General features: G+C 56.4%; 38 protein-coding genes (2 of these 38 cut by a window edge). 10 read left to right on the plus strand and 28 right to left on the minus strand.

What is annotated here, in order from left to right; genetic code table 11:
- Window positions 1-774: the final stretch of an ABC transporter ATP-binding protein gene (locus O5O45_RS29900; protein ID WP_305902912.1), read on the plus strand. 969 nt of this gene lie to the left of the window's left edge; the window shows 774 of its 1,743 coding nt (coding positions 970-1,743); its start codon lies beyond the left edge, outside the window; its stop codon occupies window positions 772-774.
- 20 nt (window positions 775-794) lie between these two features.
- On the opposite strand, the gene O5O45_RS29905 is transcribed toward O5O45_RS29900, so the two are convergent.
- Window positions 795-2,687, minus strand: a complete 1,893-nt coding sequence (locus O5O45_RS29905) for an asparagine synthase-related protein (RefSeq protein ID WP_305902913.1) — start codon at window positions 2,685-2,687, stop codon at window positions 795-797.
- The gene (locus tag O5O45_RS29910) at window positions 2,684-3,523 is read right to left on the minus strand and encodes a 2OG-Fe(II) oxygenase (RefSeq protein ID WP_305902914.1); all 840 of its coding nucleotides are present in this window, start codon (window positions 3,521-3,523) and stop codon (window positions 2,684-2,686) included. The genes O5O45_RS29905 and O5O45_RS29910 overlap by 4 nt, the downstream gene beginning before the upstream one ends.
- Before the next feature lie 190 nt (window positions 3,524-3,713).
- On the opposite strand from O5O45_RS29910, the gene O5O45_RS29915 reads away from it, so the two are divergent.
- Window positions 3,714-4,613, plus strand: a complete 900-nt coding sequence (locus O5O45_RS29915; protein ID WP_305902915.1) for a hypothetical protein — start codon at window positions 3,714-3,716, stop codon at window positions 4,611-4,613.
- 23 nt (window positions 4,614-4,636) lie between these two features.
- Here the strand turns inward: O5O45_RS29915 and O5O45_RS29920 are convergent, their stop codons facing one another.
- Window positions 4,637-4,774, minus strand: coding sequence for a hypothetical protein (locus O5O45_RS29920; RefSeq protein ID WP_305902916.1), 138 nt, complete (start codon window positions 4,772-4,774; stop codon window positions 4,637-4,639).
- A 75-nt stretch (window positions 4,775-4,849) separates the two neighbouring features.
- The gene (locus O5O45_RS29925; RefSeq protein WP_305902917.1) at window positions 4,850-5,134 is read right to left on the minus strand and encodes a PqqD family protein; all 285 of its coding nucleotides are present in this window, start codon (window positions 5,132-5,134) and stop codon (window positions 4,850-4,852) included.
- A 259-nt stretch (window positions 5,135-5,393) separates the two neighbouring features.
- Here O5O45_RS29925 and O5O45_RS29930 point away from each other — a divergent pair, with 259 nt between their 5' ends.
- The gene (locus O5O45_RS29930) at window positions 5,394-5,696 is read left to right on the plus strand and encodes a DUF6916 family protein (RefSeq protein ID WP_305902918.1); all 303 of its coding nucleotides are present in this window, start codon (window positions 5,394-5,396) and stop codon (window positions 5,694-5,696) included.
- A 72-nt stretch (window positions 5,697-5,768) separates the two neighbouring features.
- On the opposite strand, the gene O5O45_RS29935 is transcribed toward O5O45_RS29930, so the two are convergent.
- The 4 genes from O5O45_RS29935 to O5O45_RS29950 form a co-directional block, all read right to left on the minus strand.
- Entirely contained in the window at window positions 5,769-6,299 is a 531-nt protein-coding gene (locus O5O45_RS29935) for a phage tail protein (protein ID WP_305902919.1), read from the minus strand.
- A gap of 18 nt (window positions 6,300-6,317) precedes the next feature.
- Window positions 6,318-6,857, minus strand: coding sequence for a phage tail protein (locus O5O45_RS29940; RefSeq protein WP_305902920.1), 540 nt, complete (start codon window positions 6,855-6,857; stop codon window positions 6,318-6,320).
- Between the two features lie 77 nt (window positions 6,858-6,934).
- Complete coding sequence (locus O5O45_RS29945; RefSeq protein WP_305902921.1) at window positions 6,935-7,465, minus strand: phage tail protein; 531 nt, start codon at window positions 7,463-7,465, stop codon at window positions 6,935-6,937.
- Window positions 7,466-7,580: 115 nt separating this feature from the next.
- A complete protein-coding gene (locus O5O45_RS29950) occupies window positions 7,581-8,105 on the minus strand; it encodes a phage tail protein (RefSeq protein ID WP_305902922.1) in 525 nt (174 codons plus the stop codon).
- Window positions 8,106-9,133: 1,028 nt separating this feature from the next.
- On the opposite strand from O5O45_RS29950, the gene O5O45_RS29955 reads away from it, so the two are divergent.
- The 5 genes from O5O45_RS29955 to O5O45_RS29975 all read left to right on the plus strand — a co-directional run bounded on the left by O5O45_RS29955 (window position 9,134) and on the right by O5O45_RS29975 (window position 26,609).
- Complete coding sequence (locus O5O45_RS29955) at window positions 9,134-9,973, plus strand: sulfotransferase family protein (RefSeq protein ID WP_305902923.1); 840 nt, start codon at window positions 9,134-9,136, stop codon at window positions 9,971-9,973.
- 9 nt (window positions 9,974-9,982) lie between these two features.
- On the plus strand, window positions 9,983-23,167 hold the full coding sequence (locus tag O5O45_RS29960; RefSeq protein ID WP_305902924.1) for a tandem-95 repeat protein: 13,185 nt from the start codon (window positions 9,983-9,985) through the stop codon (window positions 23,165-23,167).
- A gap of 175 nt (window positions 23,168-23,342) precedes the next feature.
- Window positions 23,343-24,101, plus strand: coding sequence for a response regulator (locus O5O45_RS29965; protein WP_305902925.1), 759 nt, complete (start codon window positions 23,343-23,345; stop codon window positions 24,099-24,101).
- A 2-nt stretch (window positions 24,102-24,103) separates the two neighbouring features.
- On the plus strand, window positions 24,104-25,708 hold the full coding sequence (locus tag O5O45_RS29970) for an ATP-binding protein (RefSeq protein WP_305902926.1): 1,605 nt from the start codon (window positions 24,104-24,106) through the stop codon (window positions 25,706-25,708).
- Between the two features lie 205 nt (window positions 25,709-25,913).
- A complete protein-coding gene (locus tag O5O45_RS29975; protein WP_305902927.1) occupies window positions 25,914-26,609 on the plus strand; it encodes a hypothetical protein in 696 nt (231 codons plus the stop codon).
- 67 nt (window positions 26,610-26,676) lie between these two features.
- Here O5O45_RS29975 and O5O45_RS29980 read toward each other — a convergent pair whose 3' ends face one another.
- Window positions 26,677-27,282 (minus strand): DUF2239 family protein, encoded by a 606-nt coding sequence (locus tag O5O45_RS29980; RefSeq protein WP_305902928.1) that lies wholly within the window; start codon window positions 27,280-27,282, stop codon window positions 26,677-26,679.
- Window positions 27,283-27,521: 239 nt separating this feature from the next.
- On the minus strand, window positions 27,522-28,139 hold the full coding sequence (locus O5O45_RS29985) for an RNA ligase 1 family protein (protein WP_305902929.1): 618 nt from the start codon (window positions 28,137-28,139) through the stop codon (window positions 27,522-27,524).
- 405 nt (window positions 28,140-28,544) lie between these two features.
- On the opposite strand from O5O45_RS29985, the gene O5O45_RS29990 reads away from it, so the two are divergent.
- A complete protein-coding gene (locus O5O45_RS29990; protein WP_305902930.1) occupies window positions 28,545-29,036 on the plus strand; it encodes a peptide chain release factor family protein in 492 nt (163 codons plus the stop codon).
- A gap of 377 nt (window positions 29,037-29,413) precedes the next feature.
- On the opposite strand, the gene O5O45_RS29995 is transcribed toward O5O45_RS29990, so the two are convergent.
- From O5O45_RS29995 to O5O45_RS30075, 17 genes are all read right to left on the minus strand, one after another.
- Window positions 29,414-30,145, minus strand: coding sequence for a DUF1295 domain-containing protein (locus O5O45_RS29995; RefSeq protein ID WP_305902931.1), 732 nt, complete (start codon window positions 30,143-30,145; stop codon window positions 29,414-29,416).
- 102 nt (window positions 30,146-30,247) lie between these two features.
- Entirely contained in the window at window positions 30,248-31,375 is a 1,128-nt protein-coding gene (locus O5O45_RS30000) for a nitroreductase family protein (RefSeq protein ID WP_305902932.1), read from the minus strand.
- A 193-nt stretch (window positions 31,376-31,568) separates the two neighbouring features.
- The gene (locus O5O45_RS30005; RefSeq protein WP_305902933.1) at window positions 31,569-32,372 is read right to left on the minus strand and encodes a 4'-phosphopantetheinyl transferase family protein; all 804 of its coding nucleotides are present in this window, start codon (window positions 32,370-32,372) and stop codon (window positions 31,569-31,571) included.
- A complete protein-coding gene (locus O5O45_RS30010) occupies window positions 32,359-32,676 on the minus strand; it encodes a RedY protein (protein WP_305902934.1) in 318 nt (105 codons plus the stop codon). The genes O5O45_RS30005 and O5O45_RS30010 overlap by 14 nt, the downstream gene beginning before the upstream one ends.
- 14 nt (window positions 32,677-32,690) lie before the next feature.
- On the minus strand, window positions 32,691-35,519 hold the full coding sequence (locus O5O45_RS30015; RefSeq protein ID WP_305902935.1) for a beta-ketoacyl [acyl carrier protein] synthase domain-containing protein: 2,829 nt from the start codon (window positions 35,517-35,519) through the stop codon (window positions 32,691-32,693).
- Between the two features lies 1 nt (window position 35,520).
- Window positions 35,521-37,143: an amino acid adenylation domain-containing protein gene (locus O5O45_RS30020; protein WP_305902936.1), complete on the minus strand. Its 1,623-nt coding sequence runs from the start codon at window positions 37,141-37,143 to the stop codon at window positions 35,521-35,523.
- Window positions 37,144-37,227: 84 nt separating this feature from the next.
- Window positions 37,228-39,444, minus strand: coding sequence for an aminotransferase class I/II-fold pyridoxal phosphate-dependent enzyme (locus O5O45_RS30025; RefSeq protein ID WP_305902937.1), 2,217 nt, complete (start codon window positions 39,442-39,444; stop codon window positions 37,228-37,230).
- A gap of 30 nt (window positions 39,445-39,474) precedes the next feature.
- Window positions 39,475-39,717, minus strand: coding sequence for an acyl carrier protein (locus O5O45_RS30030; protein ID WP_305902938.1), 243 nt, complete (start codon window positions 39,715-39,717; stop codon window positions 39,475-39,477).
- Between the two features lie 52 nt (window positions 39,718-39,769).
- The gene (locus O5O45_RS30035) at window positions 39,770-40,789 is read right to left on the minus strand and encodes a methyltransferase (RefSeq protein ID WP_305902939.1); all 1,020 of its coding nucleotides are present in this window, start codon (window positions 40,787-40,789) and stop codon (window positions 39,770-39,772) included.
- Between the two features lie 34 nt (window positions 40,790-40,823).
- Window positions 40,824-43,364 carry an aminotransferase class III-fold pyridoxal phosphate-dependent enzyme gene (locus O5O45_RS30040; RefSeq protein WP_305902940.1) on the minus strand — a complete coding sequence of 847 codons (2,541 nt, stop codon included), beginning with the start codon at window positions 43,362-43,364 and terminating at the stop codon, window positions 40,824-40,826.
- 39 nt (window positions 43,365-43,403) lie between these two features.
- Window positions 43,404-45,881 carry a biosynthesis protein PigD gene (locus O5O45_RS30045; protein ID WP_305902941.1) on the minus strand — a complete coding sequence of 826 codons (2,478 nt, stop codon included), beginning with the start codon at window positions 45,879-45,881 and terminating at the stop codon, window positions 43,404-43,406.
- Between the two features lie 207 nt (window positions 45,882-46,088).
- Window positions 46,089-48,812, minus strand: coding sequence for a prodigiosin ligase PigC (pigC, locus tag O5O45_RS30050; protein ID WP_305902942.1), 2,724 nt, complete (start codon window positions 48,810-48,812; stop codon window positions 46,089-46,091).
- Between the two features lie 27 nt (window positions 48,813-48,839).
- Window positions 48,840-50,537 carry an NAD(P)/FAD-dependent oxidoreductase gene (locus tag O5O45_RS30055; RefSeq protein WP_305902943.1) on the minus strand — a complete coding sequence of 566 codons (1,698 nt, stop codon included), beginning with the start codon at window positions 50,535-50,537 and terminating at the stop codon, window positions 48,840-48,842.
- 108 nt (window positions 50,538-50,645) lie between these two features.
- Window positions 50,646-51,059, minus strand: a complete 414-nt coding sequence (locus O5O45_RS30060) for a DUF6041 domain-containing protein (RefSeq protein WP_305902944.1) — start codon at window positions 51,057-51,059, stop codon at window positions 50,646-50,648.
- Between the two features lie 231 nt (window positions 51,060-51,290).
- On the minus strand, window positions 51,291-52,439 hold the full coding sequence (locus O5O45_RS30065) for an acyl-CoA dehydrogenase family protein (protein WP_305902945.1): 1,149 nt from the start codon (window positions 52,437-52,439) through the stop codon (window positions 51,291-51,293).
- 385 nt (window positions 52,440-52,824) lie between these two features.
- Window positions 52,825-53,694, minus strand: a complete 870-nt coding sequence (gene dapA, locus O5O45_RS30070; protein ID WP_305902946.1) for a 4-hydroxy-tetrahydrodipicolinate synthase — start codon at window positions 53,692-53,694, stop codon at window positions 52,825-52,827.
- A gap of 300 nt (window positions 53,695-53,994) precedes the next feature.
- Entirely contained in the window at window positions 53,995-55,764 is a 1,770-nt protein-coding gene (locus tag O5O45_RS30075; RefSeq protein WP_305902947.1) for an Ig-like domain-containing protein, read from the minus strand.
- 293 nt (window positions 55,765-56,057) lie between these two features.
- Here O5O45_RS30075 and O5O45_RS30080 point away from each other — a divergent pair, with 293 nt between their 5' ends.
- Window positions 56,058-57,314 carry a diguanylate cyclase gene (locus O5O45_RS30080; protein ID WP_305902948.1) on the plus strand — a complete coding sequence of 419 codons (1,257 nt, stop codon included), beginning with the start codon at window positions 56,058-56,060 and terminating at the stop codon, window positions 57,312-57,314.
- Window positions 57,315-57,329: 15 nt separating this feature from the next.
- Here O5O45_RS30080 and O5O45_RS30085 read toward each other — a convergent pair whose 3' ends face one another.
- A protein-coding gene (locus O5O45_RS30085; RefSeq protein WP_305902949.1) for a DMT family transporter crosses the window boundary here: on the minus strand, window positions 57,330-57,671 show its end. The gene runs 549 nt beyond the window's last position; only the last 342 of its 891 coding nucleotides appear in the window; its start codon lies off the right edge, out of view; its stop codon occupies window positions 57,330-57,332.

Below are 57,671 nucleotides of genomic sequence, written 5' to 3' on the forward strand. Positions count from 1 at the left end.
GTGGCAATCTTAAACTGCGATGGCAAGGAGGCATTGGTCGATAATAACCGGGAGGCGAAACTCATAACGGTCACGCGCAGCATCCGTCTCGAAGGCGTGTGCTTTAACTATCCGTCGACGTCAGGACAGGATTCGCTCCGCGACCTTTCAATCACTTTGCCTGTTAACAGCGTTACGGCGCTGCTCGGGCCTTCCGGCTCTGGAAAGACGACCACCGCGGATATTCTGTCTGGACTGCTGACTCCGTCAGCCGGACAGGTGCTCATTGATGATACCGAACTAACCGAACAAGAGATTGCGCAGTGGAGCCGCTCTGTTAGCTATGTAACGCAGGAAAGTTTCCTGTTTAACAAGAGTGTGCGTGAAAACTTGCTTTGGGTTGCGCCTTGGTGTGAGGAAGCGGAATTGTGGGAAGCATTGCGGAACGCTTCGGCGGAGAGCTTCGTCAGAGAGCTGCCTCAAGGCATGGATACGCTTATCGGTGAGCGGGGTGACTTGTTATCAGGAGGGGAGAAACAGCGGCTTGCCATCGCCAGGGCGTTATTGAGAAAGCCGGCTTTACTTATCCTGGATGAAGTCAGCAGCGCTTTGGATGAGGTTAATGAAGCTGTGATTATCGAGACGATTCAAGCACTGAAAAAAATGACCACAGTGCTTGTGATTACGCATCGGCAAGCCTTGCTGGCCTGTGCTGATTTTGTGGCGCATATGGAAGGTGTCGGTGACGCGCAGGGCCTAAAAAGCACCTCTCATGAGCTGCAGGGCGCCCTGTAGTGGAACTCTTTTTCCCGTCTCTACAGGCGTTGAAACCAGCGTAGGAATACCAGGCTCTGTACTCCGAAATCCACCACTTTTCGTGCGAAGTCGACGCCTTTGTGAGGTCTCCATGAGGCGCGTTGATTGAGTTCTTTTATGGCGCGCTTGATCCTCTCTACGTCGATATAGTCTCTCACTGGATCTGTTGCAGAGACGTCGTGAATAATACTCTCATAGACAGCAGCGTCGGCTTGCATCAGTCTGTAATAACTTGGCGAAAAAGGCCTTTTATCTTTACGCCATTGAATTTCTGGAGGAAGCGTTTTTTCCATCGCTGCGCGAATGAAATAACGTCGCCATCCCTTCTGTACGAACCATTCATCTGACAGTCCCAGGCAAAAGGTTAATACCCGCACATCCAGATAAGGAAACGTGTTGCGGATGTGAAAGTGCGGCGAATACCACTCTCTTGGCGTGCGTCCACTTGAGATAACCTGCAGGCGTTTGTTCAGAAGTGATTGGCCTGAGGATAGCGGTTGTGATGATGGAGCGGCATACAGATCTTGCAATCTGCTGGCCAGCGGCGGCCTGTTTTCCTCTATTAAATAGCCTTTCATTTTGTGGCGTATGTTGCGCAGAAAGGTGGGCTCCAGCGGCGCCAGAATCTCGTTATGAACTATGCTGCGTGGCGATTGGGAATAGTTTTTCGATAAATGAAGAACCGTTTCCTTCAGCTTTCCCCATTGCCGTTGTTGTAGCAAATACTGCAAATAGCCTTCGCCGGTCCAGCTTGGCCCCCATTCCCCGCCTACGCCATCCAGAACGATGCGCGCCCCTTCGCTCTGGGCTTTGGCGTAGAGCGCTGTATAGATATGTGGATTGAGGTTCACGGGAAGGCTGGTCATGTCGTGTACTTGGTGTAGTAACGCAACGGGACCTGATACAGGCGTTATGTAATGAACTGGCAATTGCTTGTCACGCGCAACGATATCAATAAATCTCCTTTCATCTTGCTCTGGATCTTGATCGGTCAAGCAGGAGGAAAGTGCAAAAAGGGGATGGGAGAAACGGTGCTGCTGGTCAGCGGCAGTGCAACTGATAGAGGAGGAATCCAGTCCGCCGCTTAGCAGTGTCGCGACGGGAAAGGCGCTGCGCATTCGACAAGTCACCGCCAGGCGGAATGTCTCTCTAAACGCCTCAAGGGTTTCCTCCGGACTCTGAAAGTTAAGGGGTTGTGGTTGAAAGCTGTAGTAACTGCTTTTCTCAATTTTCCACCCCATTTGTCCGGCAGAGGGCGGGTAAACAATCAGGCGCTCGCCACCAGTAAGCCGGGTTACGCCTTCAAAGCAAGTACGTTCAGGCGCTTCCCGTCTGCGGCCCGATGCGAGAATTGCGAACCCTGCTTCATCCAGCTTTTTGTCCACCCCCTGCGCAGCCAGCAGCGCCTTAACATCTGTTGCGAAAGCAAAAAGGTCAGCGGAGTGATAATAGAGTAGAGATCGGGTTCCCATTGGGTCATTTGCTATAAACAGACGATGTTTGCCTTTGTCCCAAATGGCGAAGCAGAATTCGCCCAGGAAATGGTTTACACAGGCTAAGTCCCAATGACGATACGCCCGGAGCACTAGGTGACTATCACCCAGCAAGGACAAGTCGTACCGATCGATTCCCAATGCGCTGGCAAGCTCTTCTCTGTTGTCCAGTCGGGCGTCCGCAGTAATCACGACCTGCCGGTCATTTGATTGCGCAGGCAATACCTCAAATAAAGACTCCGGCGTGGTGTGCAGCATATTGTGGCAAAAGCCGAGTTGCGTCCGCCGCCAAATATTCCTCCCGTCGGGTCCCCGGTGCGACATGGCGTCTGACATGGCGCGCATGTCCGCCTCAGTGACGACTTTCTGGGAGTGATATAAACCGGCGAGGCCGCTCATGAACTGGCTCCCTGCGCTGCGGTACTTGTCTTCTCTTGAGAGGGAAGCGCTTCGCAAATATGGCCATTGATGGCGAATCTGCCGTTCATGATGTCTCCTGATGGCTCGAAGACTTCAAGTACTTCGTGAAAAAATCCGCTAGGGAATAGCACCATTGTATTGAAGTGAGGAGGAAGGGTCTCAATACGGTTGTGTGAATAGATATTGTTTTTTCTATCTGTCGCATAGAGCCGCAACTCTCCTCCTGAAAACCTTTGCGGACGCCGATGGAAATAGTAGGCGAAGCTGATTCTGCGTCTGCAGGGAATGCGTTTGCCTGATTCGTCACCATAAGTGGCTTGATCGTCGCGATGACGGTGAAAGTAAGATCCGTTGGGATAACAGCAAAACTTTAGCTCTATTTCGCTGATTTCGAACAAGGCGATTCCCAGCTGTGAAGAATATTTTGATAACTCCCTGTGAAGGATTGGCCTAAACCATAATTCCATTTTTTTTGTCAGCTCAAGATCCTTCAGGCGTAAGCTCTTTCTTACCTCTGGCGCTATGTCTACGGCGCCTAAAACTCTGCCCTCTTCAAATTTGCCGATGTGTGTATCTGCGTCATTCAAAAGCTCATCAATGAGTTCAACAGGCAACAAATCAGGAATGATCACATGAGGGCAGGAAACGACGCCGATGTCCTGTTCTTTCTGCTTGGAGATCGATGATAGTAGATCATGTGCATGAGGGCAGTTGGGGGTCGCTTGCAGATGTTGCGTCAGCGTGGATTTTGCTTTTTCAAACTGATCGTAGGAAATATAAGTTCTGGCAAGTTGAATCAGGTCCAACGTTTCCATAGCGCTCGTTCCCTGCCTGGTTATTTATCCGCTGAACTAATCTGCAACTGGAGCCACCTTGTGGCCTGAAGCATCTGCGGCTATACATTTTTATTAGAGATGTCTCAATTATGGGTAGTAGTCATCTTTTTAATTATAAGCGTAGACTAAAAGCCTCCTTATTAAAGGGAGCTCTAAGGGAAGAGACTGAATGTACTACTACCAAGTATATGGGTTGCAAATACAGACTGAGTTTGAGTTTCCATGGCTAGTGCAAGGCGGAGATGGGTCTGATCTGTCAGTCGTTTGGGGAGTGACGCCATTGCGACTTGAAAAGGTGGTAAAAGAAGGAAAACGCTATCAGGCTAACGAAAGTGAAGCGCTGATATTTGACGATGAGGGGGGACGTTTCTGGGTGCGTTCCTGGCGCGTAGTCGTGACACCGGCGGAATCAATGCAAAGTTGGAGTATCTTCGCTCACGTACTGGGGTCGTGTTTAGGGGCGATATTACAATGGCGCAGGCGCCTTGTGTTGCATGCTTCCGCTGTACGCTTACCTCACGGAGGCGCGCTCTTGTTTTGCGGTCATAAGACTGCGGGAAAATCGAGTATGGCGGGGCTCTTCTATCATAAGGGCTATGATCTTCTGAGTGATGATATTTGTCCATTATCGTTAGAGGGGAGTGACGTCAGTTTATACCCCGGTTTTCCAAGACTTAAGCTATCGCCGGAAATATTGCTGACTATGGGGGAAACGGCTGAGAATTATCCTCGTTTACCCTTTAATACCAGGATCAAACACTGCTTTCCGGCGCGGCGTAATTTCTCCTTAGAAAAGGCGTTTGTGCAAAAAATTTATATCCTGAAAGAGGGGCGGGAGCTGAATTTGCGGCAGCTAACGCCTCAGGAGGCATTAGCTGGATTATTTGAGCACTGCTTTAGGAAGGTGTTTCTGGTTTCGCATGAGCAATTGCAAATGTTGCTGAGCGCTTGCGCGGCTCTAGCTGGCGTGACGCCCGTTTATTCTTTGCAGCGCCCTAAATTGCTATCGGATGCGATTAGTATCGTTGATGTGCTAGCGGCGTCAGAGTTTGAGGCGTCTACAGCTTAAGCGACGCCTAGCGGTGGCTGAGACTAGGAGCGAGAGTCTCCGCCGGCGCCTCCATCAGCTCCATCACCAACTAAGCCTTGAGCCTGATTGGCGTCCATGACAGTGAAGTCAGGTGTTTCCCATTCTTCATTAACTTTAGTTTCTTCGTTTTCCTGGTCCATAGTGTAAATACCCTTTATTTCAATTGAATTTGGCCACACTGCAGGAGAGGCGAGAAGGTTGTTCTTTTAAGTTGTTCATTTTTGCGCTTTGATGACGCCTTTTTCCTGCAAACGATTGAGCAGGTTGAGCACATCTTTTTCACAGCGCTCGGAGTCGACGTTATATCGTTCACGAAGGCGATCGCACAGAGTCGACACTTTTGTAGGAGAGTCCAATAGCCTCCAGACGGCGGACGCGGAATGGTTCAAGTCATAGAACTCACCGGCATTGACGCTCATGACGACAATACCTTGATCGACAGTACAGGAAACCTGTTTGTCGCTATGCATAACCACATCGTCCCTTGTAATGGCTTCCATGTGTTTCCTCCATATTGGGGATTTGGCGGAGGTCCACGTACTGCATGTGGGCCGGTCAAAGAAGGTACAGCCGCTACTTGAGCATAGACCTGAACCTTTTGATTTATCAAGTTATGTCTGCTCCCGCGAGACATTCTCTAACGAGGAGTGTATTGAGTCGGTCCCGCTTTCATTAGTTTGTCTATACTTACTTGGCGCGCGCATTAATCTGCGCCTGCAATCTGGTTATACCTCAATAGAACTCAGCAGGGAGATGCCGATGTTTACCCACGACCAGTTTCAATCCAACCAAGATAAAACTTTCTACGCCACTTATGATTCCAGCCAGCCGCCTTTGGAGTTAACGTTGGTGGAAGTATCGGATAAAAAAGAACTGGGAGGCGGTTTTGAAAGCTTCTCGGTCATCTTCAAGGCGGGAAAAGACAAGGGCCTGATGCCGCAGCAAACCTGCGCGGTTAAGAACGATAACTGCGGCGCGCACGATATCTTTATCGTACCCGTCGCGGAAAAAGACGACTGCTATTTGTATGAGTCGGTGTTCAGTTACAAAGTAGGTGGTTGATAGCGGTTATCGAGCCTGATTTTTGGCGAGAGTTATCAAGAAGGGCGCATAGCGCCCTTATCTGGTTCGGTTTTAGTTTCTTGGTGGATAAATGCCGTCCAGCGCGATACAGAAAGAAAGAGTCAAAAAGGGTTGCCGGTTTTCGAGCGCACTGCTATTGCCCGTATTGGCAAGCATTTGAGGATGCATCGGCGCGAGATCGCCCAACGGAGGTTGCTTGTAATCAGGCTGAGGGTCGCCCCCTTGATAGGCGAATAGCTGGTTTTGCGGCTCAGGGGTTGTCCCATGGGAAGCAACTGCCATAAGGGCGTGTGTATGCCGGGGAATTTGTATCTCATCAAGCACTGTGTAGGGAAGTCCTCCAAAGCTGGATAATGGGCGAGGGCTCAGACCTAAACCTGTCCCAGCGTGCAACGGGCTTCGGCATTGAAGATTAGGTAAGCCCATAGTAGTTCTTCCATCGCCTCCGTAGAGGGTTCCAATAAGAGAAAATAAAGCTGGGTTTTGATCTATAGTGTTTAATTGTCCGTCACAATACGCCCAATTTGCAGGAGGGAAAGCAAACGAGAATATGCGGACTTCTGCGATAAATGGTTCAGACATAGCTCCACATTCCTTTGGTTAATTGCGACTTGGATATGTGCCTTTGAGCGAAATTATAAAGTTCAACGCTAAATAGGGCATCATGAGGGAATGCGGGTAGGTCTGTTGATTTGAAGTCCCCCCAGCGTATCCCACGGACTCTGACGCCAGGGACGTTATATTGCCAGTCGTTGTGTAAAACGGAGCCGTGGGGTCAGTAACGCCGGTCACTTGGTTTGCGGGAAATATATCCGTAGTGACGGCGTCATTTGACGCCATAAGGGTGTGGGTGTGTCGCGGCATATTTTCCATCGTCAAAGTGACTGATTCGACGCCGACTCTGGCTCCAATAGGGTAGGGGGTTAGTCCTGGCCCTTGTCCAAAGTGCAAAGGAAGACGGCCACGCATATCCGGTAGGGCGAAAGTGGTGCGTCCATCGCCGCCATAGTAAGACCCCAGTAAGCTAAATAAAGCGGCCTGCTGCGAGGCCGCCAATACCTGCCCATCGCAAAAGCTCCAGTTATATGGCGCATAAGTAGCTGCGAAAATACGTATCTCACCTAGAAATGACTCTGCCATTTTCTCCTCTCCTTGTCCGCTGCCGCGGTCTCTGTATCGACGTATGCGAAATATCTATGACGAAAGATGCTGAGCCTCTAGTTTCGCGGTGGAAAAATTCCCTCTAGGGCTATGCAGAATGAAAGACCCAAAAAAGGCTGACGATTTTCAACCATTGAACTCAGGCCTGTGTACGTCAACATTCCTGGAGACATGGCCTCTAGATCTCCAAGGGGCGGCTGTTTGTAGTCAGGTTGTGCGTCCCCGGCCTGATAGGCGAACAGCTGGTCACTGGGCTCGGGGGTTGTTCCTGCTTGTCTGGCGGCATACAGGGTATGTGTATGATAAGGTATCTGTGCTGTTGCGAGTTGAACCTCTGGCAATCCACCATAGTCTGCTAAACGGTACTGAGTAAGGCCTGGGCCTTTACCTGTTTGAAGAGGGCTGCGCCCTTGAAGATTGGGGAGCCCCATTGTCACTCTGGCGTCGCCGCCATATATATCGCCTATCAAGGCGAAAAGGGCTTGGTTTTCATCAATAGGGATGATTTGTCCATCACAAAATGACCAACTGCGGGGAGGGTAGTTGAACCCAAAAATTCTTATTTCGGCGATGAAAGGCATTGACATGCTTGTGACCTCCGTTTCTGAAGACGCGCTTGGCTCAAGAGTAAAGTTTGACCGTGGGGAATATGGTCTTTACTGATCGAGCTGGTCGATAAAGTAAGCATACTTGCAACCCTCGTTAGTTGCGCGGGGGAAAGTAGCCTGAAATAGCAATGCAGAAGTTTATCGCCAGTGAAGGCTGTATGTTTGGGAAGGACTTTGTATCTCCACTACTAGTACCGCCAGTCATGCCGACAGCATTAGAATTCATGGGGACAGGATTGGTGAGCGGACGGTAGATGTCAGGAGTGGCGGCTAATATGCGCTGGTCATTGGGGCCGCCTTTATCGGCGTCTTCCGATGAGGCGTAAACTGTGTGAGTATGCCGGGGTAATGTGCTTTCAGTTAATGTTACGGTCTCAGTCCCCTCATTCTGTCCCAGGGTATATTCGTACTGGGATAACCAGCCCCGGTGTACTGGCGCTCGGCCTCTCAAGTCCGGTAAAGCGTAGGTCGTTCTGCCATCCCCTCCATAATATGTATTGATAAGGGCGAAAAGCGCTGGGTTTTGGCTGATTTGCTGGAGATCCCCACTGCAAAAAGCCCAGTCTTTGGGAGGAAAGTTAAAAGCCATCATGCTGATCTGTCCGAGATAGGGTTCCATAAGCGGCTCCTTGTTTGATCCTTGTACGCGCATACCTGAGGCGTGGGGCGCCGGTTAGGAAGGTATGCTGCTTGAGTACACAACAGCAAAACAGGTCCGCATGCGGAGGCGGGCCGTATACAGAAGCCTAGTAGACCTTTTTTTGTACAGCAAGGAGGTCTCGTTTTGACCGCTGGCGATGCGTGCGCCGTGTTTGCTCCTGAAGCGATTTCAAACCGGCGTGAGCGGGCCCATTTTCCAAATCTGGCGAGGGGCCTCTTGGTAAATAAGCTGACACTATGAGGCGGGCCCTCCCTCAGAATCAGGCAATCGTCAATGATCCGCGACAGATCCTGTAGGGGGTATTCTTAATTTCCTCTACTCGTTTGCGCTTTCCCATACCTCCGTCGCAAAGGTCACCCACCTTACCGAGGGACTGTCGCTCCAAGTGGTGGTATGTATTAAAGCAGTTCAATTTTTAGCCTTGTAAAAAAGTTCAATGAACTATACTCACTAACAACGCAGGACTGAGGACAGACAAGGAAAATGGATTGATGTTCATAGGCAGGCGATATACAGGGGGAATATTGGTGAGTGGAGACTCAATTTATTTTGCGTTGTTATCCCTGTTATTTTATTGCTTTTTTTATTTATCCATCCTCTCACACCGGCAGATGAGGAGAGTCAGTTGGCGAATTTCAACCAACGCTAGTGTCATCCCCTCAAGCCCTTTCCCGGCGTTACCGAAAAAGAATTCCTTTCAATTGACGAAGAGCGGAAGTCGCCCTTCGACGCCATTCGCCCTGCTCCCCCAGGATATCTGAGGGAAATGACAAGAGCTGGCGGACAACGACTCAATTTCAGCTCTGATCAATTTGAATCAGGTCACAGTTGATGGTGAATCCCATTTCCCCAAATCGGATGTTAGTCAACCACCTGTATGGAGATGAGACTATCGATCTTGCGCGGAGCCCTTTTTCTGGTTCCCCGATAGAGTTCTTGAAGAGGCGTCGATACGAAGGAACTCGTTTCCATCGAGGTCATTACTGATGTCTGTATTTCATTTTATCTCCGGGCTTCCTCGTTCAGGCTCCACTCTGTTAGCGGGCATCCTTCGGCAGAACCCGCGTTTTCATGCGGCAATGAGTAGTCCAGTCGCTGCCCTGATGCAATCCAATCTTGAACTGATGGGGGCGGGCAGCGAGTTTTATACGTTCTTTGACGAGCACCGGCGTAAGGATATATGCCGTTCCGTCTTTAATGCCTATTACCGGCAGTATGAAGACAAGAGTGTGATCTTTGATACCAACCGTCACTGGACGGCCAGAATGCACCAGTTGGTGGAACTTTTTGACGACTTCAAAATTATATGCTGTGTCCGCAATCCTGCCTGGATAGCGGATAGCTTTGAGTGCATTTATCGCAAGAACCCTTTCGACTATAGCAAGATGTATTCACCCGCCACGCGTTTGACAGTGTATTCCCGCTGTGAGGCCCAAATGAGTGCGACCGGTATTGTCGGCAGTGCTTGGACCGCTCTGAAGGAAGCCTATTATGGAGAATATTCTGAACAGCTTATCTTGATCGATTACGACATTCTCACCCAACACCCACATAAGACGCTTGAGCTCCTGTATCAGTTTATTGGAGAGCCCTGCATCGACCATGATTTCGATAATGTTGAATATGAAGAAGGCGAGTTTGACGCCAATCTGGGTGCACGTGGTTTGCACACCGTGAAGCGCAAAGTTTCTTTCAAACCCAGGCGTTCCATTTTGCCCCCCGACTTATTCAACAAATACCAGGAAATGGATTTCTGGCAGGACACCAAGGGAACGGCGGCACACATGATTGTCCCCAGGAAAGCGGCTCCAAGCAAAGGGGATTGAGGTAATGCTATGAATAACAGTGTGTTCAACGGGCTGTTAACTTTTTTGTTACCCATGAGCGCAATGGCCGGTGTGGGATACGGAGGCAATTACCTTCGTTCTGCCGGCTATGGTGGTTATGGAAAACCCCGTTCGGTATTGATGAACGAATTGGGGCGTTATCCGTCTGAGGGAATTGTTAAATCAAAGTCTCAGCATGAAACCTCAACAGAGGCTGTGGATCTGGAATTGTTCCAGGGACAAAGCGTGAATGAGCTGGTTATTCTCGACAGTGCGGTAAAGGACAGGAGTGCGCTCTACAAGGGCCTGAAGCCCGGTGTCCAGATTGTTGAGATTGACACCGGTGAATCCGGTCTGGAGCAATTGAAAAAGGCGTTAGCGCAATATTCTGATCTGGCGGCGGTTCATATTGTCTCCCATGCCAGTGACGGGCAGGTGATGCTGGGCCACGACGTTCTGACCGCCGAAAAACTCCATGATGAAATTACCCTGTTTAATACGTTGAACAATTCCATACGGGAGGGAGGGGACCTTTTATTTTATGGCTGTAATCTTGCCAGTGGAGAGAAAGGCGAAGCCCTGCTTGAACTCATTTCCGGCAATACCCATGTGGATGTGGCCGCTTCCAACGACTTAACCGGGGCTGAGAATCTGGGGGGGGATTGGGAACTGGAAATTCAGCGCGGACACATTGAAACTGAGCAACCGTTCAGTGACATTGCGCTTAAGGATTTTTCATCCACCCTGGCGCCACAGCAGTATGTCACGAGTGATTTTTGTTCAAGCTCTTGTTTCAACTCAAAACCTTCGCATACATCAACAGATGGCGATCTTATTTTTACTGGTGAGGCGAGTGGTTCAGCTGAAAACGTATATGCCTATAGTGCTGGCCGCCCTGAGGGTGGTTTTTATTTGTCCTACCAGACAGGTTCAGGTAACGATGGTGACACCTCGGGCGCTCTGATTTTTACCGCTGACAACGTTGATGTTTATTCTTTTGAGTTGACTGCACTGGTCTATACCGCAGATAGCGGTAATAGCTGCAGCGGTGGGTCTATTGTCGGTTACAAGGCTGGCGGCGGAACTGTTACAGACACTATAACCTGGAGCGGGTCTACGAACTCTGCAACATTAACCAACCTTAGCGGAGTCCAAATTACCCACTTTAAAGTAAATGGCAGTGGATGTAGCCCTGCCGTATACGAGGTAATGGGAGTCAAGTCGTTTACGGTTGACAACAAGCAAGCACCGAACACCGCACCCTCAATATCCAACCTGACTGGAGACAGTGTCGCCTGGGCTGGCGTAGGCAGCACCGTAACTCTGGATTCCGGTGGTGATGCGACCGTCAGTGATACTGAACTGGATGCCTTAAACGGTGGCAATGGTGATTACTCCGGCGGATCGTTGACAGTCCAACGCCCCAGTGCCGTTACCAGTGATGTCTTTGGGTTTGACATTTCAGGCGCGTTATTCACCGTCAGTGGGAGTAACCTGCTGAGCGACGGGCAGACCTTCGCCAGCTTCACCAATACCAATGGCACACTGACGATCAGTTTCAACAGTGCCAGTACCGCCGCGACTACAGCCTTAGTGCAGGACGTTGCTCGGCACATCACCTATCGCAGTGACACACCGGCAGGGGATGCCACGGTTCGTTTTACATTGAGTGACGGGACAAGTACAGATACGGCTGATGTCACCGTCACCTCTGATACCATCTACATTACCAATACCACTGACACCGCCAGTATCGATGCCACTGATGGTGTGAGTTTCAGTGAGGCCATTGCCATCGCGGCAGCGGACGGCTCTGGTACTCAGACTTTAATCGTCGACAGTAGCCTCGCGGGACAAACAGTATCAGCTAGTTCTGCTTCGAGCTTGAGTGAAAGCCTGACTCTGGATCTGGGTGAGGCGACAGGTATGACATTGTCCGGCGGCAGCCTGTCGTTGGGTGGTGGTGTGACGTTGACACTGGATAACGATACGGGCGATACCGCCAGTATCAGTACAGCATTTGGCGGAACCGGAGCGCTCACTAAAACCGGCGACGGTACGGTGACCCTGTCGGGCACGCAGACCTACAGCGGCGTTACCACCTTTACCGGTGGCGCCATCAGCGTTGCAGGCGACAGCAATCTGGGCTCGGGTCAGTTGGTCATGAATGGTGGCGCCCTGGTCGTCACCTCCTCAGGTACGATCGACAACTCCATAAACCTGGCGGCCGACAGCACCATCAGCCACGCGAACAATTTGACCTTGTCGGGAATGTTGTCCGGCACCGCCAACCTGAGTAAAGCCGGCGCCGGGCAAATGAGTCCCACCAACAGTAACAACGAGGCCGGGTCCAGTGGGGGCATCACCATTACGGAAGGCAAATTCTATATCAGTGATGACAACTTCCTGCCGTCCGGCACCATCACCCTGAACGGTGGTTCCTTCCTGGCCAGTGGCTCCAGCGGTCAGTCGGATACGGTAGACAACGACTTTGTCGTTGGCGCGGCCGGTGGCACCTTCCACATCTATGGCGGAGGCGGCAACTATACGCTGACGGTCTCAGGGGCGATTTCCGGCAGTGGCGATCTGGAGAAGATCACCACCGCGGCCTTGGTCCTGAGCGGCGCCAATACCTATAGCGGTAACTTCACCATCTCCAGTGGTAACGTCTCCATTACCAACGGTTCCAACCTGGGCACCGGCACCGTCAATCTGAGTGGCGGCAAGCTGACGGTGACCGGCTCCGACGTGACCATCAGCAACAACCTGGTCGCTTCCAGCGGCACGTTCAGCAACGCCAACAACGTCACCTGGTCCGGGGTGGTCAGTGGTTCCGGTGGGCTGACCAAGAACGGGGCGGGCACCCTCACCTTATCGGGCAGTCAAACCCATTCGGGTACGACCAACATCACCGCCGGTGTTGTGAGCATCTCGGATGACACCAACATCGGCTCGGGCGCCATCACCCTCAACGGAGGTGGCCTCACGGTGACTGGCACCGGCACAATCGATAACGCCATCAGCATAGGGTCCAGCAACGGCGCCATTACCAACGCCAACGCAGTCACGCTCTCCGGGGTGATGAGCGGTACCGGAAGCCCCACCAAAGCCGGCGCGGGTACTTTGACCTTGTCCGCCACCAACACCAATACCGGCTTGCTCAACGTATCGGCGGGTAGTGTGGCTGTCAGTGGTACAGTTTCCAGCCTGGTCACGGTTTCCAGCGGGGCGACCCTGGAGGGGCCCGGTGTCTTCTCCAGTCTGGTGGTCGTCAACTCCGGCGGTACGATTCAACTTGGCTCTTCGCCCGGGACGATGACGCTTGAGTCTGGTTTAACTCTCAACTCTGGCGGAACCCTGGTCGCCCGTATTAACGGCGCCACCGCAGGCGCGACATACGATCAATATGATGTCAGCGGCACGGTCACACTAGGGGGGACTCTCAGTGTTATCGGTACCCATAGCGGCAGTGGCGGCGACAGTTTTGTCATTATCAACAACGATGCCAGCGATTCCGTCAGCAGCACCTTTAATGGTTTGTCGGAAGGGGATGCTACGACCACGCTGAATGGCAAGCCCCTGACCGTCAGTTATGTCGGAAGCACCGGCAATGATGTGACCCTGAGTATTGTGCCGCCGACGATCACCGCTGGAAACATCAGCATTTCGGGAGCTTCCGGTACTGGCGGCGCCTATATCATTGGCGACACCGTGACCGCGACTTGGAATGATACCGGGGCCGGTGACAATAACGGCGATATCACCAGTGTCACGGTTGATTTCTCAGAATTTGGTGGTGGTTCAACGGTAGCTGCGAGCAACTCCAGCAATACCTGGACGGCAACCTATACCCTGGTATCCGGTTCGGTCGACAATACCAACCGAAATGTATCCGTAACCGCAACGGATACGGACGGCGTCAGCGGTACTACGGCTGACACAACCAACGCCACAGTGGACAATATTGCACCGACCATCAGTGACAGCAGTTTAAGTATCTCTGGTAGTTCGGGAACAAGCGGTACCTATATTATCGGTGATACCGTGACCGCCACCTGGAATGATACTTCGGGAGGGGATAACAACACCGATACCATTTCCGGTGTCACCGTAGACTTCTCGGCCTTCGGTGGAGGCGCGTCGGTTGCGGCCAGTAATTCGAGTGACACCTGGACGGCTACCTATACCATTACATCCGGGGCGATTGACAGCAGTAACCTGAACGTGAGCGCTACCGCAACGGATAATGCCGGTAACACTAATCTCGCCAATGATTCGACCAATGCCACTGTGGATAACCAGGCTCCCACAGTGACCGATGCCAATATCAGCATTTCCGGCGCATCAGGCGGCGGTGGTGCGTATATTATCGGTGATACGGTCACCGCCACCTGGAACAACACTGGCGGAGGCGACAATAACAGTGACACTATCTCCGGCGTGACGGTGAATTTCTCCTCCTTCGGTGGAGGCAGTGCAGTGGCTGCGAGCAACTCCAGCGATACCTGGACGGCGACCTACACGATTACAGCAGGTTCTATCCAGGCCTCCAATCTCAATGTATCCGTCACGGCAACGGATAATGGTGGTAATGCCGCCACAACTTCCGACGGAACGAATGCCACTGTGGATAATCAGGCTCCGAGTGGCCACAGCGTCAGTTTTGATGATTCCACTATAAACAATACGGAAGCTTCCAGTCAGAGCTTCACTTTTGCCGGTGGCGAAGTGGGGGCCAGTTACAGCTATAGCATCAGCAGTTCTGGTGGTGGAACCAATGTGACGGGATCAGGGACTCTAGCCTCGGCGACGGATCAGGTTACTGGACTGAACCTCTCTGGTTTGGGGGACGGCACGCTGACTCTGTCTGTGGTGGTGACGGACACGGCCGGCAACGCCGCTACGGCGGTCACTCATACCGCAACGCTAGATACTGCCGCCCCCAGCGGCCATAGCGTCAGTTTCGACGACGCCACGATTAACAGCACGGAGGCGTCCAGTCAGAGTTTCACCTTTGCTGGTGGGGAAGTCGGCGCCAGCTACAGCTATACCGTGAGCAGTTCCGGCGGTGGAACCAATGTGACGGGATCGGGAACTCTAGCCTCGACGACGGATCAGGTTACTGGATTGAACTTCTCTGGTTTGGGTGACGGCACGCTGACTCTGTCTGTGGTGGTGACGGACACGGCCGGCAACGCCGCTACGGCAGTCACTCATACCGCAACGCTAGATACTGCCGCCCCCAGCGGCCATAGCGTCAGTTTCGACGACGCCACGATTAACAGTACGGAGGCGTCCAGTCAGAGTTTCACCTTTGCTGGGGGAGAAGTCGGCGCCAGCTACAGCTATACCGTGAGCAGTTCCGGCGGGGGAACCAATGTCACGGGCTCCGGTACGTTGGCGACGGCGACGGACAAAGTTACCAGCATAGATCTTTCTGGCCTGGGCGATGGAACCCTGACCCTGTCTGTGGTGGTGACGGATACCGCTGGGAATGCGGCGACAGCGATCACGGATACTGCGACGCTGGATGCATCCGCGCCCAGCGGTCATAGCGTCAGCTTCGACGACGCCACGATCAATAGCGCTGAAGCCAGTAGCCAGAGTTTCACTTTTGCTGGCGGCGAGGTCGGCGCGGATTACAGCTACACCATCAGTAGTTCCGGTGGCGGAACTAATGTCACGGGTTCTGGTACGTTGGCGACGGCGACGGACAAAGTTACCGGCATAGATCTTTCCGGCCTGGGCGATGGAACTCTGACTCTGTCTGTGGTGGTGACGGATACCTCCGGTAATGCGGCGACAGCGGTTACGGATACCGCGACGCTGGATGCAACTGCGCCCAGCGGGCAAAGCGTCAGCTTCGACGACGCTACGATCAATGGCTCTGAAGCCAGTAGCCAGAGTTTCACCTTTGCTGGCGGCGAGGTCGGCGCGGATTACAGCTACACCATCAGTAGTTCCGGTGGCGGAACCAATGTTACGGGCTCCGGCACATTGGCGACGGCGACGGATCAGGTCTCCAGCCTCGATCTATCGGGACTTGGCGATGGTACGCTGACTCTGTCTGTGGTGGTGACGGATACGGCCGGCAACGCCGCTACGGCAGTCACTCATACCGCAACGCTAGATACTGCCGCCCCCAGCGGCCATAGCGTCAGTTTCGACGACGCCACGATTAACAGCACGGAGGCGTCCAGTCAGAGCTTCACCTTTGCTGGTGGAGAAGTCGGCGCCAGCTACAGCTATACCGTGAGCAGTTCCGGCGGGGGAACCAATGTCACGGGCTCCGGTACGTTAGCGACGGCGACGGACAAAGTTACCAGCATAGATCTTTCTGGCCTGGGCGATGGAACCTTGACCCTGTCTGTGGTGGTGACGGATACCGCTGGGAATGCGGCGACAGCCGTCACGGATACTGCGACGCTGGATGCATCCGCGCCCAGCGGTCATAGCGTCAGCTTCGACGACGCCACGATCAATGGCTCTGAAGCCAGTAGTCAGAGTTTCACCTTCGCAGGCGGCGAGATCGGCGCGGATTACAGCTACACCATCAGTAGTTCCGGTGGCGGAACTAATGTCACGGGTTCCGGTACGTTGGCGACGGCCACGGATCAGGTCTCCAGCCTCGATCTATCGGGACTTGGTGACGGCACGCTGACTCTGTCTGTGGTGGTGACGGATACGGCCGGCAACGCCGCTACGGCGGTCACTCATACCGCAACGCTAGATACTGCCGCCCCCAGCGGCCACAGCGTCAGTTTCGATGACGCCACGATTAACAGCACGGAGGCGTCCAGTCAGAGCTTCACCTTTGCCGGAGGAGAAGTCGGCGCCAGCTACAGTTATACCGTGAGCAGTTCCGGCGGTGGAACCAATGTCACGGGCTCCGGCACGTTGGCGACGGCGACGGACAAAGTTACCGGCATAGATCTTTCTGGCCTGGGCGATGGAACCCTTACCCTGTCTGTGGTGGTGACGGATACCGCTGGGAATGCGGCGACAGCCGTCACGGATACCGCCACGCTTGATACCACAGCGGCCAGCGGCCACAGCGTCAGTTTCGACGACGCCACGATTAACAGCGCGGAGGCGTCCAGTCAGAGCTTCTCCTTTGCCGGAGGAGAAGTCGGCGCCAGCTACAGTTATACCGTGAGCAGTTCCGGCGGTGGAACCAATGTCACGGGCTCCGGCACGTTGGCGACGGCGACGGACAAAGTTACTGGCATAGACCTTTCCGGTCTGGGCGATGGAACCTTGACCCTGTCTGTGGTGGTGACGGATACCTCCGGTAATGCGGCGACAGCCGTTACGGATACCGCGACGCTGGATGCAACCGCACCCAGTGGTCATAGCGTCAGTTTCGACGACGCCACGATCAATGGCTCTGAAGCCAGTAGTCAGAGTTTCACCTTCGCAGGCGGCGAGGTCGGCGCGGATTACAGCTACACCATCAGTAGTTCCGGTGGCGGAACCAATGTCACGGGTTCCGGTACGTTGGCGACGGCCACGGATCAGATAACCGGTATTGATGTCAGCGGGCTGAGCGATGGTACGCTGACTCTTTCCGTAACGGTGACCGATACTTCAGGCAATGCGGCGACGGCGGTCACCGATACGGCGACCCTGGATACCAGCGCAGCAAGCGGCCACAGTGTGGCCTTTGATGACAGCGACATCAACGCAACCGAAGCGTCGAGCCAGAGTTTCACCTTTGCTGGCGGCGAGGTCGGCGCGGATTACAGCTATATCATCAGTAGTTCTGGCGGCGGAACCAATGTCACCGGCTCCGGTACGTTGGCGACGGCCACGGATCAGGTCTCCAGCCTCGATCTATCGGGACTGGGCGATGGTACGCTCACTCTGTCGGTTGTTGTGACCGATAGCGCAGGCAATGCGGCGACAGCCGTCACGGATACCGCCACTCTTGATACCACAGCGGCCAGCGGCCATAGCGTCAGTTTCGACGACGCCACGATTAGCAGTGCGGAGGCGACCAGTCAGAGTTTCACCTTTGCTGGTGGGGAAGTCGGCGCCAGCTACAGCTATACCGTGAGCAGTTCCGGCGGGGGAACCAATGTGACGGGATCGGGAACTTTGGCGACGGCGACGGACCAAGTTACCGGCATAGACCTTTCCGGCCTGGGCGATGGAACCCTGACCCTGTCTGTGGTGGTGACGGATACCGCTGGGAATGCGGCGACAGCGGTCACGGATACTGCGACGCTGGATGCATCCGCGCCCAGCGGTCATAGCGTCAGCTTCGACGACGCCACGATCAATGGCTCTGAAGCCGGTAGCCAGAGTTTCACTTTTGCTGGCGGCGAAGTCGGCGCGGATTACAGCTACACCATCAGTAGTTCTGGCGGTGGAACCAATGTCACGGGCTCCGGTACGTTGGCGACGGCCACGGATCAGATTACCGGCATTGATGTCAGCGGGCTGAGCGATGGTGCGCTGACGCTATCGGTGGTTCTCACCGATACGGCCGGCAATGCCGCGACTGCCGTTTCCGACACGACGACTCTGGACACGACCGCTCCGCAGTTAAGCAGCAGCAGTCCAGCGGATGGCTCCACCTCTGCGCGTTACGACACGGATCTGACCCTGACCTTCAACGAGTCGGTGGCGGCAGGTAGCAGCGGAGACTTGTCGATCGCTGTTTATGACGCCGATGACGACAGTCTGGTGGAAAGCAACGACAGTGATTCAGGACAGGTGAGCATCAGCGGCGCCGTGGTGACGGTGTCCCTGGTTGCGAATCTTGATGGCGCCCACGATTACTATGTACAGATCGGTGCGGATGCGATGGAAGACGCCGCAGGCAACAGTTATGCGGGTATTTCTGATAAGACGACGCTGAATTTCACCACCACGAATCTACAGCCGACGGCCGCCAATGATTCGGATTCCACCAATGAGGATAACTCGGTTGCGATCAGCGTATTGGATAACGACTCAGATGAAGACGGCAGCCTGAATGCAGCGAGCGTGATGGTCGCCAGCGGCCCGTCAAACGGCAGCGCCAGCGTGAATACAGGCACCGGGGTGATTACCTATACGCCGGATGACAACTTCAATGGTTCGGACAGCTTCACCTATACGGTGGAGGACAACAATAGCCTGGCGTCGAGTGCGGCGACGGTCACGATCACGGTTAATGCAGTCAATGACGCGCCTGTTGCCGTAGCTGATCTGGCCAGCACGCTGGAAGATACCCCGGTTTCCATCGATGTGGCGGACAATGACACGGACGTGGATACCGGCGATGCGGTTGATGCCTCGACGATTACGATTGTGACCGGACCCAGCGACGGTTCCGCCGTGGTGAACAGCGGGCAGGTGGATTACACCCCAGACGCCAACTTCAACGGAACGGACACCTTCACCTACACCATCGAGGATAGCAATGGCGCCATGTCCGCCGCCGGTACCGTGACGGTTAACGTGACCAGCGTCAATGACTTACCGGCCGCCGCCGCCGACACCTCCACCGTGGATGAGGACAACTCCGTTGATATCGATGTGCTGGATAATGACAGTGACGTCGATGGCGTGGTCGACGCCACGACGGTTACGGTACAGACGGCGCCGACGCATGGCTCCACCAGCGTCAACAGCACGACTGGCGTGATTACCTATACGCCCACTGCGGACTTTAACGGTAGCGACACCTTCACTTACACCGTGAAGGATGATTCTGACGGCACCTCCAATGCGGCCACGGTCACCATCACGGTGAACAGCGTGAATGATGCGCCCGTCGCCGCTGATGATATCGCCACGCTGTTGGAGGACGTCGCCCACACCATCAACGTTCTGGGTAACGACAGCGATGTCGACGGCGCACTGGTCGCCTCCAGTGTGGAAGTGGTCACCGCGCCGACCAGCGGTGGCGCGTCGGTCAATACGTCAACCGGGGCGATTATCTATACGCCGGATAGCGATTTTAACGGCTCCGACTCATTGACCTACCGGGTGCAGGATAACCTGGGCGAGTGGTCCGCGCCGGGAACCGTCACGCTGACGGTACAGGGGGTGAACGATAGTCCGTTGGCGAATGACGACGTCTACAGCCTGGATGAGGATACGCCCACGTCGCTGAATGTCGTTTCCAACGACAGTGATGTGGACGGAACCATCGATGTAACGTCCATCTCTATTCTGACGGACGTCAGCAACGGAGCGTTGGTGGATAACGGCGACGGGACTCTGACGTATACCCCGGGCGCCGACTTCTATGGATCGGATACGTTCACCTATATGGTGGCGGATGATGAAGGCGCCGACTCTGTCGCGGCTATCGTCAGTATTACGGTGAATCCGGTCAATGACGCACCTACGATCACCGGTACGCCAACCACCAGTGTGGTGCAGGGCGAAAGCTACAGCTTTACGCCCACCCTCAATGATGTGGAAGGAGACGCCATGAGCGTAAGCGCCAGCAATTTGCCGAGCTGGCTGTCATTGGATACGGACACCGGCGCGCTCACAGGCGCGGCCTCCGTGGCGGGTACTTTCAGCAACATTGTGCTGACGGTATCCGACGGCGGCGGCAGCAGCTCATTGACCGCATTCAGTATCCTGGTGGAATTGGATACGGATAGTGACGGCGATCCCGACACGGTGGATACCGATGATGACAACGACGGTATGAGCGATAGCTTCGAAATCGCCAACGGTCTGGATCCGCTCGACGCCAGTGACGCCGATGGCGACCTGGATGGCGACACCATCAGTAATTATCAGGAGTCAGTGGATGGCACCAACCCCACGGATGCGGAAGATTATCTGGATACCACCGCGCCGGTGGTGGTCGCGCCGGAGGAGCTGGTGCTGGATGCGGTGGCCTTGTTCACGCCGGTGACGCAACGGCAATTGCTCGACCTGCCTTCTTCTGCGACGGATTCTGAGGTCCAGAGCGTCATGACGGTGCTGGCCAGCGATAACGTGGATGGCGACAGCTGCTGTAATACTCGGATTCCCGCGCTCAGCAATGGCGCTGTTCTGCTGCCGCCTGGGCGGAATCTGGTGACCTATCGTGCGGTGGACCGTAAAGGGAATGTCGGTACAGCGCAGCAGATCGTCAATATCCGGCCGCTGGTGTCGGTGAATAAAGATCAGATCAGCGTGGAAGGGGCGACCGTTCTGTTCAAAGTGATCCTGAACGGCCAGTCGCCGTTCTACCCGCTGAGCGTGCCTTATGTCATCGATAGCGCCAGCACGGCGAGCAGCAGTGACCATAACCTGGTCAACGGCTCAGTGATCTTCACCAAGCCGGGATCCACCGGACAGACGGAGGCGAGCGTCAGCATCCTATTGACCAGCGACAGTGTTGCTGAGAATGATGAGCGGCTGATGATTCGTCTGGATGACCGCACTTCCAATGCGGAAGATCTGGCGGACGGCTATGACCCGGATGATCCGAATATCTACGATATCAATAGCGGGGCGAAGATACGTCATGTCATCACCATCGTCGAGCGCAATGTCGCGCCGGATGTCACGCTGCGCTTGCGTCAGGGAGGCCTGGACACCATACAGGTGACCCCGGATGGCGGCGCAGTAACGGTAACGGCGACAGTGACCGATCCCAACGTGGGCGACACGCACACCTATAACTGGACCGCCACCGACAACGTATTGAGCGATACCGACGGCAATACCAGTAATAACCAACTGGTATTCAGCCCCTCATCGCTGACTGCGGGCCGCTATAAAGTGCAACTGACCGTCGCCGACTCCGCGAACGCGACGGATTCCATCAAGCTTTACTTCCGGGTGGTGGATGCGCTACCGACGTTGGAACCGGATGTGGATACCGATGGCGATGGCGTGGACGATCAGACCGAAGGCACCTCAGATACGGACGATGATGGTATTCCTGAGTATCTGGATAATATCTCCGCCCCCAATGTGTTGCCGGAAGTTGCTTCGGAAACGGCCTCTTATCTGGTTGAGTGCGACCCCGGCGTACGTTGCCGTCTGGGACAGTTCGCCATATTGGGCGGTAACGGCGGCGTGCGTCTGGAGCAGGATGACCTGATGTCGCAACCGGATATCAGCGCTGACGGGTTGTTTGAACCCATTGGCGGCATCTTTGACTTCGAGATCCATGACTTGCCAACGCTGGGACAAAGCGTTCGCATTGTGTTGCCGCAGGATGCCGCGCTGCCCGCCGATGGCGTTTATCGTAAGTTCCAGAATAGCCGTTGGGAGTCCTTCGTCGTAGATACGGACAACGAGCTGCACTCGGCGCCAGGCAATCCTGGGTATTGTCCTCCTCCGGGAGATGATAGTTGGGAGAGCGGACTGATCGAAGGCTACTACTGCGTGCAGTTAACCATTGAAGACGGCGGCCCCAACGATGCGGACGGTCTGGTGAACGGATCTGTGGAAGACCCAGGCGTCGTCGCCGTGGATAAACGCACGTCGACCGACATCGAGAGTGAAGGCGGCGGCTCTGGAGGCGGTTCCGTCAACGGGACCCTGCTGCTAATGCTCTTGAGTCTGACGCTGCTGTCTTGGCGATATACGCGCAAAAGTCCAACTTTAATGGCGGTCATGTTGCTCATCCTGTTGACGCCCTCCGGGAACAGTCAGGCGGCGGATTGGGAGGCGATGAAAGCCAGACTTAAAGAGCGAGGGTATCTGGAATTTGGCGCCTATCATGTCAGCGGCTCTCAGGGCGCGGGAGACTTCAAGAACGGCCTGGAAAGCGAGGACGTAACAGTCAGCCTCAACAATTATGATGTGTCCCGTTACGGCTATCAGTTCCTGGCCGGCTATCGCTACCATGAGTATCTGGCGGCGGAAATCGGCTTCCTGGATCTGGGTAATGTGAAAGTCAGCATGAGCGCATCCGCATTGGATGCTGATACGCTCGAAGGGGCGGTGGAGAAACATTACCCCGTCAGCGGCAGTGGCTGGACGCTGGCGAACCGCTTTCTGTGGCCGGTGCGAGAGCGTATAACCCTGTCGGCGGAAGTCGGGTTGTACCTCTGGGAAGGGGATATCCAGCTCAGCGGCGCGGATATCAATCCAGACCTGAAAGGGGACACGGATCCTCTGTTGGGGCTGGGCGCCAGCTACAGCGTGACGGGTAATATTGACGCCGCCGTGCGCATCAAGCGGATATTCTTCGATGGTCAGCACGTTGACCTGTTGGGAATCGGGGCGGTGCTGCGTTTTTAAAATACGGCAGTCCGTCTGATTGTCTCAATTGTTATAAAGCGCCCTTTCAGAGGGCGCTTGGCTGTCCCAAACTGTCACAAACCTGTTACACAGGCTGGTATTCTCCCATCGCATTTTTTCCTACACTGAGCGAATTTCCCCCTGATTCGGTTGGTTAAGGCGACGCTCTCCTATCATGACACCCGTATTTTCGAACTGCGCTCACAATCATCGCTTGCTGTTGGTGGAGGATGACCAGGAGCTGGCTTCCTTGATTCAGGATTATCTGACTAAAAATGGTTTCCAGGTGGCGATTGTCGCCAACGGGCTGGATGCGGTGCGGGAAATCCAGACGCAACGTCCGGCGCTGGTGATTCTGGACGTGATGCTGCCCGGGCTGTCTGGCATGGACGTATGTCGGCAGGCGCGGCTGGATTATAACGGCTTTATTCTCATGCTGACGGCGCTGGATGAGGATATGGACCAAATGCTGGGATTGGAGCTCGGCGCGGACGACTATATTGTTAAGCCGGTGCAGCCGCGGTTACTGCTGAGTCGCATTCGCGCGCTGCTGCGACGGCTGGAGCATACCGGCAGCGGTGAGGGCGTTGCGGCGATGACTCAGGATAAAAACGTGATCAGCGCCGGCGCCTTGACGATCGACCTGCGCAACCGCGTGGTCAGACTGGGCGATCGCTCGGTGGAGCTTACCACCGCGGAATTCGAGCTGTTATTACTGTTGGCGAGGTCGTTGGGCGAAGTGGTCGATCGCGATTTTATCATTCAGGAATTACGCGGCTTCGATTACGACGGTTTGGATCGTTCCATAGACCGGCGCATTTCCCGTTTGCGCAAGAAACTGCAAGACGGCGGGGCAGGGCAGGACATCATCAAGACGATTCGGGGCAAAGGCTATCAACTCTGCACTGATCCTGACCTGGCTGGGGACCGTTGAAGATGATGCTGAGAACCTTGCTGCGCCTGGTGGTCGTCATTATATTACCTGTGGGACTGTTGCTGACGGTAGAGTCCTACAACCCTGTTCATTACATCAAAAAACGCATTCTCCTCAATTACTTTGTTAATACCTATAACGGCACGTTTTTCCTGATTGACCGTGATTTGGCGGAGCGGCCACAGAGCGACTGGCAGGACAGAGTGGCGTCGCTGGATAACCACTTCGGCTATCGATTGCGGCTGACGCCCTTGGCGGAATTACTCACGCAAACGCAGTATGCCGATACCCTGCGAGACGGCGGTTATGTCTATTCAGACGTGGATACCGATGTGCTCTGGCGCAGGGTCGGCGACAGCGACTGGGTGATAGAAATGGTGCTGGATGAGACGGATGACGAAGAGACCTTGCGCAGCGCCAAAGGCACCTTGTTTCTGCTGGGCGACATGTTTACGGAAACGCCGGAGGCGCAATGGCCGCAGTTAAAGACGCAATTGCAGGCTGAATTTCGTTTCCCGCTGGAGATGCTGGCGCTGACTGAGCTGGACATATCGCCGCAGAAACAAGAGGCGCTGATGCAGAAAGGCTACGCCTGGACCACCACCGAGGACGATGAAACGCTGTTATACTACCGTATTGGCGATAGCGACAAAGTCCTGACCGCGGGGCCAACGCCTTCGCCCGGCGGGGTTGCTCTCTCTTATTTGGTGACCGTGTTCACGGCCATGATGTTAGCTACCTCTCTAGGGTTATTATCCTGGTTGACGCCCCTATGGCGTGATCTCAAACGTCTTGACCGCACGGCGTCGGAGTTTGGTCAGGGCAGACTGGAGCATCGCGTGACGTTGCGTAAAGGCTCCGTCGCCGCGCGTCTGGGCCGGTCCTTCAACGCCATGGCGGACAGCATTCAGAAGCTGGTGCGCTCTCACCAACAGCTGACCAATGCGGTCGCTCATGATCTTCGCACTCCGTTGGCGCGACTTCGCTTCGCGGTGGAAATTCTGGAATCGGAAGATTGCACGGCGGAAGAACAGGAGCGATATCGCAAAAGCATCCACGCCAGCATCGATTCACTGGATTACCTGATCAATCAATTGCTTACTCATTCACGCTACAGTCGCGCCATCGACATTAATCACTTCAGTGAGGTCGATCTGGCGGCTCTGGTAGAGGAAGAAGTGGACTTACATCAGCCGGAACGCAGCGAGCTGGCGTGTGAGTTTGTCTGTGACGAAACCCTGCGCGGCGCCCGCATCTGGGCGGACTCACGCGCCATGGGGCGGGTGTTGCATAACCTGCTGGATAACGCTTCTCGTTATGCGCAATCCTGTGTGCGGGTCAGCCTGCGTCGCGACGGCGCGCTCTGTCGCTTACGGGTGGAAGATGACGGTCCGGGCATTCCCCAGGCGGAACGGGAGACCATCCTGCAGCCCTTCGCCCAATTAGGCAACGCCGAACGCGCCTCATCCGGCGGACACGGCCTCGGACTGGCTATCGTCAGCCAGATCGCGCAGTGGCACCAGGGCAGCGTCACCGTCGGCGACTCTTCATTAGGGGGCGCCGCGATTGAGATTTCCTGGCCGGCTCATACGCGCACCGCCGGTTAAAAAGACCGCTTTTCCTCCGATTGCCTCGTTTATCCTGCTCGCCAAATCCGCGCCTTATTCCTGACGAATCACTCCGGTCTCATGCGCGGAATTGGCGTCACATTCTGTCCCAAATCAGCCACATACCTTTTTCGTTTGGCCTCTTAAGATCACATCTCCTTTTGTGAAGTTAGATTTGAAAATTGATAAAGAGGGAGGCCGGGCAATGGCTGGCAATTCTATCGGTCGTCTGGGGGCGACACTTATTCTTGCGGCGGCTTACGCGACTTCGGCGCAGGCGGCGGATTACTCTGTCGGCGGCATGCTGGGGACGCAGGGCGTTGGCGTCACCGCCGCCAAACGGACGGACTGGAGCTTGGTGGATGAAGACCAACTGCAGCTGCGTTTCACCTTCGGCGGGCTGGATGTGGATGACGTCGACGACCTTGAGCTGAGCGGAACCAAATACAAAGCGGATTACCGCACCGGGACGCTGACAGGCGGCGTGGACTGGTATCCCTTCTCTGGTAAGTATGTGGATAACATCTTCTTCTCCGGCGGTCTGGTTTATTTTGATCACGACATTAAAGGGACGACCAAGTCAGGGCAGTCTTTCAACGTCGGCGGAGCCCATGTCAGCAGCAGTGATAATGTGCGTTTGGATGCGGAAGTCGATCAATCCTCCTGGGCGCCTTATCTGAGCCTGGGGTGGGGGAATCGCATTCGTAGTGAATCCGGCTTCTCTTTTCAGGCGGAGCTGGGCGTGATGACGCCGTTAAGCGACCCGGATGTGAAGCTGAGCGCCAGAGATCCTGGGGGCGTTCTGTCTGCGGATAATCTGGAGCGCGAACGTCGCGATATTGAAGACGATCTGGGCGGCGCGCAGGGATTCCTGTCTGTGGCGGTGACGTATCAGTTTTAGTTTTTTCGCGCGAAAGCGGCGACACACGCCATAACAGGGCGCGTGTCGCCGAGCTGAATAGCGGGGCTCAGTCCTGGGCCTCCGCTTGCTTCTCCATCTCCAACGCCTTCTCAGTCTGATGCCGGATATAGTCCTGAATGTCGTCAGGCCATAGCGAAATCATGTCATCAAAGGTTTCATAGTCTTTGGCGAAGAAGGCGCGACAGGCCTCTTCAAAGCCGGGGAAGTCGCCGGCGACGGTGGACATGAAGCGATAAACAGCTTCCAGCGCCAAGCGAGATCTGTCTTTGTCCACATTGTCGCGTCTGGCCGCTTCGACCAGCTTGCGCAACGCCACGGATGCGCCGCCGGGCTGCGCTCTCAACCAGTCCCAGTGACGGGGCAACAGCGTGACTTCCCGCGATACTACGCCCAATTTGGGACGTCCAGGTCCAGCTTTAGGTTTGGGGCCATCTTCGCTGCGTGCTGCGATTCTGGCGATAACATCCTCAGCCGTTCCGCGATAATCGATATCCACGATCCGTCCGGTGGCGTTGTCGTAAATGGCGACGGGGGCGTTGGCGTCCTGCTCCAGTAAAGACTTGGCCTTTAACGCCACTTCCGGTAAGTCGCCGGCGGCGAAAAGCTGGTGGCCGTGAAAGCCGGTATAACTCTGAGTTTCTTTTGCGCTCATCTGTTTCACTCCTGTGCTAGCTCGGATAGCAGTAACCACAGCTATCCTGAAAAATATGCCGCCAATAATACCCGGGTAAAAAATGAAGTCAATATTACCCGGCAAATAATATTTCTTTAACGCGCATAAAAAAGCGTTTTTAAAACCGCAAGTTAGTAGAGGTAGGCTGGCGGATAGAGCGAACAGTGGGGGAGTTGGAGGGGGCAAATAAAAGCCTGGGAAGATTCCCAGGCCTGTATTCACCATGAAAAGCCGAAGTCCTTTCGTCTCAGTTTGGCCATGCGTCCATCCGGCGCATGCCAAACAATGCCTTCCATGTTTTGCGCCGCCATCCAGTCTCGCAGAGAGTGGAAGTCCAAGCGCTCCGGCGGCGTCAGGATCTTGCCGCCATGGGCCCACAACGCATGGCGCTGCAGCTGGTAGCGGTTACCCTGAACTTTGGGGCCGACCAGTTCGTAGGTTTGGCCTTCGATCAGTGCGCCGGCGGTCTGTGCAAGGGCTTCGCAATGCCAGCGGTCTTCTGGACTTCCTTCGGAAACCGGCAGCCAGCCGGGCCAGTGTCCGGTGATGGCGTCAGGCTCCGCCTCGCAAGGCGCAAATCCGTCCGGCGCCGATTTGAACATGGCGTGGTCCAGCGTTTCGAGACGTCCGGCGCGGAGTTTGGCGGCGAACGGCTTGCGCAGTTTACGGTCGTAGCGTTTCCACAAACGGCCTTCTCTGAACAGGCAGGCGCTGCCGTCGAATTTTTCGGTGGCGAGCCCTATGCCTTGCAACACCCAGGCGGATTCCGGAACCACTTGCTCCGTCGCCGCATGGCTATGGCGATCGATGACGAATAACGTCTTGATCTTTTTCATGTTTTTCTCCTATGAAGGTTAAACGGATTTCGAGTCCCGTCCGGCTCCATGAAGAGAGGCGGCATGGTAACGCCTGCGATCAATGGCGGTCAAACCAAGCAGCCTGATTACACAGAATTTTTCAAATAAATGCATACGGCGACAGCCTTTGTCGCTCCGCTGCGTAATATGTCTCTTGTAAAGCGGCGCTGGTCGAAGGTGTGATCGTTTCACCGCAGGGAAGCCACTGCCGCTGTGCTGTCTATGTGGTAATGGAAGGCGTAAGAGATAGGGATTTCTCACCCCACTGAGTTGATGTCCTTGCGCGCACGGAACAGCGCTTAACCCAAAGGGATTTGGGGTCTTTTTCTAAACTACGGCCATTAAGCTACACTGACCGGCTTTATCGAGTTAAGGTCGGCGCTGATGAACGCATATCTCAATATTACTCCTCAATCCGATGCGGACACGTTTCCCGACCTACTGAAGGTCTGTGTGTTGTATGGGGAGCGAAAAGCGCTTGTATCTGAACTTCTCTATGAGCCGAGTGCTTCCGCCAAGCGCTGTGGCGGACCGGATTTCTTCATCGTGAAGTTCTATGGGCCGCACGCATACGAAATAATGCAAAAGGCTCCGCCGTTTCAGGGGCAGGGAGACCACTTGGCAAAGCTCTATCCTCAGTGGGATGAGCAAGCCAACCCAACGATGGCGGAACAGCATCTATCCATACAGTATTACGCCAATGATACCCCCGATTCTCCGATGGTTCGTCAAACCAGCAGTAACGTTTGCTTAACCCATTTGCCCACAGGCATTGTTGTTTGTTGTGAATACAGTCGCTCTCGATTCAAGAACGTTGAGGAAGGGAAGAGTCTGCTTTGTTCTTATATCCACAGCTTGGGCGCGGCTTGCGTGTAGGCGCCCATCTATCCATTCATGTATTTCAATTTATTGACTAATTTAGTTTGAGCCTATGAGACTTTTGCTGATTTTAGGCCTGTGCATATTTGGTTTTTTGATGTGGTCGCTTCATGAATACACGTTGCGCGTATACGGCGATCGTTACACAGCGATGAACGTGATGGCGATTATCCTTACGTTCGTAATCTTTGTCTCGGCTTTCCTCTGGATTGGAATTCCAAAGGCATATCAATGGATTAAAGCGCGTATTAGCAATACGAGGGGTTAGATGACTGCAAGTGACAGGGCCTGCGGTGTGCCTGGCCCTGTCTTTCGTGGCGGTTGGCCGCCACGTTACTTCCCGGGAATTTGGCTTCTGGGACGTTAAGCTTTGATTAGATCACAAACGGAATCAGGCATTTGGCCTTTTTCTTATAGTTCCGCCAGGCTTCGCCATAACGTTCTTCCGCCATTTTTTCGCTTTTGGGAATGGCGTCCGCCATGTATTGGGCGATGTTGGCGAGTGGCGCGATGACGCCCCAGGGGTTGCCGGCGGTGAGGCCGAAGGAGACGTAAATCAGGAAGTCGCCGAAGTAGTTGGGATGGCGGGAATAGCGCCAGAAACCAGTGTCCAGAATCTGGCCGCGGGAGTTGGGTTGTTGCTTGAACAGGTGTTTCTGATAGTCGCTGCCGAAATGGAAAATGGTGCCGACCAGATAGACGGCGACGGCGCTGTAATCTATCCAGTTCAGTGGGCCGACACGGTCCGCCGCCCATTGGAACGGCAGGCAGTAGAGCCACCCAAATACGTTGGCGAGAATGATGGGTAAGAAGTAGATGGCCGACAGCGGCATGACTTCTTTGAGCTTGGCGGCGGCGGTGTTGTTGTACCAAAGCGTGAGCACCACATTCATGCGCAATTGGTAAATAATCACCATGCCGAGCAGTAGAGCTTTGCGCACCAGATCTGCATCGCCGTACCAGCAATACACCAGCGTCACTGGTAATAGCGTATTAAATCCAAAGATAAACGGCGCTTTGGTGTCCTTGGTGATCAAGGCAGCAATGACGCCGGCGACGGCCATGGCCTCGATCACAATGATCATGATTATCCATTGTTGCTCCATATTTCCTTTTCCTTTTTCTATCGAACTTGAGTAGGCCGTCTGGCGACGGGGTTAGGGGGAGTGTCGGCTCCGTTGAGTCAGCTGTTCTTTGGGCTCCGTGGGTCATCCGGCGGCGATGATGCCGTTGGTTTTTCTTCTGGGACTTTTATCGAAAACTTCTTTGATTGCGCCTAGCCTGGCGAAGAAAATCATGCGCCCGTTTTCGTCCCGCAGTCGCTCGATCTCAATGCGCGCCTGATCATGCTGCAGCATGACGCTGACCGGGTGTATCGCCAGCTTCTGCTCTTGGGCGTTGAGCCAAACCTCCATCAAGCGCGCGCCAGCCTGAGTCAGTGCTTTGGGCGTCATGTGCTCATCTCCCAGGTGGCAGAACAGTAATTGCGATGTGTCCTCCACCAGCGCGCCAAGCTGATCTGACATGCGTTGCGGCGCGCCGAAAGGCCGTAGCGCCTGCATGACCGGCGGCGCCAGAAGGCAGCGGTAGAAAAGACTGCTCCACTTGCTTTGCGGGCCGAGCAGACTTTGCAGATAGAAGCCGTCTTCCGAATCTTCTTCCAGGGAAAAGTGGATGTAGCGATAGGTCTCGCGCCAGGCCTTATAGTTGGCGAAGTCCAGCACCGCATACTGTTTCACCAGTTGCGCCGCGCGCCGAATCGTAGCGGGGTCGCGCTCGACCCGCATCAGCAAGTGCTCGCCGGTCAAGGACAACGGCCAACGCTTCGCCAGCAGTTTCTGCAGCCCTTCGTCGCTAATACGCAAAGGGTTAAAAGGGCCGCGGTGGGTGCGTCGATGCAGAACCAGTCGTCGCCAATCTTCAGCATCGTTGGTGGGCTTTATACTGTCAGGCGTGATGCGCACCGCCGTCAGAGCAAGGCAGTTGTGCTCCTGTTCCAGTTCTATGAGGGGGGCGCTTTTTTCGCCCTCGCAGAGCCAGCGCAGGCGCCAGTCGTGGCCTTTGACGCCCAGCGTCATGCAAAACAAGCCCAGAAATAATCCGCAGCTCATCAGCATCTCGATTTCCAGGCTTTCCAGGGCTTTGAGTTTGCGAGCGCTGTTCAACGCCAGGACGACGCATTGCTCTCCATCCTGAAGCGTCTCTCCAAGGAGTGCGTTGGCCCGCTCGCGCTCCTGAATATGGATTAACGTCCAGGGTTGCGAGTTGTGGGAAGACGGCGCCCAGCGCGCCAGATCCACGGTTTCCTGCAGTTCATGAGCGAATGTCGACTGCATAAATAAAGCTCCCTTTGATTAGCATTAACATGGCAATAAGATTGACAGGTTAATCACTCGGCGCAGGTTTGCGCCTGCTCGGCGACACGCCGCGACAGACAGAGCCTGACATACCCAGGTCCCGTCGTTTTCAGATCAACGGCAGATCGCGAATTGTCTGCCTATCCGTCGGATGCATCGATTTCCTCGCCGTTTACGATTCCCAAAGCTGCTCGCAGAGTGCCGGCGGGCTGCCGACAACCACCAGCGCGCATCCCTGAAACCGGTCTGCTATCGCCACCAGAGGCGTATTGGCGATAGCGCCGAGTTCCCGGCTGAGCCGCCGTGATAGCGTCCAGGACAGTGCGCCGGCGTCGCCCGGCGGATGCAGCTCTACGTCAGCGAACCAGCCAAAAATGCTGCGTCCGTAGCATTTCAGCAGCGCCTCCTTGAACGCCCACGCCATGGTGGCGGAAGCGTCGCGTTCGTTGCGCCCACGACGTAACAGCCAGCGCCGTTCCTCCGGGGTGAAAGCCATTTCCCAGACTGAGCCGTAGAAGGCGCGAATGGGTTCAATATCGACGCCGACGGGGCAGCGTCCCGCCGCCGCCACCGCCCAGTCGCCAGAGTGGCTGATGCTGACGTAGCCTTCCATGTTGGCTTCCGGACGGCCTTGATGGGGATCATTTTTGCAATTACTGATAATGATGTCCCGTAAGGCGCGCTGCGGCGTCGCCAACTCTGCTTGCAGATGCTGTAGCGCCTGCTTCCCGGCCAGTCTTCCCGCGCCCCATTCCAACTTGCGTTTGGCGAAACGAATCTGGCGCAGGTGGCGTCGTTCGCGCAGATCGAACACCCGGCGCAGGTCCGCTTCCGTCTCAAAATGGCTGCGCCAGCGGCTCACCGACACCGCGTGCAGACGCCAGGGACCGACCATCAGCGAGCGGTTCCAGTCTGAAGCCGGTAATTTCCCTGAATGCAGGCGAGGAGGGGACGCAGCAGGCTCAGCCTGCGGCATAGCCCGAGCCCAACTGCTCGCCCGCCAGCTCTTCCACCACTTCCGCCATGCGCGAAAAGGCCTGCACCAGTCCGGCGAAGGTGGCGGTGGCCATATCGGCGTCAAAGGCGGCGCGATCGGTTATTTTTATCACCTCCAGGTAGTGGTAGGGCGCAGCCGGGTCCAGAGACGCGCGATGCACGTCAAACCGCACGACGCTGTGCAGGTCGGGACAGGTAGCGTAATCAACGTTTTGCACCCAGGTCTCAAAGACATCAGCTTTAGCGACATCGAGCAGGCGAATTTTGTGAATGATGGTTTCCATTTCGTTCCCTTTCCTTAACTTGCAGTGTATTGAGAGTCGTCCGGCGCCGCATGGGTATCGGTTACGGACTTTAAGAGCAGATGATAATTAACGCCGCCGGTGCCGAATGAACTGACGGCGGCGTAGCGGGCGTCTTCGCCCAATGGCCAGGGCTGCAGGGCGGTAACAGGCTCCGTGGGAATCTCCGCCAGGGGCAGCTCAGGATTCATCTCCCGTCTTAACAGTGTGGCGGGGATATCACCGTAACGGATCGCCAGCAGGGTTTTCAATAGGCCGGCTGATCCTGCTGCGGCGAAGGTATGTCCGATATTGGATTTGACCGAGCCGACCTTGAGCGGGCCGCTCCGATCCGGTGTCTGGTATACCTCGTTTAATGCGCTTAGTTCTGCGATATCTCCCAGCCGCGTGCCCGTGCCATGGGTTTCCACATACTGCACGCGAGCGGGAGAGTAACCGGCCTGAACGAAGGCTTTACGCATGGCCAGCGCCTGTCCCTGTGGGTCCGGCGCTGTCATGGAGCGGGCGTCGCAGGAGGCGCCGACGCCGGTGATGGCGGCGTAAATAGTATCGCCATCCCGCAAGGCGTCACTCAGACGCTTGAGTACGAACATGCCGGCGCCGTCCCCTGGTGAAAACCCGTCGGCGTCTACCGCGAAAGGCGCGATTTTGTGTTGCGACAGCATCATTTGCGCGGAGCACAGTGTCAGATCGCGAATGTTCACCGGCAGCTCCACGCCTCCCGCCAGCACCAGGTCGTAGCGATGACTGCGCAGCGCCAGCACGGCGTTATGCAGCGCCGCCAGGGAAGAGGCGCAGGCCGCTTCAACGGCGGCGGGGGCGGCGTTAAGCTGAAAGCAATTGGAGATCAGCGCTGCGATGCCGCTGGCGGAAAAGCTGTCGAACGTGAAGTGATCGACCTCCTCGGGGGAGAGTCGCTGTCTTGCGGAGGCGTCCTGAAAGTACGCCGCCAATGGCGAGCCAGCGAACAGCGCCTGCAACTGGGGATAATGCAGCGCCGCTGAGAGCGCGCGTTCCTGTCCCAGACTCAGGTTGCTGGCGATAAACACCGCTGCGGCGCCCTGGCGCTGACGTTTGCGTGACAGACCGTAGTCGGCCAGTGCTTCTGCGGCGCTTTGCAGCCCCAGCTTCTGCGCACGGTCCATGCCGGCGGCGCGGCGTGGAAAAATCTTGTAAGGGGATAAGTCGAACTCGTTTTGCGCCAGCGCCGCGCCATATTGCGCGTAACAGCTCAACGGTCGCGATGCGTCCGCGCTGAAGAAGGCGCGACGGGGCAGTACTGTTTCCGGCAATGGTTGAATGCCATCCGCGCTATCCCACAGACCTGCGCGTATGGCCGAAATGTCCCGCCAGGGGCCGAAAGAGCCGCCTACGCCCACAATGGCGATGGGCTCTTGCGATGGGGGAATAGTTTCTATGTCTGCTGGGATCGCGTCCGGGCTGGACAGCACTATATGCCAGCTGACGCCGCTCAGTCCGCCGCCGCACACGCCTGCGATAAACTCGCCCGTTTGCGGCCAGGACTCGCTGCGTCCGACGCCGTAATCGATGTTCTGGCGTAGTAATAACTCCTGGCCGTCCGTTTGCGGCATGCCGGGCAGGCGACCGTGGTGCAGCGCCAGGCTGGCGGCGGCGATGGCGCTGAGTCCGGCGTTGGCGAAAGCGTACCCCAGGTTGGCGACGCAGGAACGCAGACGCAGAGAGACTTTATCGTCATGGCGCAAATCCGCCAGCGCGGTCAACAGCGCTTTGCTCTCTTCCGCATGACCGGGCAATGCGCACTCAATGTAGCCCTGTCTGGCGGGATCGAGATTGGCCTGACGGCAGGCTTCCGCAGCGGCCTGATACTTCAACGCGGCATCACCGCCGTAGCGATAGCCGGAGGGAGAGTCCCGGCGGGCGCTGGCGGCGCCGCGAATGACACTGTAGATGCGATCGCCGTCCCGACGCGCATCGCTGAGCTTCTTCAATAATAAGGCCGTGGCGCCTTCCGCCAGCGGCGCCCCGGGAGAGTTGGCGGTGAACGGCGCGCCGGAAGCGAAGCCTTTTTTCTCCAGGGCGAGGGCCGGCAGCAGGCTATCATAGCGCTGTCCGGCGATGACCAGCGCCGCTTTGGTTTGGCCTCCTGACAGCGCCAATAAGGCAGCCTCCAAGACGACATAACTGGTGGCGTCGGCGGACTCTAGCGCCTGGGCGCGGCCGCGAAAGCCGAAATGCGAGGCGATGCGGGCGGGTATGCTGCTCGCCATTTCGCCGACGCGGTCATGAGAGGACAAGCCGAAGTGCTCGCGCAGACGTTCGCGGATCGCGTCCAGGTCGGCTTCGCCATCGCCTGGCCGTTGCTCCGCCGCTTCGTAGGCGAGCCGTACGCCTTCCACTTTCAAGGCATTGTTAAGCGCGCTGTCGAAGCAAAAACAGGCGCCGCTGTACACGTCCGTGTCGTCCAGTGGCGGGCGTTTGTCCGGATAGCCAGCGTCACGCAGACATTGCTCCGCCGCGCGCAGCTGTAACAACATCATCTGGGAAACGGATTTGCGGTAGGCGGGAGGAATGCGAAAGCGTTTGAAATCACTCTCCGCCTCCTCAAAAAACGAGCCGCGCCAAGCGTCCAGATGCGCCCTGGCCGCTGCTCCTGTTTGCGGTATCCGGTGTGTCGGCATGGCGCGCAGGGGCGCGCGCCCGCCCTGCTCAAGCAGCCGCCAAAAGGAATCTGTATCCTGGGCGGAAGGCGTGATGCAGGCGATACCGACGATGGCGACAGGCTCCCGCAGGGTTTGGTCATGAGAGCCGGGGGATGTGGAAGTAAATAAGCTGGCGTCAGTCATATCAGGCAACCGGGTCTGTGTGAATCCGCGGCGCAACGCTTGGCTTGATCGCCAACTCTTTTAACGCCAGATAATCAATTTTGCCGTTGCGGCTTTTCGGCAGCTCGTCCAGTCTGCGCACCAGCTTGGGAATCATGTAGCGGGGCAGCCGCGTCTGGCAGTATTGCTTGATGGCGAGCACACTGGGCGCAGAGATCGGGTCAACCGCGCTGAAGTAAGCGATGAGGTTTTGCGCCTGCTCGGTGATTTCCGCCACCACGGCGATTTCCCGGATGCCCGGCATGGTCGACAACGCAGCTTCGATCTCTCCCAACTCCACCCGGTAGCCGTTGATTTTCAGCATGCGATCCTTGCGTCCGTGGTAGTACAGGTAGCCGTTTTCGTAGCCCACCAGATCGCCGGTCGCGTGGCGTCCTTGCTGATGGTTGTCGTAATTGGCGGGGTCGATGCGGTTACGATAGCCCGGTGTGACGCAGGAGCCTTCGATGATCAGCTCGCCGATTGCGCCGGGAGCGGTGACCGGCGCGCCCTGGTCGTCCAGTACTATGGCGGTTTGCCCGGGCAGCGGGGCGCCGATATATACCGGCTTGTCACGTTGCAGGTCTTCCGCCGTCACTTGATAGTAAAGGCAGACATTGGTCTCGGTCGGACCATAGAAGTTGTAGAGCGCGCAACCCGCGGGCAGACGCTGGCTTAACTCCCGTAAGGGGCGAATCGGGAAGACTTCGCCAGCGAAAATCAGGTAGCGTAGCGAGGCGGCGATGTCGGTATCCAATGCGCCTGCGTTCACCATCAGGGACAGGATGGAAGGAACGCTGTACCACACGCTGATCCCATAGCGATGGATGCCTTCCGCCAGCGCGGCGACATCTCGCTGTTCATCCTCGGCGATAACCCAGACCCCCGCGCCCGCCGCCGCGGCGGCGAACAGATCGAAGGTGCTGAGATCGAAATGGAACCCGGCGTGATTGGAAAAGACATCTTGCTCGCTCAAGGAAAGCTCTTGCAGCGCCCAGCCAATAAAGGCGTGCAGGTTGCCGTAGCTGATTTGCACGCCCTTGGGCATGCCGGTGGAGCCGGAGGTGAATAGAATCGCCGCCAGATCCTGTGAGCCAGGATGATACGGCGTCTGCTCCGGTGGTTCGAAGGCGTCCGCCGAGACCCGTGACGCAACGGCGAAACGACCGGGCGCCGCCGCATCGGGAACTTTGTGGAAGTCGGTGACCAGCGCCAGCCGTAATGACGCACAAGTCGTATCGCCCAGTTGTTCAAAACGGGCGCTGTCGGTAACCAGAATGGCGGGCTCCGCGCCGGCGAGAATTTTTTTCGCCCGCTCCACCGGCTGCATGCCGTCCATGGGAACATATACGCCGCCGCACTCCATGGCGGCGTAGAGGGCGACAACATAATCGATCTGCTTGGGCAGCCAGATGGCCACGCGATCCCCTGGCTGCAACCCGGCATAGCGGAAATAGCCGGCCCAGCGACGCACTCTGGCGTAGAATTGCTCGTAGCTTATTTCCTCCGGGCCGACAAACGCCGGTCGCAGGGGAAATTTGGCGGCGGAGCGTCGTAAATAGTCGATGACAGGAACAAATCCGCTTTCCGTTTCTTGTGCTTTCATGCCTGCTCTCCTCCAATCCTGCATTAAGCTGGCGCAGTGACATCATCCCGGATGGCTGACGTTACGCCATCCGGGATGATCGGATCACAGCGTGACGGGAATATTCACTTCTTTCGCCGCGTCGATGATGATCTGCGCCGCCAGATCCAGGTCTTCCTCAGTGTGTTCGCTGGTGACGCTGATGCGCAGGCGCGCGTCGCCCACCGCCACGCCAGGAAACACCACGGTCTGGCAGTACATGCCGCGGGCGCGGACGGCGCGGCCGAGTTCCAGGGTTTTGCGGTCGTCGCCCACCACCACTGGAATAATGGCGCTATTGGAATGCTCCAGATCGAACCCGGCGCCCAGCAGATGACCGCGCAGACGATGGATGTTGCTCCAGAGTTTGCTCAACCGCTGCGGCTCGCGCTCCATCACGTCGATAGAGGCGATCACGCCCGCCGCGACGGCGGCGGGTATGGTGGCGGCGAACACGTAAGAGTTGGAATAGAAGCGCAGGTACTCCACCACGTCCTCATCCGCGCACACGAAACCGCCGACGCCGGCCAGCGCCTTGCTCATGGTGCCTAGCTCCAGATCGGCCATGCCCTTCATGTTGAAGTGTTCGGTGGTGCCGGAGCCGGTTTTGCCGAGAACGCCGGTGGAGTGGGCGTCGTCCACCAATACGCGGGCGCCGTATTGCTGCGCTAATTCAACCAGGCGCGGCAGATCGACGATATCGCCATGCATGGAAAACACGCCATCCGTGACGATCAGCTTGCCGCCGTCGTGGTCGGCGTATTTTTTCAAGGTGGTCTCCAGACTGTCCATGCTGTGCTGGTAGATCTTGCGTGAGGCGCCGGAGAGTTTGCAGCCGTCCTGAATGCTCATGTGGTTGATGGAGTCGGTGAACACCAGATCGTTGCGCCCGGCCAGCGCGGAAATACAGCCTAGGTTGGCGGAATAGCCGGATGGATACACGATGCAGGCTTCGCGTCCCTTCAGTTTGGCCAGACGACGCTCCAGCTCCTTGTGCAAGACATTGCTGCCGCCGATCAGGCGGCAACCGGTGTTGGTGGCGCCGTAGCGGCGGGCGCCTTCGGCGATGGCTTCGATGACTTCCGGATGGTTGGCCAGTCCAAGGTAATTGTTGGAGGCGAACATCAGAAACTCCCTGCGCCGTCCGGTGACTTCGTCATAGATCACCGCGCGGTTACGGCACTGGGATTCCAAAGGCATGCCGTACCAGTACAGCTGCGCCTGCTGCTTCGCCACGTAGAATTTGCGGAACTCCCGGGTCTTATGAAACAGATCGCGATCCGGCAGATTGACGAAATCCTTCATGGTGCGGGGATCGTTTTCCGCCGCCGCGTTGGCGCTGTAGTTCGCCTCCAGATGTTCCGCACCCAGGGCTTCCACTTGATGCGGACGACTGGCTCTGATGTATTGCAGCAGTTTCTCAGGCGTATCGCAGTCCGCCAGACTCAGGTGAGCGGGCATGCCATGCTCGCTGCGCAGGCGGTCGTGCAGGGCGGAAATGTCCTTCTGGCCGAAGCCGCTGGCGAGGAAGCTTAGCTTGAATTGATCCGCGAGCTCCGTCGCTGCGTCGCTGGGCTCCTTCACGTCGTCCTGATTGAGACGGTCGATGAAATCCGTCCACATGCCGCCGCTTGCGCGGCTTTCCGTTGGATGTTCAGGCGCAGGTTGAGACTCAGGCGCCGCGCCCACTTCTTTGGCGGGGCGGGCCAGGGCGTCGTCGGCGCCGATTTCGCGCAGGTAGGCGATGACTTGCGCGATGGTGCTCAGTCCGGCGGGAAACCCGGTTTTCTCCATGCGCATGAGCTTGGCGATCTCCGCCAGCACGGCAGCCTGAGTTACAGAGTCGACGCCCAGGTCGCCCTCCAGGTCCGCTTGCAGGTCCAGCTCGCTACGACGGTAGCCAGTGTGCGCCTGATAGACGTCGAGCACATTCGCGCTCAATGCGTCGTCCTGTGCGTCAGCGCGGCGGGCCGGCGCCGTTTGCTGCGCCACTGTGGCGACGCTGAGACCTTCTTTCTGCAGGCGTTGACCGATATGGCGCAGCAGTTGCCCGACGTTGTCCAGGCCCGCTTGCACGGCTTTATTCTGTAGCCCCAGCGTCTGGTAAATTTCCGCCTGCACGGAGGCCAGAGTGATGGAATCGACGCCCAGGTCGCCCTCGAAATCCGCGTCGTCGTCAAAGTCTTCCTGCGCGTATTCCGTGTGACGTTGCAAGGCGCTCAGCACCAGTTCCCGCAAAGACTCTTCCGCCTGTTGCGTATCGGCAAATACTTGTTCTGTCATGGTGTTACCTCATTCCTTGAATATTCGGGGCTAGTGTTGTTGCAGGCGCGTGACCAGCTCCACCATCCTGCGCACGGAGGCGAAGTTGCCGGGGGTAACCTGATTGAGGGGGATCGATGCGCCGGTTTCGCGTCGCAGTAAATCCACCAGATCGAACAGGGAGCCGGAATCGATGATGTTGAGCTCCAGAATTGGGGTGTCTGCGTTGAATCCCTGATCGTCCGAGCCCAGATAATTCTCGGAAATGTAGGTTAATAATGTGTTCTCTAGCATTGTGCATCTTCCTTTTTGAGGGGGGACTGGAAGACGGGCCGAAGCCCGTTTGTCAGGCCTTTTCTCCGACGAATAACGTGCGCGGTCCGTTGATGCGCAGCACTCTCACGTTGCTGAATCCGGCTTCTTCAAAGCGCTGCATGTACTGCTGCGCCGTGGACTCCACGCCGCCATCCGTAGACACCAGCATGTTGATGGAGAGCAGGGAGGTGAACAGAGGGCCGCTTTCGTCCTCGTCCAGGGGCGTTTCGCTGGCCATGAAGACGCCGCCTGTGGGCAGGGCTTCGTAAATGTTGCGCAGGATCTGCAACTGGGTGTCCGGCGCGTAGTCGTGCAGCATCCAACCCAGGTGAACCAGGTCGTACTCCTGTTGCGGAATCGTGCCGGCGATCACGTTGCCTTCAACCACCTTAATGCGATCAGCGAATTCGCCGGACATGATCTTGTCGCGCACGTAGCAGGCCGCCTTGGGTAATTCGCAGATGGCGATCTCCAGGTGCGGGCAGGCTTCCGCCACGGCGACCGGCAAGCTGCCGACGCCGCTGCCGATGTCCAGGAAGCGGCTGTAGGCGGAAAAGTCCACGCCTTCCACCATGCCATCAATAAAGGGCTTGGCGAAAATGCCCAGGAATTCCTGGAAGTCCGTTACGTCGGAAGGGTTCTGATACAGGATATCGAACCAGCTGCGTTTGTCGCCGAACACCGCCTCCCGTTGATCTTTGTCGTCGCGCACTGCCTGGGCGGTGTTGGACCACAACGGATACAGGAACGCGTCGATGTGGCGGCCCAGCCAGCCCAGCCACTGCGGCGACTGGCTGACCAGATAAGGCGCGGCGCCCGGCGCCAGGGAATAGGCGTCCGCCTCGCGCTGCAACAATCCCATGGCCTGCAGGGCGATCAGCATGCGCTTGCCGGATTCCGCCGGCACATTGGCGCGGGCGCAAATGTCCTCCAGCGAGGCGGGGCCTTCCGCCATGGCGTCGAACAACCCCAGGTCGAAGGCGGCGGTCAGGGTCTTGGTTTTGAAGAAGCCCATCATCAGGTCGACAATTTGATCTTTGCTAATTTCCATCGCTATCTCTCCATGCGTTAAAAAACGGCGTTGTTTAGTTCATAAAAGTGGACATTTCTTCGCATACAGTGGCGAAGGATTTCACGAAGTGATCGACCTCCTCTTTACTGATGATCAGCGGGGGCTGGATACGGATCACGGTGGAGCTGTTGGCGGTGACGAACGTCAGAATGCGGTGATCGTTACTGAGCTTGGTGACGAAGCGCAGACAGAACATTTCCGCCAGGGATTCCTCCATCTTGCCCACCGCCGCCGCCAGGTGCTCGCGGACTTCGTCAGGGAAAAAGCGGTACGCCAGATGCCAGTCTCCCGGCAGACGTGTGCCGAATTCCCGGGCGCAGGCTTCCACGGCGCCGCTGAAGTCATTGTTGAACTGGATGCCCAGCATCAGCCCGCGGCCGCGCACTTCCTTGATAAAAGGGTAGGCTTGCACGGCTTGCTGCAGCTCGGCTTTGAAGTAGTCGCCCATCTCTTGCGAGCGGCGTGGCAGATCCTGCGCAATCACGCCTTCCAGGGCGGCGAGTCCGGCGACGCCGGCCAGGTTGCAGCCGCCGAAGGTGGAGGTGTGCAACAGAAAGCGGCCGGTGGAGGCGTAGGCAGCGTCCCAGACCTGTGCGGAACTGAGCGTGGCCCCTATCGGAATCAGTCCCCCTGACAGGGACTTCGACAACACCATGATGTCAGGCTCGACCCCTTCCCACTCACAGGCGAACAGGCGTCCGGTGCGTCCCAGGCCGGTCTGGATTTCATCCACGATCAGCAGGGTTCCTGTGCGCCGACACAGTTCCTGGGCGGCTTTAAGGTAGCCGTCTGGCGGCAGATAGACGCCGCCTTCACCCTGGATAGGCTCAATGATGAACCCACACACGTCGCCTTGCTCCAGTTCAACGCGCAGCGCCTCCAGATCGCCGAACGGCACGCCTGTGCAACCCGGCAGCAAGGGGCGGAAGTGTTTCTGATGTTTTTCACGACCGGTGACGGAAAGCGCTCCCAGGGTCTTGCCGTGGTAACTGTTGTTGGCGAAGACAAAACGGGAGCGGCGACTGGCCGCTTTCGCCAGCTTCAGCGCCGCTTCCACCGCTTCCGTGCCGGAGTTACTGAAGAAGACCCGCTCGAAGCGTCCCGGCGCCACGGCGCAGAGACGCTCCGCCAGCTTGGAGGTTTCTTCCGGCAGGGAAACGTACTGCACGAAGTTGGGACCCATGTTGGCGACGTATTTCTGGATCGCTTCGGTCACCACCTGAGGGTTATGGCCCAGATTGAGGCAGCCGTATCCGGACACCATATCCAGAAAACGCTCGCCGTCCGTGTCGGTCAGGGTACAGCCTTCCGCACGTTCGAAGACTTTGTCGCAGCGCTGCATCTGCAGGAAATCCGCCAGCATCGGATTGATATAACTGCGGAAGCGTTGCACGGTTTGTGAACGGCGCGCTTCGCCTGAATTAGCTCCTGTCGCCGCCAGATCTGAAGGGGTATAGCCTTCGACCTGGACGTTGTCGCTATGGTGGAAACGTCGCAGCCCGTTGATCAACTCAATGTTGATGCGTTCACCGAAGGAGGCCAGAGGAAAGGCGCGGAAGCCATGACGCTCCGCCATCGCTCCAATCTCCAGCACTTTTTCCGGAGGCAGATCTCGACCGATGGAGAAGCATTCCGCACGGCCTTCCAGGGCCAGCACCATGGTTTCCGCCAGACACCCGTTGATCTGTTGCTTGATCGACATGTTCATGGATTCGCCGCCAAGCTTGGTGTCCGGCGAAGCGGTGACGCATCCGCCGTCCAGCACCAGCACGTCGGTGCGGGGCGTGGGGGGGCGTTCTGCGTCACGGGGCAGGGCGATGTCTACGACAATGGAGCCGGGCGACAGGCGGGATACGTCGATCACGCCACCGGAAGAAGTGGCGGCGGCGAACAGACGATTGCGCTCGTACGCTGCATCCATGGAGTTCAACAAAGTGACCCGGCTGCGCCAGTGCTCAGGCAGATGTTCCAGCAGTTGCGTATCATCCGCCGTGCCCCGGTGCACCAGATCCAAACGACAGCCCAGCTGCAGCAGCAGCTTGGCCAGCGCCAGACAGATGGAGCCGGGATAGCCGACAATCGCCACCTGCGCGTCCGCCGGATCCAGCTGCAAACGCTCCAGCGTCTGCAGCAGCACAGTATATCCCGCGTAAGTCGTGAGAGAGTTGCCGCTGGTCACGGGGATGTCGGCGCGCTCCGCCGTCACCAGTCCGCGCTTGCCGATAATTGAGGTAAAGCCGCCCAGGCCTACGAGCTGAGCGCCCTGCGCCTGCAATGATTCAATGCCTTCGAAAATACGCTGTTGCACCGCCCGGGGCGTGGACAGCATTTCCTCTGCGGTGAGCGGAAGGTAATGCACGATGCCTTCGCAGCTCACGCCGGCGGGGGATTGAATGCGGCAGAAATCGACGAAGGGCACCAGATTGCGTTGGCTCCAAATTTCCCGCTGATAGCCCACTTGCAGGTCCCGCGAACTGCGGTCGAGCAAGTCGAGCATTTTTACGTAACGTTTCAGCCCGATGGAGGTCGGGTGTCCGATAAATCCGAATTTCATAACAGTGATATCCTTTACTGAACTGCTATCCGCCAGCGTCTAAACGACAGGCTGCGCGCTTTCTTTATCCGTTTCTGTATCCGTTCCCGTTGCCGTTTCTGCTTTCGCTTCAGCTTGCGGCTGAATGGCCGCATCGCGCTGCCAGCCGGTGGCGGTGGCCAGACTGATGCCGTCGCCTTCGTTGTTATGAGACACCATCACCGAGAACAAATTGACGCAACCCGGGCGCAGTAGCGCCGACGTCAGCGCCGCCGGATCGAACGTGGTCAGCGTGCGCGAGGTGAAACGCAGACCGCCCAGCTCGTCCTCCCAATCCTGATCGGTGACATTGACCAGTCGCATTTGTCGTGAGGTGTAATTGAACAGAATGCGCTCCTGATAGGTGTTAATGACCGAATGTCCGCCATTACAGAAATAGAAAATGGTGAGATTGCGGTTCATGCGACCGGGATAGCTCAAAGCGTTCTCCAACAATGAAGGAAGCACATCGGGAGTCAGCCCTTTGGCGCCGTCTCCGATGAACGCCACTACGTTGGAAGGGCTGGTGAACGCCAGACTGATGCTGGCCATGAGCGCATCCCCCATCAACGCGCGCCCATACCAGCCGGAAAATCCGCGACGCGTGCGCGCCAGGTTGCGCACAGCTGAAATGCCGCAGCGTCCGACGTCATACAGACCGGTGTAGTCGTAGCCATGCTCGACGATCAGTTTCTCCATCAGCTTGTTGAGGCGGGCGAAGAAATAGTTTGGCGTCATGGGTGTGGTCGGTAAGCGGCTCGCCATATCCGAAGGCGAGTCAGGCACGGACGCGATGGCTTGATAACGTCGCGCCACCAGCTCCGGCGACGGCGCCAGATGTTTATCCACGTAGCGGAGAAACTGCTTGTGCTCCAACACCAGCGGGAAGTCGGTATAGGGCGAAATATGCTCAGGATTCTCGGTCAGCTGCACAATCTGCAGCTTGCGCTGCAAACGGCCATCGGAGAAAGGCGTGCATACTTGATGCAGCTTGCTCTTCATGAAAAACAGGCACTGCTCGGACTGCGGATTCATTTTGTCGTTGGTGTGCAGGAAGTTGTACACCCGCGGGCTATAGCCATAGACCGCAAGGGTGCCCAGGTAATTGCGATTGCGTTGGCAATGGCGGAATTTGGGCACGGAACCGGGATAGGTCAGTGAATCCACCAGCGCAACTCCCGCACGCTCTGCGATGGACAGGGTCAGCTCCAGTTCTTCGTCATCCATGGCGCCGCACTGCCAGACCAGCTTGTCCGGGCCGTCATTCAGCAACGACATAACTTGATCCAGCACCGGTTGGGCCGATTCCGGAATGGCGTCCGCCGGCGCTTGCGGGGCGGGCGGGTAAGCAATGTCGAAGCGACTGCAGGCTTCCAACACCGCTTGGGTGGCCAGCAGCACCACCGGACCACGTTTGGCGTCGTACAGCTCCATCGCCTTCTGCAGGTCTTCCTGCAGGCGATCAACGTCATTGAGGTACAGGTAGGGCAGCCCGCGGGCTTTGATCACCTCCCGTGAATCTTCCTCCACAGACACGGTGCCCTGAAAGGCGAACCATTGATCATGACGGTTTTCCGCGCAGACGATGAAACCTTGCGCTCGCGCTTCCCGCAGATTGGCGATGGTGCCTTTGAATTCGTCAATCATGCCGCTGGTGACCACGATCAGAAAGGGGCGGCGGTACAACTGCCAGTTGGCCATCGCGCCGCAGGCCAGACTGTGTTCGCTGGGACCGCGCAGCAGCAATACATTGCGGCGCTCGGCCTCCTGCTCCAGATGGTTGATCATGTTGGAGACCAGCGAGCCGGTGAAATAGAAGCCCAGCCATTCCGAGCCCGCGCGCGCGCTGAGGAAGTTGATCAGATGCTCTCCCAGAGTGTTGTGCGGCAGGACCCGGGCCGCAGGTTTTACGCGGCGGTTGGCGTAACTCATTTCAAAGAAATCCATCCACAGACACAGCAGGTCCGCTTGCAGCAGGGAGCGGTCGTCCGGTAGCTGCCGCTCGATGTATTCCATCGGTTGGTGCCGTATGCGCGGACGTTGCGGCAGGGTGTACACCACGGTCGAAAATGAGGACTGGAAGACGGGAATATCCGCTTGCCGCAATACCGAGTAAAAATCCCGTAATTGCGTGTCGATCTGCTGTGGCGCCAGATCTTCAAACTGGGGATCGGCGTAGTCGACGTATACCATGCCCACTTGGAAGTTGGCGCCGAGCAGGGGCGCTTGCAGGATTTTCTCCCGCGCCCGCTCAAGGCTGTCCGCCTGGATCACCCGCATGGAAATGCGCTCCTTGCGCTTGCCAAGGAAACGCACCGCCTTGTCGCGGGCTTCTTCATAAACGGGGTGCGTGCTGGGCAGCTTTTCCTCAAATTCGATATCCGCATCCAGAGATACTTGCTGGAATACTTCACCGCGAATGTCGCTCAAAACGCTGAGTCCGGTTTCGAAAAAACCGCGACTGCGGGTGACGACGATGACCCCTATCGTAATTTCCATAATTAATCTCCCTCTATTCTCGTCACTGTTTCAGGGACTTTTTCAGGCGCAAAGAAGCCCGTGATCCCTGCTAGCTGGAATCTGTCTGCAGCCGGACTACAACTTGGCTGAGGTCGATGTTTAATTAACGCAAAATCAAAGCGGCTCTATTCTTATGTCTACGGCGGGCCGCTACGCTCATTGCATCTTTTGTTGTCAGGCGGATATCTACTGGCTGGCGTCCTCCTTGCGTTCTTCTATGCGCACGATGCCTGCGTCTCCGTCGAGATAGAGCATATCTCCGGTGCGGATGCGGCGAGTGGTGGTTTTGGTGTTGACGATGGCGGGGATGCCGAATTCCCGGGATACGATGGAGCTGTGCGACAACATTGATCCCACGTCGGCGACGACGCCGGCGGCGAGCACGAACAGTGGCGTCCAGGAAGCGTCGGTGAAGCGGGCCACCAGTATCTCGCCCTGCTGAAACTCCTCCGCCTGTCGCGGCAGGTCAGTGATGACGCGGGCGCGCCCCATGGCGACGCCGGGACTGGCGCCAATGCCCTGGAAAACTTGGTTGTCGTCCGTCGGCGCCGTTTCTGCGGTTTCACGCTGGGGCGTATGCCCGCCGACAATCGCCATGGGCGGTTCCTGCAGACGCTGGTTTAGCAGGTGACTGCGGCGGTTTCGCTCAATCAGCTCTGCGGAGAACGCCTGTTGCGCGGGTTTTCTTCCCGCCACGTAATCGCGCAGCTCGTTGAAGTCGATGTAAGGTAAGTCCTCCATTTTCAGCACTTTCTCCGCGCTGAGGCGACGCATCACTTCGACGATGATTTTGCGGTAGAACCAGGTTTGCGCGATATAAGTGGGCCGGGTGGCTTCGCGTCGCTCCGCCATTTTGGCGTAGGTGGAGATGACGAACTTGAACAACAGGCGAATGCGCAACGGCAGTCCGGACAGCAGGGTGCGGGTATCGTCCTCCCGTTTGCGGTCGATTTCCTCCAGCCGCGACTCCAACTGCACGTCGCTGGTCAGGTACATACGAATCACCTGTAGAAGGTAACTGGGATCGTCGGCCCAACGGGGTATGCTGAGTTCAAACTCCTGACGGCCGCGGGCGCCATAGTCGCGCAGGAACGCCATGAAATCATTGTTCCAGAAGCGCGCGCCTTCGTCGTCGTTCTGCAGCGTCTGCGCCAATTGTTCCAAAGGCGTTTCCAGAACCAGTTGACGCAAGTGGCTGGAACGTTGGACGGAGGCCGCCAGGTCGCAGACGCTGCGGGTCACCTCGATGGTGCGCAGGTTACTGAGAGACGCTTTGATGCGATTCTGTAACCCTTTGCCGGTGTCGCCCAGCCACTTCTCACAGAGTTCGGCGAGGGCGTCGTACAGCGCGAACGACTGCAGAAAGAACGGCATATAGGCGGCGCAGGATTCCAGGAAGTAACGGTCGATACGTTGCATTTCCTCATTCAGTTCGCTCAGCGACATAGTGCTGAGATTCAGCTTCAGAAAGCGTTCGGTCTCTCGCTTGCGCAATGAGATCATCTCGCGCACGGTGCGCTCCGCAGTCACCAGGTTGCGCACTTGATACAGCGTCCAATAGCCCGCGCTTTTGAGATATTGCAGACCTTGCGGCGCTTTACCGTAAGGATTGGTGTAGAAGTTCAGGTCCACCTCCTCAGTAGAATAACGCTTGGTGAACTTCAACGGATCCCGGGTGGGAGGACACTGGGTGAGCAGCATCGCCGACGCGGAAATATTGAGATACACATGCCCCTGCAAGTACCCCATGTAATGCTGAGAGTCGCCGATATCCAGTAACCCCATGGTTTTGATTGCGGGGCCATGCACGTTGTGCTGATAAAAGCGGCAGAACGACAGCCCCAGCGGCGTCATCAGTCCGGTGACGATCTCACCGGTATCCATGCGCGAGAACAAAGCGTTATCGCGTATATAGCCGTTGCTTTCATCAGCGTCCGCAAACAGCTGGTTGTCGCTGCGGGTGGGCGTGACGGTAATGGGGCGGGCCTGCAGAATCCAGATCTTGCCGTCCTTCAGCGCCCACTCAATGTCCATTTCTCGTCCATAGTGGCTGCGGATGGCGTTAGCGTAACCGGCCAAGGCCAAGGCTTCATTTTCGTTGAGGGTGGGGGCGCAGATTTTCTCCGCCGCAGTTTTGCGCAGGCAGACGCCGCCGTTCTCCGCGCGGGTGGACATCACTGGCTTTTCCCGCAGGGTTTGCTCCAGCAACTCCATTTTCTGATTGTCGACGACGAATGTGTCGGTGGTCACCTGACCCGAAACCACGCCTTCGCCCAGCCCCCAGCAGGACTCGATGACCGTACGTTGCGGGTCGCCGTTCAGGGGATCTGCGGTGAACAGTACGCCGGCGGCGTCTGCGTCGATCATGGCCTGAATCACCACGGCGATGCCTTGTTTGGGGGCGTTGGCGTCGTTGCTACGGCGCTGATCCTGGCGGCCTTCATAGGCGTGGGCGCGTTCCGTCCAGAATGACCCCCAGCAACGCTTTACGCAGTCCACCAGAGTCTCTTCGTTTTCTACATGCAGATAGGTGTCGTACTGGCCCGCAAATGAGTGTTCTTCACTGTCCTCGCTGATGGCGGAAGAGCGCACCGCCACGCGCTCGGCTCCGATGTCCTTGTACGCGCCGATGATCGCCTGGCGTAACGAAGAGGGTAGTTGCGTATCTTCGATACGCTGGCGGATTTGCGTAAAAGCGCTGGCGTCCCATTGCTCCAGCCCGCTGATCCATTGCTCCAGTCCTGACTCCTGCAGGAAAGAGGCGTAAGCGTCCACGGTCAGGCAATACGCCCTGGGGACGGGGAACCCCGCCGCCGCCAGCGTATTAAGCGAGCTGGCCTTGCCTCCCAGGCTGTGCGTGTTGGATTTCTGTTGTCCGGAGACTTCAACAATGTGCGAATCGTAAGTCATGTCTGTTCCCTTTCCTTGATTGGCGTCTTAGCTCTGGGTCGCTGCATAGTCGCCGATATGGGAAACGACGCTGCTATGTGAACGGATGTGTTGACGCACCTGATCCGCGGCATGGCAGCCGGCCCAGATAGCGCTTTCCATATTGCCCATGCCGACGCTGTCCTGATTGGCGAAGAACACCGCGCCGACGGGCTGTGAGGCGTTGGTGAATACGTCATGTTTCATTTGGCCTACTTTGGATACCACCAGGCCGCCGGGCCAGCGCCATAATTTGATGTCTTCAATCAGGTCAGGGGAGTGACCGGTGGCGATCAGCATGTCGCGCACCTCGCCGTAGGCGGTTTGCTGTAGGCTGCGGAAGTCGGCTTTGTCCAATTTGCCTTGGTCGGCGGCGCCGGAAATGGGCTTCAGCAGTGTCAGTACGCCGAGGTCGCCAGCGTAGGACGGGTCTTTCCAGTTCGCCGCCAGGCAGACGCCGCTGCGGCACCAGCTGTTAGGGTAGCGACCGCCGATATCGCCTTCGATGACGTAGCCGCCGAAGTAATTGGTCAGCGCCGCTTTCTTCAAGTACACCCCGGCGATGGCGTAATCCCGGTGTTCGATTTCCGCGATGGCGGCTATTTGCTGTGGGGGCAACTCATCCACGACCGATACGGCGGCGTGTTTGGCGCCGGCCCAGATCAGCGCCTTGGCGTTGGCGTAATAGTTTTTTCCTTCCTGCTGGAAACAGACTTTTACGCCTTCCTGGTTCTGAGTGATGGAATAGGCTCTGGATCCTGCCTTGAATTTACAGGAGCCGGTACTCATCAGGCGCTGACGTATGCGATCCGCAATGTAGCCGTTTCCGCCGGGAAAAGTGACCAGAGGACGGTAAAGATATCCCACCAGGAAATGCAGACCGACGTAGGCGGAAACATCCTTTATGGCAAGGCACTCTACGCGCAGCGTGGTTTCCACGGCGTCTTTCACCAATGAGCCAAAGCGATGCCTGGGAACGAGGTGCTGCGGCAGGGAGCGGCGCGTGGCTGGATCGAACAGCAAATCATGTAGAGAAACGGAGTCGAACAACTCCATCTCCTCCCGCGTCCAGTCGCAGCCCTCCCGCCAAGGCATCGCGGGGTGTTTGCCGGAATCAGGAGTGAAACGATTAAGATATTGGAATAATTCGGCGAACATGGGATCGCCCAACTTCTTCTCCGCGGAGATGAAAGGTTTGCCGGACATGGCGCTGTACAACAGGTTGGCGGTCAGTCCCCAGACTGCGGGTTTAAGTAATTCTTTGGGCTGTTTCAGTAAGGCGGCGGTGACCTCACCCAGGCCCTTCATCAGGCGTTTGGTGTCAAAAATGACCAGGGTGTCTTCCGCAGTGGAGCGCCATTGGTTCCACAAGTCCAGGTCCTGCAGCAGGTGGGAGACTTCGTTGTCGCCAGTGGGCAATTGAAAGCAGGAGGCGCCGCTGGCGTATAACAGTCCATCGCGCTGCTCCAGGCGCGCTGCGCCGCCGAAACGATCCCGTTGATCCAGCACCAGTAACCTGCGCTCACGCAGCTTCCAGGCGGAAGACAGTCCGGATATGCCGCCGCCGACGACAATAACGTCATAATCGCCGGCGTGTTGCGGGGAAGAGGCATCCGTCTCGTCAAAGGAGCCTTGATTGCATTCAAAGTCTTTGCTGGGGAATACGGGCGCTTCGCCTGCATACTGTGAGTTGTCTTGTGATTCCATCTGTTCCTACCTTTCCGTTGTTTTAGTTGAAATGAGTCCGGTCAAGGCCTGACATACGCTGATCCTGTTGATGAAAGACAAATAGAGGGGCGCTATTTGTCCGTCGGATTAATAGTGGGACATGGCGTACTGAGACTTCTTCTGATTAACGGATTCCCACAGGACAAGCAGGGCGACAACCAGAAAGATCAAATCCACGAATACAATCTGTGGAAACGCCCGGTGAAGTATGGTGACGAAGCCCGCCAACATGACGCACTGGCCGATGACTGCGGGAACCAGCAAGCGATTGAATAAATAACAAAGACCGGATGCGAGCAGCGCAACGCCACTGACCCAAGCCATTAACTGGACATGAGCCGCCAGCCACTCGCTGAGACCGGCCAGCCAGGTGCCCTGGTTGGCGGCGGCGGCTCTTTGGAGCGTGACGCCGACATCTTCGATTTGGGGAAACGCCTTGGCGATGCCCGCCATGACATAGAGGGCGCCAAATAAGTATCTGAGAATCTTAACTATTTTCATTGGATCTGCTCTGCTCGCTGTCTTATGACCCGTATGAGTGCGGGCTCTTGGTTATTAGTTTGGCGAGGGGCGTTGCCGCGCTTGCGCTTTTCAAAAGGCAAAAGCCGCCCCTGAAAGCCGATAAAGGCTTTCAAAACTCAGGTGACGGGGTAATGCAGGCAAATCAGCCGAACAGGCTGCTACAGACTTCCTTTCCCGTTTTTTCCTTTTTAGACCGTATGAAATATCGCGTCAGCGCAATCCCATATGCCTGGCTATCAGCTCTTTCTGAATCTCAGAGGTCCCCGAGAATATTCTCGATGGCAGGGAATCCAGGAGCAGCCGGTCGACGCCGGCGGCGCTGGAAACGCCGGTTCCGCCGAAGACCTGCATGGCGTCCAGTCCGCTTAGCACGGAACACTCAGAGATCCACAGTTTGCTGAGGGCGATAGCTTCCTCGTAGGGCTCGCCCTGGTCGTATAGCCAGCCAGCCCGATACAGCAAGAGCCGGGAGGTTTCCAGACGCAACTTCATATCCACCAGCCGGTCCGAGACAGCCTGGTTGCGGCCGATAGGCTGGCCGAACTGCTTTCTGTTGCGGGCGTGGTCGATGCTTTGTTGCAGCGCGCGCTCCATGGCTCCGACATAGGCGGCGAACAGACAGCCGCGCTCCCAGATCATCGAGTCATGGAACATCGGCGCGCCACCGCCTTCTTCACCCAGCAGGGCGGAAGCGGGAATGCGACAGTCGTCCATGTACAGCGAGCCCCATGGACTGGTGCACAAGCCGGTTTTGGAGCCGCCATCGGTCACGGAGAGCCCTGGCGTATCCCGGGGAACCAGGAAGCCGCTGACCCCGAAAAAGCTCTGACTGGGATCAGTCTTGGCGTATATCAGGAACAGGTCGGCCACCGGGGCATTGGTGACGAAGCACTTTTCTCCGCGCAGGATATAAGTGTCGCCGTCCCGGGTGGCGCTGGCGCGCATGGCGAAAGCGTCTGAGCCGGATTCCGGTTCGGTGATGGCGTTGGCGGCGATAAGCTCGCCTTTGGATATGCGATGTAAGTAGTGTTGGCGTTGGGCGTCATCGCCGTAACGCCAGATAGGAACTGCGCAGGCGAACATGTGCGCGCAGAGTGAGAAGACAAGACCCATGTCCGTGCAGCCGAAACCGAGAGCTTCCACTGTCAGCATGGTGTCCAGGGCGCCGAAACCGGAGCCGCTCCATTGTTCGGGGATAGGGAGCCCGGACAGCCCCAAATCCGCAGCCCGGTTCCAGAGTTCGCGATCAAACGCGGATTCTGCAATACGTCGCCGAGCCGACTCCGAAAGTACTTGTTGAGCGAATTCCCGCACGTGGGAGACACGAGCGAGCTGCTCATCATCGAGTCGAAAGTCCATTACAAAGTCCTTCTTTCAGGATTTCCATAGATCTCTGAAAGCCGCAACGGAACACTCCGCAGCGGCGGGCCCATGTTACGACTCCGTAACGATGGGCGTCCTTAATCTCGATATACCCACTAATACTGCAGGTCAGTACTTCCGGGACCTGCTGGAGAGGCGGTAGGAGAAGTTTAAAATACCACTGCCATTCCAAAACACAATCATTGAAATAAATATTTCATTTTAAACTTTGTCGTCTCGCGGCGCGTTAGCCCTGATATTGAGACGGTAGGAGTTTACTGCTTGTATTTTTTATCCGTATCAGTAGGGATATTCTTAACGCGAATATTTCCTCGACGATATTACCATTTGGTATTAGACGCTTAATTGTACGATTATTGAACTAACTGTATAACTCATTGATTACATTCTTGATATCCGATTTCGTTTGCTCACTTAACGGAACGATGGGTAAGCGGCATTCTTCGTTGCAAAGTCCTAACAACGAAGCGGCGTACTTGGCTCCGGCAGGACTGGGTTCACGAAATAACGCTTCGTGTAGAGGCGCCAGCAAGTCGTGAATACGTAGGGCTTCGCGGAAGTCGCCTTGCAGAGTGGCGGTTTGCATTTGACCGTACAGGGCCGGCGCTATATTGGCGGAAACCGAGATGCAGCCTTGCCCCCCACTGGCGTTATAAGCGATGGCGGTCATATCGTCGCCGGAAAGAAAACTGAAGGGCTTATCGATCAGCATGCGCTCGCGGCTGATACGGGCCAAATCCGTGGTTGCGTCTTTCACTCCGACGATGCGCGGCAATTCCGCCAGCTTCGCCATGGTTTCCGGCTTAATATCCACAACCGCCCGAGGAGGAATGTTGTAGACAATGATGGGAATATCTATGGCGTCATGAACCATTTTGAAATGCTGGTACAAACCTTCCTGCGATGGGCGGTTGTAATATCCTGCGACGCAAAGCACTGCATCTGCACCCGCCTGTTGCGCGTGTTGCGCATAACGCACCGCCTCCACCGGATTGTTGGAGCCGGCGCCGGCGATCACCGGAACCCGGCCATGCGTCTGCTCCGCCACCAGCGCCACCACCCGTTTGTGTTCCTCTTCCGTCAAAGTAGGTGACTCGCCTGTCGTGCCCACTGGGACCAAGCCGTGAGCGCCATGTTTGATTTGCCAGTCGACAAGGCCGGCTAGCGCCTTCTCGTCCACTTGGCCGTTGATGAATGGCGTTATCATGGCGATTAAGGAACCACGAAACATAAATTAACTCCTTGGCAATAGAATTGACGTATCTGGGTTACGGGCAAAAAAAAACCGGCGGCGAAGCGATCGCGACCGGTTTTTTTTCATGGATTCCCCAGGAATTATTTTATTTGCATGCGCAAATCCCGGCCGCAAGGTGGAACCCCGGTTTCCCAGTCTTTCGTTTGAGCAGGAATGAAAAATTCGGCACGAGAATAAAACGCTAAGTAAATCTGACACCGGACTACTTTAATGCGGTCGCGCGGCGACATCAATCTGAAATTATCCGGCGGCGTTGCGCCGCCGGAGCGAGGATCGTCACTCTTGCGGGTCGGAGTAGTTCAGCGTCATGGAGGCCGGCGTATCGTCGGCGGTCAGCCACTGTCCGTCCGGGCCAGGGGATTGATAGCTGGCGTCCATGTAATACCCCGCTTGCGATTCACTGACGCTGTAGTAAGTGATGGCGTCATCGCTGATTTGTCCTATGGTGGCGGCGGTTTGCGTATTGTAGGTGGCGCTCAGGCTGCGCTGAGTCTCCTCATCCTGTCGCTCCCAGCGTCTGGACAATGTCGTTGGCGTATCGTCCGCAGTAAACCACACGCCATCCGCTCCCGGCGCGCGAAAACCGGCTTCTTCGATGCTTTCCCGGTCGGCGCTGGTTGTGGAAGTGTAGTACTCGTTAATCAGGTCGTCATCGGTGAAGGGCTCACGATCAGGGCCTGTGGAGCTGTAGTTGATCCAGCGGCTGAAATTGCCGTTCTCATCGTTTTCACTCTTGGCGTGACTGGCCAGTAAATCGTCCTGAGTGAACCAGACTCCGTCAGGGCCGGGATTATTCACTTCTTTGCTGTAGATATTGTGAGCGTTTGCGTCGCTGCGCTCCTCGGAGTAACCGAAAGGAATATCGTCAGCAGTGCGCCACAGGCCATCATAACCGGGGTCGCGGTAGTAAGCCGTGCGGGTAAGTCCGTCCTGGGTGGTGGTGATGCTGTAATCGCTCAGGCGGTCGTCCTGCGTGAGCCATTCGCCGTCCTTACCGGGGGAGGCGTAATTGGCGACGGCGCTGCTCTTGTCGTCATAGTCGGACACGCTGAAAGCGCTGACTTGGTCGTCCGCCGTTTCCCACACGCCATCGGGGCCGGGATGACTGTACACCCAACTGACGGTGCGAACCTTATCGCCTTGGGATTTCTGCTCGTCGCGATTCACTTCAAGGATGACGTCGTCTGCGGTGAAGCATTGATTATCTGCGCCTTGGCGACTGCGTTTGTAAACGGTGACGGATTGTTCCTCGTCGCCTTCGGAACTTTGCAGAGCGCAATTGTCAGAAGCGTCGTCGTCGGTGAACCAGACACCGTCGGGGCCAGGGCCTTGATATAGCGCAGACTGGTATAGCGTGTCGGAAGAACGAAGGCGGGTGTAGCTGTCCGGAACGTCATCTTCGGTGAGCCACACTCCGTCAGCGCCCGGCGCGACAAAGGTCGCCTCCAGGGCGCCTTCCGCAGTCGAACGGGTGCGAACATAGCGACTGATTTCATCATCGCCGGTGAACCAAACCTGATCCGAACCTGAGTTTATATAATTAACGTTATAGTTAACCTCCTCGCCTTCGCGAGATTCTCTCCATTCCTCGAAATACCCAGTGATGCGGCCCTCCTGGAATTCGATGCCGCGATAGCGGTAAGTATCGTCGGTGGTGAAGGACAGATCGATGGCGCTGACAGATTGTCCTTTTTCATTTTTCAGGCCGCTCACGCTTAACGCGACATGCGTCGCCAGCGGCATAGGCATGGATAGACGCAACGTCAATACGTTGGCCTGGGCGTCGTACTCACGCTCGGCGATATCAATGATCCGCGTGGGATCGAGTTTCAACTCGATAACGCTCGCGTCGACGCTGGAAGGATCCAGCGCTTGGTTAAAGAAAAGGGTGATGACAGGGATAGCGGCGGCTTTGGTCTCTCCTGCTGCAGGGGCGGAAAAGGCCAACGGGTTGGCGCTTGAGGTCGCAGGGCCGGAAAGGCCTGCGCATCCCTGAAGACCGATGACGGCCGCAGCCAGACAGATGATGTTTGTATTGGTTCGCATGGACGTCCTATGCCGGATTGTTGAGTTTTAGCCAAGCAGATCAATAGGATTATTGTAAGTTGGGGCAGGCTAGCAGAAGCACTTTTTAACGCCAATTGGCCGGATGTTCTATTAGATCCTGGCGAGTCACTGGCTGATCGCAGGTGGGGACGCACTGATGCCCCGTCAGGCGGAATGAGCCAGGGTGTCATAATTACTTGCCGCGCGGTGCGCTTCAACTAATCTTAAAAGACAGGATGTAGATTAGACTCTTCCGACTCTCTTGGCGAGCAGCCGCAAAGATACACTCTGGCATGAATGAACGAATTCTTCTGATTGAAGACAGTGTGATGATCACAAAAGTGTTGCGTCACCTGATCAAGACCGAGCTTGGCCTGCCTTGCGATAGCGCAGGGACGCTGCAGGAGACTAAGGAGTTTCTGGAAAAAGATCCTGGCGCTTATTTCGTGACGGTGGTGGACCTGCATCTGCCTGACGCGCCCAATGGCGAGGTGCTGGATTACGTGCTTTCGAAAAAGCTGCCCTGTATCGTGCTCACCGCCACCTACGATGAAGGTAAGCGCGAGACTATCCTGCAAAAACCAATCGTTGATTACGTCGTCAAAGAAAGTCGTTATTCCTACGAGTACGTCACCCGTCTGATCCGCCGTTTGCTGCGTAATCGCAACATCAAAGTGGTGGTGGCGGATGATTCCGACACGTCGCGGCAGTACGTGCGGCAACTGCTGGGCACGCATCTTTATCAGGTGCAGCTGGCTAAACATGGGCGTGAAGCGTTGGAAATGATCAAGGCGGACCCGGAGATCAAAATGCTGATTTCCGATTATAACATGCCGGAAATGGATGGCTTCGAGCTAACTCGGGCGTTGCGCAGGGAATATGACAAGAAGGACCTGGTTATCATTGGTCTGTCAGGGTATGGCAGCGCCACGCTATCCGCCAAGTTCATCAAGAACGGCGCCAATGACTTTCTGATGAAGCCGTTTTTTCACGAGGAATTCCACTGTCGCATCATGCATAACATCGAAGCCATGGAGAATATTCAGGCTTTGAACAATGCGGCCAATCGGGATTATCTGACCGGTATGTATAACCGGCGCTACTTGTTTAGCGCCGCCAAGGAGCTGTATCGGGTCGCTAAGGAGAATGGCGAGCCGTTGACCGCGGCGATGATAGATGTCGACCACTTCAAACGCATCAATGACACCTATGGACACGAGGCTGGGGACCGCGCTATCTGCGCTTTCGCCGAGATGATAGGGGAAACCTTTGGAGATTTTCTGGCGGCTCGTTTTGGCGGCGAGGAATTCTGCGTGCTGTTTCCCGGCATGCGTATCGATAAAGTATCGCCAATGCTGGAGTCGTTCCGACACAAAGTCGAACAGACCCCTATCCCATTTCTTTCCGATCACCTGCGCCTGACGGTCAGCATCGGCGCCACGGATGTTCTGGGGGATTCACTGGACAATCTGATCCGGCGGGCGGACGTCCTGTTGTACGAGTCCAAGGACAACGGACGTAACCGCCTCACGACGGATGAAGATATTTAATCTCTCAGAGAGTTTTCAGGCCTTTGACAGCGCCGGCTTGCCCGCCATAGCGCCGCGTCGCGCCAAATACAGCCCGGCCACTACCAGCGCGACGCCCAAACCGGTCTGCAGAGTTAAGGGCTCGTCAAATAATAAGTAAGCCATAACTGCTGTGGTAGGCGGCGTCAGGTAGAGATACTGCGTCACTTTGGTGGCTTCGCCGATTTTCAGCATATACAGCCATAACAATACCGCCGCCAGCGATAGCACGAACACGGACCACATCCAGGCGCCGATAAAGTTGGGATTCCATTGCACCTCACGGCTTTCCAGCGTGAAGGCGGCGATCAGGAACATGATCAGCGCGGCGATATATTG

Origin of the sequence: Hahella sp. HNIBRBA332 (assembly GCF_030719035.1) — a bacterium.
Lineage (GTDB): Bacteria > Pseudomonadota > Gammaproteobacteria > Pseudomonadales > Oleiphilaceae > Hahella.

What these genes read in the sequence shown, in the direction of transcription:
- O5O45_RS29905 (WP_305902913.1), bottom strand. Translation starts at nt 2,687, where the DNA reads ATGAGCGGCCTCGCCGGTTTATATCACTCCCAGAAAGTCGTCACTGAG.
- O5O45_RS29910 (WP_305902914.1), bottom strand. Translation starts at nt 3,523, where the DNA reads ATGGAAACGTTGGACCTGATTCAACTTGCCAGAACTTATATTTCCTAC.
- O5O45_RS29915 (WP_305902915.1), top strand. Translation starts at nt 3,714, where the DNA reads ATGTACTACTACCAAGTATATGGGTTGCAAATACAGACTGAGTTTGAG.
- O5O45_RS29920 (WP_305902916.1), bottom strand. Translation starts at nt 4,774, where the DNA reads ATGGACCAGGAAAACGAAGAAACTAAAGTTAATGAAGAATGGGAAACA.
- O5O45_RS29925 (WP_305902917.1), bottom strand. Translation starts at nt 5,134, where the DNA reads ATGGAAGCCATTACAAGGGACGATGTGGTTATGCATAGCGACAAACAG.
- O5O45_RS29930 (WP_305902918.1), top strand. Translation starts at nt 5,394, where the DNA reads ATGTTTACCCACGACCAGTTTCAATCCAACCAAGATAAAACTTTCTAC.
- O5O45_RS29935 (WP_305902919.1), bottom strand. Translation starts at nt 6,299, where the DNA reads ATGTCTGAACCATTTATCGCAGAAGTCCGCATATTCTCGTTTGCTTTC.
- O5O45_RS29940 (WP_305902920.1), bottom strand. Translation starts at nt 6,857, where the DNA reads ATGGCAGAGTCATTTCTAGGTGAGATACGTATTTTCGCAGCTACTTAT.
- O5O45_RS29945 (WP_305902921.1), bottom strand. Translation starts at nt 7,465, where the DNA reads ATGTCAATGCCTTTCATCGCCGAAATAAGAATTTTTGGGTTCAACTAC.
- O5O45_RS29950 (WP_305902922.1), bottom strand. Translation starts at nt 8,105, where the DNA reads ATGGAACCCTATCTCGGACAGATCAGCATGATGGCTTTTAACTTTCCT.
- O5O45_RS29955 (WP_305902923.1), top strand. Translation starts at nt 9,134, where the DNA reads ATGTCTGTATTTCATTTTATCTCCGGGCTTCCTCGTTCAGGCTCCACT.
- O5O45_RS29960 (WP_305902924.1), top strand. Translation starts at nt 9,983, where the DNA reads ATGAATAACAGTGTGTTCAACGGGCTGTTAACTTTTTTGTTACCCATG.
- O5O45_RS29965 (WP_305902925.1), top strand. Translation starts at nt 23,343, where the DNA reads ATGACACCCGTATTTTCGAACTGCGCTCACAATCATCGCTTGCTGTTG.
- O5O45_RS29970 (WP_305902926.1), top strand. Translation starts at nt 24,104, where the DNA reads ATGATGCTGAGAACCTTGCTGCGCCTGGTGGTCGTCATTATATTACCT.
- O5O45_RS29975 (WP_305902927.1), top strand. Translation starts at nt 25,914, where the DNA reads ATGGCTGGCAATTCTATCGGTCGTCTGGGGGCGACACTTATTCTTGCG.
- O5O45_RS29980 (WP_305902928.1), bottom strand. Translation starts at nt 27,282, where the DNA reads ATGAGCGCAAAAGAAACTCAGAGTTATACCGGCTTTCACGGCCACCAG.
- O5O45_RS29985 (WP_305902929.1), bottom strand. Translation starts at nt 28,139, where the DNA reads ATGAAAAAGATCAAGACGTTATTCGTCATCGATCGCCATAGCCATGCG.
- O5O45_RS29990 (WP_305902930.1), top strand. Translation starts at nt 28,545, where the DNA reads ATGAACGCATATCTCAATATTACTCCTCAATCCGATGCGGACACGTTT.
- O5O45_RS29995 (WP_305902931.1), bottom strand. Translation starts at nt 30,145, where the DNA reads ATGGAGCAACAATGGATAATCATGATCATTGTGATCGAGGCCATGGCC.
- O5O45_RS30000 (WP_305902932.1), bottom strand. Translation starts at nt 31,375, where the DNA reads ATGCAGTCGACATTCGCTCATGAACTGCAGGAAACCGTGGATCTGGCG.
- O5O45_RS30005 (WP_305902933.1), bottom strand. Translation starts at nt 32,372, where the DNA reads ATGCCGCAGGCTGAGCCTGCTGCGTCCCCTCCTCGCCTGCATTCAGGG.
- O5O45_RS30010 (WP_305902934.1), bottom strand. Translation starts at nt 32,676, where the DNA reads ATGGAAACCATCATTCACAAAATTCGCCTGCTCGATGTCGCTAAAGCT.
- O5O45_RS30015 (WP_305902935.1), bottom strand. Translation starts at nt 35,519, where the DNA reads ATGACTGACGCCAGCTTATTTACTTCCACATCCCCCGGCTCTCATGAC.
- O5O45_RS30020 (WP_305902936.1), bottom strand. Translation starts at nt 37,143, where the DNA reads ATGAAAGCACAAGAAACGGAAAGCGGATTTGTTCCTGTCATCGACTAT.
- O5O45_RS30025 (WP_305902937.1), bottom strand. Translation starts at nt 39,444, where the DNA reads ATGACAGAACAAGTATTTGCCGATACGCAACAGGCGGAAGAGTCTTTG.
- O5O45_RS30030 (WP_305902938.1), bottom strand. Translation starts at nt 39,717, where the DNA reads ATGCTAGAGAACACATTATTAACCTACATTTCCGAGAATTATCTGGGC.
- O5O45_RS30035 (WP_305902939.1), bottom strand. Translation starts at nt 40,789, where the DNA reads ATGGAAATTAGCAAAGATCAAATTGTCGACCTGATGATGGGCTTCTTC.
- O5O45_RS30040 (WP_305902940.1), bottom strand. Translation starts at nt 43,364, where the DNA reads ATGAAATTCGGATTTATCGGACACCCGACCTCCATCGGGCTGAAACGT.
- O5O45_RS30045 (WP_305902941.1), bottom strand. Translation starts at nt 45,881, where the DNA reads ATGGAAATTACGATAGGGGTCATCGTCGTCACCCGCAGTCGCGGTTTT.
- pigC (WP_305902942.1), bottom strand. Translation starts at nt 48,812, where the DNA reads ATGACTTACGATTCGCACATTGTTGAAGTCTCCGGACAACAGAAATCC.
- O5O45_RS30055 (WP_305902943.1), bottom strand. Translation starts at nt 50,537, where the DNA reads ATGGAATCACAAGACAACTCACAGTATGCAGGCGAAGCGCCCGTATTC.
- O5O45_RS30060 (WP_305902944.1), bottom strand. Translation starts at nt 51,059, where the DNA reads ATGAAAATAGTTAAGATTCTCAGATACTTATTTGGCGCCCTCTATGTC.
- O5O45_RS30065 (WP_305902945.1), bottom strand. Translation starts at nt 52,439, where the DNA reads ATGGACTTTCGACTCGATGATGAGCAGCTCGCTCGTGTCTCCCACGTG.
- dapA (WP_305902946.1), bottom strand. Translation starts at nt 53,694, where the DNA reads ATGTTTCGTGGTTCCTTAATCGCCATGATAACGCCATTCATCAACGGC.
- O5O45_RS30075 (WP_305902947.1), bottom strand. Translation starts at nt 55,764, where the DNA reads ATGCGAACCAATACAAACATCATCTGTCTGGCTGCGGCCGTCATCGGT.
- O5O45_RS30080 (WP_305902948.1), top strand. Translation starts at nt 56,058, where the DNA reads ATGAATGAACGAATTCTTCTGATTGAAGACAGTGTGATGATCACAAAA.